The sequence below is a fragment of the Haemophilus sp. HMSC066A11 genome (assembly GCF_001811665.1).
Taxonomy (GTDB): domain Bacteria; phylum Pseudomonadota; class Gammaproteobacteria; order Enterobacterales; family Pasteurellaceae; genus Haemophilus; species Haemophilus influenzae.
On sequence record NZ_KV805872.1, the window covers coordinates 1 to 43,070 of the forward strand.

Below are 43,070 nucleotides of genomic sequence, written 5' to 3' on the forward strand. Positions count from 1 at the left end.
GGAAGTAATGGCTAATAGTGATAAAGCTCGTCGCTTAACTGCTTATGGTATTAAACAAGCTTTTTCTCAAGGAGAATGGTTAAAACAGCATTTGAGTACACTATTAATTAATTCACTAGACCGTATTTTAGTGAGCCCTTATGTCAGAGCTCAAGAAACCTTTCATCAAGTTAATCAAGCGTTTGATTTGGAGTTAGAAAATAAATTTGAAATTTGGGAGGGGATTACGCCTTATGGCCATGCGCATTCCGTCATTGATTATTTAGAAGTGCTAAAAGACGAGGGCGTTAAATCTGTATTGATTGTTTCCCATTTGCCCTTAGTGGGAGAAATTGTTGCTGAACTGTATGGAAAACGAAATCCAATATCATTTTATCCTGCAACTATTGCTCAATTATTATGGGATGGTAATAAATCAGAAATATTGATGCATCAAGCATCTCCTGTAATTTATTTAAAATAAACTATTCTTTTTTTACAAAAAATAAAATTTTTATTGGTTTTTATATAATCTATTAAAAATCAATATCTTAGATGTTGTTTTATAAAGTAATCTTTTTAAAGAAAGGTAAAGTTTTACTATTATTGTTTTTCTTTTTATGAAAATTCCCGTAAACTAAACTGCATCAAAGTAATAGGGCTTTGTAATAATCAAATTATTCTATGGAGAAAATAATGAAAAAATTAACATTAGCATTGGTTTTAGGTTCAGCTTTAGCCGTGACAGGTTGTTTTGATAAGCAAGAAGCAAAACAAAAAGTTGAGGATACGAAACAAACTGTAGCATCAGTCGCATCAGAAACAAAAGATGCTGCAGCTAATACAATGACTGAAGTAAAGGAAAAAGCACAGCAGCTTTCTACAGACGTGAAAAATAAAGTAGCAGAGAAAGTGGAAGATGCGAAAGAAGTAATTAAATCAGCAACAGAAACAGCATCAGAAAAAGCAACTGAAATAAAAGAGGCGGTTTCAGAAAAAGCAAGTGAGATGAAAGAAGCAGCATCAGAAAAAGCAACTGAAATAAAAGAGGCGGTTTCAGAAAAAGCAAGTGAGATGAAAGAAGCTGCATCAGAAAAAGCAACTGAAATGAAAGAGGCGGTTTCAGAAAAAGCAACTCAAGCAGTAGATTCAGTGAAAGAAGCGACAAAATAATAGGTTTAATTTAAATAACAAAATCCCTGTTAAAGAAATTTAACAGGGATTTTTTATAGATTAATCCAATTTGATTTTTACAAATAATATCCCGCCATTGAGCTATATACCGCATTTTCACTTTGCAGCACTTGATATTTTGCATTCAAAATCGCAAGTTGTGATGATTTTTCCGTATTGGCTGCAACTAACCATTCGCGCAATTCGGATACGCCTGCATTATAGCGATTTCGATAATATTGCGTGATACGCTGATTGTAACTATGGGTTTGCTGTAAATTACTTAATGTACTTTGCGCTTGGGTAAATGCGAAATAGTTGGTATCCACATTATTGAGAGCCGTGGTAATACGTTGTTCGTAATTTAAACGAGCTGTTTCATAGTCAGCTTCAGAAATTTTAACGTTCCATTTTACGGTGTTCCAATTTAAGAATGGCAAGCTAATTCCTACTGTGCCAGCAGCCACAGGGTTATGTAACGCCGTACCAATCGTGCTTGCTGTTGAAGAAAGGCTTGCACCTAAATTAACCTCTGGGAACCAACTTTTTTGAGTTGCTTTGGCATTTTTGAATGCACTGCTTAAACGGAATTGTGCTGCTTTTACATCAGGACGATTTGCAATTACAGACACAGGCACGTTTAAGTTTACGCCTGCTGTTTTCACATTCATAATATGTGGGAACGTGATATTTAATGCTTCATTTGGTTTTAGGTTGAGAAGATTACGCAGTGTTTGTTCTGCTGTTTTGCGTTGGGTTTCAAAATTTAATTTGTTATTACGCGCCGTTAATATGGCTTGTTGTGCTTGATCAACGCTGGCTGCATCAGCCACGCCTTGCACTAAACGCGTTTGCATAATATTGCCAATATCCGTGTAATATTTGATCGTTTCGTTGGTCGTGCTAATTGCATCATTTAAATAAGCAATTTGATAATAAGTTGTTACTACAGAATTGATTAATGATAAACGAGCCGATTCCATATCTTCTGCAGTTGCTTTGTGCGACCATTCCGCCGCATCAACAGTATTGGCCAAACGTTGCCACAGATCTAATGTATAGCTCACATTTAAAGAACCTTTGTGTGAAATGGCAGAGTTTGTACTGATATCAACTCGGCGTTGTGCTGCTGATGAAGTTGAACCATTAAATGCAGGCACTAAATTTGCACCCACTAAATTCGCACTATAAAGCGCACGGTTTACCGCTACAGCAGCTTTAGCTAAATCTTTATTGTTTGTTAAAGCTTGCTCTATAACACGATTTAATTGCGCATCATCATATAACGACCACCAATTTTCTTTTACATTATATTGCTTGGTAATTTCTTCATATTGCTTGTAATCTTCAAGGCTTGCTTGATAAGAATCGCCAATATTGGCACATCCCACCAATGCACCAGACATCAACAAAGCAAGCGTGATATTTTTCATTTTAAACATTGAATTTTCCTTTCTACGAACTAAAAAGTGCGGATGATTTTAACCGCACTTTTTTATTTATAAAATAAATATTGTGACTTTTATTTATAATGAATGTTTGTTCAGAGGCAAGTATTTTAAAGTTAAATATTGGAATTTGCACGAAAAAATTTGTATTTCCTTTACATATCAATTTATTTAACGTAAAGTCACGCTTCTTTTTTGTTTTATCCTAGGAGGATATAACATGTTTTATTACAATTCTGCAAGCAAGCAAGCAAGCAAGCAAGCAAGCAATGCTAATCTTTTCTTTTCATCTGTCAAGCTAACCACGACAGCTTAACTTATCAGCAGTTTGCTGATCTCTTCTCAAGCCTTTGCGGCGAGTGACAATTCAATTAGTACGAATTACGGCATTAAAGAGTTTGGCGTATAGCCTGATCATTGGTAATTTAAAGGATAATACAATTAATAGTAAAATTTCCAATCAGGCTTTAACGAGTTAAATGGCAAATTAGGGAAATTGGGCAGTAAATTAGAACGTGGTTTAGCGGCGGCTAACGCCCTTTCTGGTTTAGAATTGCCACAAGTGGTTGGAAAAGCGAGTTTTTCTGCTGCGGTGGGCGGTTTGTAATGCGATGGCAATTGGTGTCGGCTACACACCAAAAGCAAATATCACGTTAAAAAGCGGTATCAATTATTCTTTTCTTAAACACCTGATTTTTTCCTAACTTCGCAAAATAGATTCAATATAAAATTTTTCATTTTAAATTTCCTTTTTTGAGTGTAAAAATAGCTACCTTAGTATGTTAAAGGAAGTGGGTTTCATTTCTTATATAAGTTTTAAAGGAATTAAAATGAATGTTATTTCTGATCTTGAGCTTCAGCAAATTCGCACTCAAATGCTGACATTTGCACAATTGCAAGTAAATCAAGCTGATCTTGCCGAAGATTTAGTACAAGAAGCCTTTTTAAGTGCATTCAAAAATCTTGATAATTTTAAGCATCAATCTGCATTTAAAACTTGGATTTTTGCGATTCTTAAAAATAAGATTATTGATTATTTACGTCAGAAAGGGCGGTTTGTTTTAGAAAGTGAACTTGAAGATGAAGATACCAATAATTCATTTTTTGATGAAAAGGGGCATTGGAAACCAGAATATTACCCGAGTGAATTACAAGGCGAAGAAGAAACTGTGTATTCCGATGAATTTTGGCTGATTTTTGAAACTTGTTTGACTTGTTTACCCGCCAAACAGGCAAAAGTTTTTATGATGCGAGAATTTTTAGATCTTTCATCTGAAGAAATTTGTCAAGAAACGCATTTAACTTCGTCTAATTTACATACCACCCTTTATCGGGCTCGTTTACAGTTGCAAAACTGTCTTTCAAAAAAACTTTAGGAGAAAATTATGCGTTGTCGCCAAGCCACTCGAATGATTTCCGAATCGCACGAACGTTCATTAGATATACAAGAAAAAGTTGGGTTAAAAGTTCATTTAGTTACCTGCTCACGTTGTCGTCGTTTTCAAAGAAATTGCAAAACCTTAAGTATGATGATGAAGAAATTTAAAGATTCACATTAAGAGTGATGAAAGTATTAAAAAATCCGCTATTTTGACCGCACTTTATAGCGGTATTTCTAACTTATCCATACGGCATTTTGTAATCTCAAAGGTTTTATTTCTTCAGCTTCGCCAATAAACTCACTGCGCCCACAATTATAACTGCACCGAGCCAAAAATAGAGGTTAGGCGTATGATGCCAAAAGAGCCAGTCGAAAACGCTAGAGAAAACCACGCCAGTGAAAGCAAAAGGAGTAATAATATTGGCGGGTGCGTATTTAAAAGCGCGCGTGAGTAATAATTGGAAAATCAATCCGAAACCGCCCACCAATAGTAATAAGCCAAGCTCGTATAAATTAGGGATTTTCCATTGGTTAATAAAGAAGACTGGTAACATGAACGTACCAATCAGATGAAAATAAAATACGATATTTTTTGGTGTGTTGTATTTGTTTAATTCTTGTAAGCCAATAAATGCCATTCCCGCTAATACAGCACCAGATAATCCAATCAGCACATAAATAGGATCAACATTGCCATTGTGATTGGTGAGTAAAATAATGGAAACGCCAAGAAAACCGATTAAGCTACATAAAAGCACATTAAGCGGTGTTTTTTGATGGAAAAAAAGCAATAAAATCGGGATAAATAGGGCAGAGGTATTCATCAATAAGACAGCGATGGAAAGCGGTAAGAACTTCACGACATAAAAGTTAATCAACATATTCGATACACCCGCGGCATTACGCAGGATTAAAAATTTCCATTGACGAGTATCCACTTTAAAATCGCGATCTTTAATCACAAAAGGAAGTAAGAAAAGCAAGCCGATTAAAAAGCGTGAAAATAAGGTTTCACTTGCAGGGATTGTTTGAGAAGCGGTTTTGACAAATACATTCATCAAGGTAATGGAAAAGTACGCTGATACCATAAAACTAATCGCTTTGTGATAAAGTGAAGGAATGGAATGTGATTGCATATAGATTTTTACCTTAGAAAAGAGGGGGAGATTGGGCATCTTAACGCTTTATTATTGGTTATAACAATGGATTTTAATCAATTTCTTTAAAAATTTTGCAAAAATCTGTAAGAAATCGAATTATCCGCCGTCTAACCTTATGTAACGTTAATTTTTACTTCATAAGGAAAAGCAATGAAACTATCAAAAACATTTCTATTTATTACCGCACTTTGCTGTGCAGCACCAACTTTAGCAATACAAAATTCAACATCATCATCTGGAGAACAAAAAATGGTAATGGAAAATACGCAAAACATCCGAGAAATTTATCTTGCTGGTGGTTGTTTCTGGGGTATGGAAGCATATATGGAGCGTATTCACGGTGTGAAAGATGCGATTTCTGGCTATGCCAATGGTAATACGGGGAAAACCAGTTATCATATGATTGGGCTAACCGATCACGCAGAAACGGTAAAAGTCACTTACGATGCAAACCAAATTTCGTTAGATAAATTGCTTAAATATTATTTTAAAGTGATTGATCCAACGAGTGTAAACAAACAAGGTAACGACCGTGGTAGACAATATCGCACAGGGATTTATTATCAAGATGGGGCAGATAAAGCAGTGATCGAACAAGCTCTCGCCCAGCTTCAAACCAAATATAAAAAACCAGTACAAATTGAGGTGCAGCCGATTAAAAATTACATCGTAGCAGAAGAATATCATCAGGATTATTTGAAGAAAAATCCAAATGGTTATTGCCATATTGATATTACCAAAGCAGATGAACCTGTGATTGACGAAAAAGATTATCCGAAACCGAGTGATGCAGAACTCAAAGCGAAATTGACACCGTTGCAATATTCCGTTACTCAAAATAAGCATACTGAACGCTCTTTTAGTAACGAATATTGGGATAACTTCCAACCCGGTATTTATGTTGATGTCACTACAGGCGAGCCTGTTTTCTCTTCAAATGATAAATTTGAATCAGGTTGTGGCTGGCCAAGTTTTACGAAACCGATCATTAAAGATGTGGTGCATTATGAAACCGACAATAGCTTCAATATGCAACGTACCGAAGTGTTAAGCCGTGCGGGCAATGCCCATTTAGGACACGTTTTTGACGACGGCCCGAAAGATAAAGGTGGTTTACGTTATTGTATTAACAGTGCATCAATTAAATTTATTCCGTTAGCTGAAATGGAAAAGGCAGGATACGGATATTTGATTCAATCCATTAAAAAATAAGGAGATGTAGGATGTTAGATCAGCAACTCCTTATTGGAACTGTATTTTTAGCTGGGCTTGCTTCTTTTCTTTCGCCTTGTATTTTCCCGATTATCCCGATTTATTTCGGTATTTTGAGTAAAGGCGGTAAAAAAGTCTTAAATACTTTTTTATTTATTTTAGGGCTTTCCCTTACATTTGTCAGTTTAGGCTTTAGTTTTGGTTTTTTAGGGAATATTTTATTTAGTAACACCACCCGCATTATCGCTGGCGTTATCGTGATTATTTTGGGTATTCATCAACTTGGCATTTTCAAAATTGGTTTGTTGGAACGCACGAAATTGGTGGAAATAAAAACATCAGGAAAATCAACCGCACTTGAGGCATTTGTTCTTGGCTTAACGTTTAGTCTTGGTTGGACGCCTTGTATTGGCCCGATTCTGGCTTCCGTGTTAGCTTTATCAGGCGATGAAGGCTCTGCACTTTACGGTGCATCAATGATGTTTGTTTATGTCTTAGGGCTTGCGACCCCGTTTGTACTGTTTTCTTTCTTATCTGACAGCTTGCTCAAACGTGCCAAAGGGTTAAATAAACACTTAGACAAATTTAAAATCGGTGGCGGAATTTTAATTATCGTGATGGGTATTTTATTAATTACGAATAATTTTTCGTAAAACATAACCTCAACAAAAGAAATCTATAAAAGGAAAAAAGCAATGAAAAAACTACTATCAATATTTCTAATGGCATTCAGCCTAAACGCTTTTGCACAAACTAATTTGGCAGATGTGCAACTCAAAGATTTAAACAATCAGCCAGTTACTTTAAGCCAATATAAAGGCAAACCTGTGTATGTAAAAATGTGGGCATCTTGGTGTCCGATTTGCTTGGCGGGATTAGCTGAAATTGATGATTTAAGTGCGGAAAAAGATCGCAATTTTGAAGTGATTACCATTGTTTCGCCCGATCACAAAGGCGAAAAAGACACCGCTGATTTTATTGAATGGTACAAAGGATTGGAATATAAAAATATCACGGTGCTTTTAGATGAAAAAGGCGAAATCATTGACAAAGCAAGAGTGCGTGGCTATCCGTTCAATCTCTTTTTAGATAGCGATTTAAACCTGAAAAAAACCGTACCAGGGCATTTAGGTGCAGAGCAAATAAAAGTTTTTGCAGTGAAATAATGATGAAAAGCGGCTTATTTTTAAGCCGCTTTTTATATTCCATTTTTACAGAGTAAAGAGACAAAGTATCTAAGATTGGCGTTTGTGCATTGAGCATTTGGTAGATTGATAAAAAAACTATATTATAAGCGGTATGATTTTATTGCTTGTATAATAGTTTTTTATTTTTACGTTATCGTTACTTTTTCCAAATAACATGAAATTCGCGATCTTCTTCTCGGTGAGAAATTAAGAATTTAGCAAATACATCATCCATTTCATCTTGTTCATTGACTAAGCCCACCCACACTTCAGCGTATTCTTCTGGGTCAATCAGTACACCAATTTCTTCTTCCCAATTATCGGCGGTTTCAACGAATTCCACACCACCGCGTTCTTCAAATTGTAGGTTGAATAAAAGAATATCAGCAGGATCTAAATTTTCTCCAGCCATTTCTAAGAAAATATCGTAAGCAATATCAATGGCTGTATCTGGATCAAGTTTTTTAATTTCTGTTGTCATAGTGTTTTTATAGTAAAGGTTATGGTTAATAAAAAGTGCGGTTAAATTTTTTTCTCTTTTTAAGGGTTTTATTCCACATTGGTTAGTAGTTTAATTTCTCGGATATTCATCGAAAAACCATCAATCATCAATAAGCGTCCAGACAAATTCTTACCGATTTTTAACCGCACTTTAATTGCTTCTAAGGCTTGAATGCTTCCCACAATGCCGACGATTGGTGCAAGCACGCCTGCTTCCACACAGCTTAATACATTTTGCCCAAATAATTTGCTGAGATCACGATAAGTGGGTGTATTCGGTTCATAAGTGAAAACGGAAACCTGACCTTCCATTCGAATTGCCGCACCTGAAATCAGAGGGATTTTTGCATTATTACATTGGCGATCCAATTGATTACGGATTTCCACATTGTCTGTACAATCTAAAACAATATTAAAGTGCGGAATGATTTCAGCGAGTTTTTCTTCGTCTAACTTCGCATTAATTGTTTCGATTTTTATATGTGGATTGATTTGTTCCAGTGCAATTTTAGCTGACTCCACTTTGGGCATATTCAAGCGAGCATCGCAGTGCAAGACTTGGCGTTGAAGATTCGAAAGCGAAACTGTATCGAAATCCAACAGTGTTAAATTTCCAACGCCTGCCGCTGCGAGATATTGGCTGGCTGCACATCCTAAGCCACCAAGCCCAACGATCAGCATTTTGCTTGCTTTAAGTTTTTCTTGCCCGTCAAAATCTACGCTTTTAAGAATAATTTGACGGTTATAACGCAATTCTTCTTCGTGACTAAGTTCGATCATTTTTTATCCTAATAAATGATTGAAAGGCTCAATTGTCACTGTTTCGCCCGCAGAGACATTGCCACGTTCTTGTTCTAACACGATAAAACAATTGCTTTTTACAAAAGCACTAAAGAGATGAGAACCTTGGAAACCTACTGATTGCACTTCAATTTGGCCTTGTTCATTGATGTGATAGAAACCCCGTTGGAAATCTAAACGTCCCACTGCTTTTTTCAAATTCATTGTAGCAATGGCTGAAAAGTGCGGTGGTTTTTTCCATTGTTTTTGGCCTTGAAGTTTAGCGATTAATGGCTGAACAAGTTGATAGAATGTTACTAATGCGGAAACAGGATTGCCGGGTAAACCACAGAACCAAGCATTTTCTAATTTACCAAAAGCGAATGGTTTGCCGGGTTTGATTGCAATTTTCCAGAAATTTACTTTGCCTACTTTTTCCAATACTGCTTTAGTGAAATCCGCTTCACCAACGGAAACACCGCCACTGGTAATCACTAAATCGGCTTGGCTTTGTGCGGCAATAAATGCTTTTTCAAATTCAGCTTCGTTATCAGGTAATAGTCCTAAATCAATGACTTCACAGTGTAGTTTTTCGAGTAATAATTTTACGGTGAAACGGTTAGTGTCATAGATTTGTCCGCTTTGTAATGGTTTGCCGACTTCCACAAGTTCATCACCAGTTGAGAGTACACCGACTTTTAATTGACGATAGCATTTTACTTCTGCAATGCCTAGAGAGGCTAATAATGGCAAGGAAACTGGGGTGAGCGGTGCGCCTTGTTCTAATACAACATCCCCTTTTTTTACATCTTCACCAATACGACGGATGTTTTGATTTGGTTTAGGTAATTCACTAAAAGTGACGGTGCCGTCCTCATTGAGTGTTACTTGCTCTTGCATTATCACTGCATCTGTGCCTTCAGGAATCATTGCGCCAGTCATAATTCTGACCGCACTTTTTGATGGCCATTCCTCTTTGAATGGATTACCTGCAAAAGATTTCCCTGCCACTGAAAGGGTTAAAGATTGTTGTAAATCCGATAAACGTACAGCATAACCATCCATTGCTGAGTTATCGAAAGAGGGAACATTGATAGGCGAAATAATATCTTCTGCACAAATTCGATTGGCGGCTTCTTGTAAATTTAGGTATTCAGTTTGAGTCGGGAAGGGAAGCTGTTCAAGCATTTTCGAGCGAGCTTGATCCAATGTAAGCATAGAAAATCCTTATTTGATAAAATTTGTCAGCTATTCTATATCTAAAGCCTAATTCATTCAAATTTGCAATTTTTCTCATTTTACCATCCTATTATCCTTTGCTAGAATAGCTGATTATTTTTTTAGGAAAGACTATTATGAGCAAAATTTCACTGGATGCACTGAATGTAAGAAATGCCTTGATTGAAAAAGGTATTGAGACACCCATGATTGATCCAACACAGGCTAAAAATGAACGTCGAGAAAGCATTGCAAAACACATGCATGAAGTAATGAAGCTGATTGGATTAGATTTGCGAGATGATAGTTTAGAAGAAACGCCAAATCGTTTAGCTAAAATGTTTATTGATGAGATTTTTAGTGGAATGGATTATGCGAATTTTCCAAAGATGACAAAAATCAAAAATCAAATGAAAGTCAGCGAAATGGTACAAGTGAATGACATTACGCTAACAAGCACTTGTGAACATCATTTTGTGACGATTGATGGTAAAGTTTGTGTGGCATACTATCCAAAAGATTGGGTTATTGGTCTTTCTAAAATTAATCGAATTGTCTCGTTTTTTGCGCAACGTCCACAGGTTCAAGAACGCTTAACTGAGCAACTTTTGACAGCATTTCAAACCATTCTTGAAACCGATGATGTGGCGGTATATGTGAAAGCGACCCATTTTTGCGTGAAAGCACGTGGTATTAGAGATACAAATAGTTATACTGTCACATCTGCTTATGGTGGCGTATTCTTAGAAGATAGAGATACTCGTAAAGAATTTTTAGCCACAGTTCAAAAATAGGAAATGATAAATTGTAATCCGCACGTAAAATGTGCGGATTTTTATTTCGGGAAATTAAATATGCTATGTGCCATTTATAAAAGTAAAAAGAAGTTAGGAAGTTACCTTTATGTTGCTAATAGAGAGGATTTTTCTTTAGTTCCCAGCGTTTTACTCGAACATTTTGGTAAACCAGAATTAGTGATGATGTTTAATCTGCTTGGGCGTAAAGCACTACACAATGTAGATTGTAATGAAGTATTGGAAACAATTAAACGCCAAGGATTTTACTTACAAATAGCAAAACAAGATGATGGTTTATTTAATAGCTTGAGTGAGATCAAATAATTTGTCTATTTATAAGATAAAAAAAGTGAAAATTTGCGTTATCTCAAATTATTAAATAAAAAATTCCTTTAAAATCCACCGCACTTTTTAAAGGAGAAAAAAATGAGTAGCTTTTTTGTCGCAGGGACAGATACGAATGTGGGGAAAACAACAGCAGCGCGCGCAATGATTCAAGCCTTGCAAGGGCAGGGCGTGCAAGTTGTCGGCTATAAACCTATTGCTTGTTGTGGAGAAGAGAGTATTTATCCTATCGCGCAATCAGAAAATACATCTGATTATGATCATTTCGTAAATGCTGATGTATTAACGCTGATGCATTCAACAAAAGAAAATGTGTCTTATCAGGATATTAATAGTTATACTTTTAGCCACTGTGCACCCATGCTCACACAAGATAAAATGCGGATTAAATTAGATAAAATTAATTGTGATTTAACGCGTTTGAATCAAACTTATCAATCTGTTGTGGTGGAAGGATCTTTTGGTTTAATGACACCAATGGCAGAAGGAAAAAGTTTTGCAGATTGGATTACTCAACGAAAAATGCCAGTAGTACTTGTAGTTGGAATTAAAGATGGTTGTGTAAATCACGCTTTATTGACGGTAAAGGTTATCCAACAGTTGGGTGTGCCGTTATTAGGTTGGATAGCAAATCGAATTAATCCATTATTAAGCCATTATGCAGAAATTGTTGATTTACTTGTTGAACATATTGATGCGCCGCTTTTAGGTAAAATTCCTTATTTACATAAACCCGAAGAACAAGAATTAGGGCATTATTTAACGAATATAGATCGATTAATGTATATGCAAACAGAGTTCATAAAATAATAAAGTGCGGTTGAATTTTTTTAGTTTTGTATAAGGGCGAAATATCGCCCTTATTTTGTGTTTGAAAAGAAATATATTATTGTGATAATTAAGGTCTTACACCTAACATATGACAGATAGCATAAGTTAATTCACTACGATTTAATGTATAAAAGTGGAAGTCATTCACGCCTTCGCGAGATAAAATTTTTACCATATCCATTGCAACACTTGCTGCTACAAGATTACGTGTAGTTGGATCATCATCCAAACCATCATAGGCTTTAACTAACCACGCTGGAATTTTCACATTAGTGAATGATGCCATTTTTTGGAGTTGTTTAAAATTAGTAACAGGTAAAATACCGGGTACGATTTCAGTATCAATACCAATTGATGCACAACGATCACGAAAACGTAGGTAGTTTTCAATATCAAAGAAAAATTGTGTAATGACGTGGTTTGCACCTGAATCAATTTTACGTTTTAAATTAATTAAGTCTGCTTGTGCGGATTTTGCTTCTGGATGAACTTCAGGATAAGCGGCTACAGAAATATCAAAATCAGCGACAGAACGGAGTAATTCCACAAGATCTGACGCATAAAATGGTTTTTTCGCGTAACCTTTAGGTTCGTCACCGCGTAACGCAACAATACGGCGAATACCACTATCCCAATAATCTCTCGCAATTTGTTTTAATTCTTCAGGTGTGGCATCAATTCCAGTTAAATGTGGTGCGGCTTCTAAGCCAGTTTCTTGTTTAATGGCTTTCACAATGCCGTGAGTGCGGTCACGTTCTCCCGAATTTGCGCCGTAAGTGACTGACACAAATTTAGGCTTTAATACTTTTAAACGATGAATTGAATCCCATAGAAGGGTTTCCATTTTTTCGTTTTTAGGTGGAAAAAATTCAAAGGAGACATTAATTTTTTTATTAAAATCTGCAATATGTTGATTTAATGTATCAATTTCTTTCGCGTAGCTCATAAGGCTTCCTTTAGGATTCTAAAATAGTATTTGTACAATAAAATAGGTTTTAATATGAGTCAATTTCAATTTATTCATTAAAAGTATGATTATTATTAATAATTCAATAAATGGATAATGATTGTTCAATAATAACTAATTTTTAGATCAACACATACTCAAAACCACCGCACTTTTGTTAGCAATGATTTATCCCATTTTACAACGAAAAAGAAAGTGCGGTAATTTTTTGTATATTTTTATAGAAAGATAAATGCGTGTTAAATAAATACAATAGATTTGTTTTTTTAGCGCAAAAAATTAGCATTTTATGAAAAAACGAGTATAATACGCCGACCCTGTAAATGTGCGAATTCCCATCGTACATTATTTTATTGAGATCGCACTCGAAGGGGTGATGATTAAGATTAATGGTTGTGTTCATAAGAACACTGGGTATCAAACTAATTTTTGGTAATTAATTAATGAAAACTTTTGTAGCAAAACCAGAAACGGTTAAACGCGACTGGTACGTAGTAGATGCGACAGGTAAAACTTTAGGTCGTTTAGCGACTGAATTAGCACGTCGTCTTCGTGGTAAACACAAGGCTGAGTACACTCCACACGTAGATACTGGTGATTACATCATCGTTATCAACGCAGACAAAGTGGCAGTAACTGGTCGTAAAGAAACAGATAAACTTTACTACTGGCACACTGGCTATGTAGGTGGTATTAAACAAGCGACTTTCAAAGAAATGATCGCTCGCCGTCCTGAAGCAGTGATTGAAATTGCGGTTAAAGGTATGTTGCCAAAAGGTCCATTAGGCCGTGCAATGTTCCGTAAATTAAAAGTGTATGCAGGTGCTGAACACCAACACGCTGCACAACAACCACAAGTATTAGATATTTAATCACGAGGTTTAGAAAATGGCAGAGAATCAAAACTACGGCACAGGCCGCCGCAAAAGCTCTTCAGCTCGTGTATTTATCAAACCGGGCAGTGGTAAAATCACCATCAACCAACGTGAATTAGATGTTTACTTTGGTCGCGAAACAGCGCGTATGGTAGTACGTCAGCCATTAGAGTTGGTTGAATTAACTGATAAATTAGACCTATACATCACTGTTAAAGGTGGTGGTATTTCTGGTCAAGCGGGTGCAATCCGTCACGGTATCACTCGTGCATTGATGGAATACGATGAAACATTACGCCCAGCACTTCGTGCAGCTGGTTTCGTTACTCGTGACGCACGTCGCGTTGAACGTAAAAAAGTGGGTTTACACAAAGCACGTCGTCGTCCACAATACTCAAAACGTTAATTTTTATTTTCGTTTCCAAAAGAAAAGCAGAGAGAAATCTCTGCTTTTTTATTATTTGAGTTACTCTAACTTATTGATTATAAAACAATAAAAAAGATTATATTGGCAAATAGGTAATGCTTTATGGTAAAATGTTGCCCCTTAAAAACCTAGAATATTTTTGGATCTTCGGAGGAATAAATGTCCAGCGCATCAAGTAAACGTTCAGTAATGACCCTTTTTTCAAATAAAGATGATATTTATTGCCATCAGGTAAAAATTGTTTTGGCAGAAAAAGGTGTGCTTTATGAAAACGCAGAAGTTGATTTGCAAGCTCTACCAGAAGATTTAATGGAATTAAATCCATACGGCACTGTGCCTACGTTGGTTGATCGTGATCTCGTATTATTTAATTCACGCATCATAATGGAATATCTTGATGAACGTTTTCCACATCCTCCATTAATGCAAGTGTATCCTGTTTCTCGTGCTAAAGATCGACTTTTAATGTTACGTATTGAACAAGATTGGTATCCAACCCTTGCAAAAGCAGAAAATGGCACAGAAAAAGAAAAAACTTCAGCATTAAAACAGTTAAAAGAAGAACTATTGGGGATTGCACCAATTTTTCAACAGATGCCTTATTTTATGAATGAAGAATTTGGTTTGGTTGATTGCTATGTTGCACCATTATTATGGAAATTAAAACATTTAGGCGTGGAATTTACAGGCACAGGAAGTAAAGCGATTAAAGCTTATATGGAACGTGTGTTTACACGTGATTCTTTTTTGCAATCTGTAGGTGAAGCTGCACCAAAAAATTTAATGGATGATAAATAATGGAATATAAATCTTCTCCTAAACGCCCTTATTTATTACGCGCCTATTATGATTGGCTAGTAGATAATAGTTTTACGCCTTATTTAGTTGTTGATGCGACTTACTTAGGTGTGAATGTTCCTGTCGAATATGTAAAAGATGGACAGATTGTATTAAACTTGTCTGCCAGTGCTACGGGCAATTTACAACTTACAAATGATTTCATCCAGTTTAATGCGCATTTTAAAGGCATCTCTCGTGAACTGTATATTCCAATGGGCGCAGCCCTTGCGATTTATGCTCGTGAGAATGGCGATGGCGTGATGTTTGAACCTGAGGAAATTTATGATGAACTTAACATTGAGCCAGATACTGAACAACCAACAGGTTTTTATGAAGCAGTAGATAAGCCTAAAAAACGAGAAGAAAAAAAGAAAACAAAATCAGTTTCCCATTTAAGAATTGTGGATTAAGAAAAAACGCGATGAAATTATCATTGCGTTTATTTTTATAAATTGTCCTGTTTTGCAATAAAGTTGATAATTTTTTCTTCAATGCCTTTTGTATCCAATCCTAAATCTTCCAATGCTTCTTGCTGTGTCGCTTGGGGAATAAAATAATCTGGTAAACCAAGTTGTAAAAGTGCGGTTGATTTTCCTGATGAATTTAGTACTTCTGACACAGCTGATCCCACTCCACCTTGAATTGCATTTTCTTCTAATGTGACCAAATAATCGTGAGTTTGAGCAAGCATATTAATCATTTCAATATCAATCGGTTTCACAAAACGCATATCGACAACCGTTGCATTGAGTTTTTCTGATGCTTCTAACGCAGATGGTAATAGGGTACCAAAGTTTAAAATCGCAATTTTTTGACCCTCTCGAATTAAACGTGATTTACCGATAGGTAGCATTTCCAAAGGAGTAAGTTTTACACCAACGGCATTTCCGCGAGGATAACGCACTGCCGCTGGTTTGCCACATTGATAACCGGTATAGAGCATTTGACGGCATTCATTTTCATCACTTGGTGTCATAATGATCATATTTGGAATACAACGCATAAAGCTGAGATCAAATGCCCCTTGGTGTGTAGCACCATCTGCGCCAACTATTCCCGCTCGATCAATCGCAAATAGCACAGGGAGATTTTGAATGGCAACATCGTGAATTAATTGATCGTAAGCACGTTGTAAAAATGTCGAGTAAATTGCGACAACAGGTTTGTATCCGCCAATTGCAAGTCCTGTAGCAAACGTGACGGCGTGCTGTTCTGCAATTGCTACGTCAAAATATTGTTTTGGGAAGCGTTGGGAAAATTCTACCATACCTGAACCCTCACGCATTGCAGGTGTGATACCAATAATTTTGGCATCTTTTTCTGCCATTTCGCATAGCCAATCGCCAAAAATTTTCGAATAAGTTGGTTTACTATTGTTTTTGGGTAATTCGCCACTGATTGGGTCAAATTTTGGTACGCCGTGGAAACCAATCGGATCTTTTTCTGCAGGCGCATATCCTTTACCTTTTTTTGTTTTTATATGTAAAAATTGCGGGCCTTTCAGATTACGCATATTCGTAAGTGTTGCCACTAATTCCTCAATGTTATGCCCGTCCACTGGGCCAATATAGTTAAAACCGAGTTCTTCAAATAATGTACTTTCTGGCGAAAACATTACACCTTTCATATGTTCTTCGGTTTTTTTCATAAAGTTTTTGATTGGAGGAACTTTATCAAGGATTTTTTTACTGCCATCACGAAGTGTAGAGTAGAGAGAGCCAGAGAAAATACGCGCAAGATGATTATTTAATGCGCCAACGTTTTCTGAAATAGACATTTCGTTATCATTTAAAATAACTAACATATCTGTATGCAATGCGCCTGCGTGATTTAATGCCTCAAATGCCATTCCCGCCGTAATTGAGCCGTCACCGATGACACATACTGTTTTTCTACTTGCATTTTCTCGTTCTGCAGCGACTGCAATACCTAATCCCGCACTAATAGACGTGGAGGAGTGACCAACACTTAATACATCAAATTCACTTTCTTCACGCCAAGGGAAAGGATGAATACCGCCTTTTTGACGAATTGTGGACATTTGCTCTCGGCGACCCGTTAGGATTTTATGTGGATAAGCTTGATGTCCCACATCCCAAATTAACTGATCAAATGGCGTCTTATATACATAATGCAGTGCAACGGTTAGCTCTACAGTGCCTAAACCTGACGCTAAATGTCCGCTAGTTTGACTAACAGATTCTAAAAGATAAGCACGTAATTCTTGACAGAGTTGTGGTAGCTGATCTTTATTTAAAAGACGCAAATCTTCTGGAGAATTAATTAAAGATAAAAGAGGATAATTGTTCATATTATTAGTCATTTTAAAAACGTGATAAATTTTGACCGCACTTTTGTGAGTGTTTAACTTTTTCTGGTAATAACGAATTCAGCTAATGCACGAAGTGCGGTCGTATTAAAAGGAATTTTTTCTAATTCAGACAAAGCACTTTGATATAGATCTTGTGCTTTTTGTTTTGCGCCACTTAACCCAAGTAATTTTGGATATGTACTTTTATCTAAATCAAGATCGGCGCCGACTTGTTTGCCAATTTCTGCACTATCGCCTTCAATATCTAAAATATCATCTTGAACTTGAAAGGCTAAGCCAATGGCTTCCGCATATTGCGTTAAGGATTGTTCTAACTTTTTGTCGGTAAAATGCGGAGAACAAATGAAACCTAATTTCAATGCGGCAATTAGCAACGCGCCCGTTTTGTTACGATGGATTAATTCTAATTCGCTTAAACTAATTTGTTTATGTTCAGAAATAAGATCTAAACTTTGCCCTAAGCACATTCCTTGTACGCCTGAGCCTTGAGCTAAAATTTGAACTAAAGCCAGTTTTTGTTCAGCAGAAATATTCGGAGTTTTGGTTAATATTTCAAATGCGAAACTTTGTAGTGCATCGCCCGCAAGAATAGCTGTAGCTTCATCAAATTGGATATGACAAGTAGGATGTCCACGACGTAGATTGTCATCGTCCATCGCAGGTAAATCATCGTGAATTAAGGAATAGGCGTGAATGGCTTCAATGGCAGCAGCGACGTAATCTAAGGATTGTTTCTCTGCACCAAGCATTTGACCTGTTGCGTAAACCAAAAAAGGTCTAACTCGTTTACCACCAAGTAATAATGCGTATTTCATCGCGTCAAGCAAAGGTGCATTATGACTTTCAATGCCCTCAAATTGAGCTTCTAAAAAGTGATTAATACGATTTTGAACCTGTTGTAATTCTTCAGAAAAGTGACCCATTAAGCATTCCCTTTATAATCATTCAGTGGGGCATCTTCAGTTTTTTGCAGTAAGATCTGAATACGTTGTTCTGCTTGTTGTAAACGTTCTTGTCCTAACTTAGCGAGTTGCACACCTTGTTCAAATTCTTTTAATGCTTCTTCTAACGGTAGATCGCCATTTTCTAAATGCGTAACAATATTTTCTAACTGCGCTAATGTTGTTTCAAAATCTTGTGAAGATGCAGGTTTACGCGCCATTTAATCGTCCTTTTTCACGGTAAAAATTGCTTGCCATTGTACTGTATTTTACTTGAGTTGTTAAAAAATTATTTCAAGCTAGGACCAGTGGACTTTTCACTATCTTTGCGTAAAATACTCGCCACTTTAAATATCCAAGCTATTCATATGAAATTTATCGTTAAACTTTTTCCTGAAATTATGATTAAGAGCGAAACTGTGCGTAAACGTTTCGCAAAAATTTTAACTTCTAATATCCGCAATATTTTACAGAAATATGATGAAGAAACTGCAGTTGTACGTCACTGGGATTACATTGAAGTGCGGTCAAAAAATGAAGAAAATCGTGAAGAATTAATTGCTTTGTTACAACGTATTCCTGGTATTCATCATTTTTTAGAAGTTGAAGAAAAACCGTTTACCGATTTACATCATATTTTTGAATTGACGCTTGCTGATGTCGCGCAACAACTTCAAGGCAAAACCTTTTGCGTTCGAGTAAAACGTAAAGGAAAACATAAATTTAGTTCGATTGAAGCAGAACGTTATATCGGCGGTGGATTAAATCAACATATTGAAAGCGCAAAAGTGCGGTTGAAAAATCCAGATGTGACTGTTCGTATTGATATTGAAGATGACAAAATGATGTTAGTTAAAGCACGTCACGCAGGGATTGGCGGTTATCCGATTGGTACGCAAGAGGATGTGCTTTCTTTGATTTCTGGGGGATTTGATTCAGGTGTATCGAGTTATATGTTGATTCGTCGTGGTTCCCGAGTTCATTATTGTTTCTTTAATCTTGGCGGCGCAGCCCATGAAATTGGCGTTAAACAAATGGCTTATCATATTTGGCAACGCTATAGCGCTTCACATAAAGTACGCTTTATTGCGATTAACTTTGAGGGGGTTGTGGGGGAGATTTTAGAGAAAGTCGATAACGGCCAAATGGGGGTTGTATTAAAACGGATGATGGTGCGGGCAGCAAGTAAAGTCGCTCAACGTTTTAATATTGAAGCGATTGTGACAGGGGAGGCATTAGGACAAGTTTCCAGCCAAACTTTGACCAATTTACGCTTGATTGATGAAGCCGCTGATGCCTTAGTATTACGTCCGCTAATTACGCACGATAAAGAACAAATTATCGCAATGGCGAAAGAAATTGGCACTGACGATATTGCAAAATCTATGCCTGAATTTTGTGGTGTGATTTCAAAAAATCCTACGATCAAAGCTGTTCGCGAGAAAATTGTTACAGAAGAAAGGTATTTTAATTTTGAGATTCTTGAAAGTGCGGTACAAAATGCGAAATATTTAGATATTCGCCAGATAGCAGAAGAAACAGAAAAAGAAGTCGTAGAAGTCGAGGCAATTTCTGCATTGAGTGAAAATGAAGTGATTTTGGATATTCGTAGCCCAGAAGAAACTGATGAAAATCCATTTAAATCGGATACACATGAAGTCATTCAAATGCCGTTCTACAAACTTTCCTCTCAATTTGGTAGCCTTGATCAAAGTAAAAATTACGTGTTGTATTGTGAACGTGGTGTGATGAGCAAATTACAAGCCTTGTATTTGAAAGAAAATGGTTTTTCAAATGTGCGTGTATTTGCAAAAAACATTCATTAATTAGGATATAAAACTATGCGTAATCAAACTAAACAGCATCTTGAACAGCTTCAAATTACTATGCAGCAACTTAATTTATGGCAAACGATGCCCCCTGCTGCAGAGGCGTTTTTAAGTGAAGAACCTTTTTCAATTGATACGATGTCTGCCGAAGAATGGCTACAGTGGGTGTTTATTCCACGTATGCAGGCATTGTTAGAAAGTGGTTCTGCTTTACCAAATAAAATTGCTATTTCTCCTTATATTGAAGAAGCAATGAAAGAATTTGATGAATTGCAAAAATTATTAGCCCCTTTGGTTGCTTTGGAAGAACTTTTGAACAAGAAAGAATGTTAGAAATTTTATATCAAGATGCGTTTCTAGTTGCGGTGAATAAGCCTGCTGGCATGTTGGTTCATCGCAGTTGGTTAGATCCTCATGAAACTCAATTTGTGATGCAAACTTTGCGAGATCAGATTGGTCAGCACGTATTTCCTATTCATCGTTTAGATCGACCAACATCTGGTGTGTTGTTATTTGCATTGAGCAGTGAAATTGCGAATTTAATGTGTGAACAATTTGAACAAAAGTGCGTTCAGAAATCTTATTTGACTGTAGTGCGAGGGTATCTACAGGGAAAAGCACAGATAGATTATCCACTAAAAATTCAATTGGATAAAATCGCAGATAAATTTTCTCAAGAAGATAAAGAGCCTCAAGAAGCCGTTACTGATTATGAAGGATTAAAAATAGTCGAAATGCCCTATCCTGCTGGGCGTTATCAAACGGCACGTTATTCTTTAGTTAAATTGATCCCTCATACAGGCAGAAAACACCAATTACGTCGCCATATGAAACATATTTTTCACCCAATTTTAGGGGATACGCAATATGGTGACTTACATCAAAATCGTGCATTAATGTCACATTTAGGTTGTTCTCGATTATTTTTACATTCTGATAGTTTGTCTTTTATTCATCCAATAACGAAAGAGCAAATAACAATTACAGCAGGTTTAGATGAACAATGGCAGCAATTAATGAATCAATTTGGATGGGAAAATGTTTGATATTAACTTAACACACGAACAGCAACAAAAAGCAGTTGAACAAATTCAAGAACTTATGGCAAAAGGGATTAGTAGTGGAGAAGCGATTCAAATAGTGGCGAAAGCACTACGAGAAATTCATAAAAATGATAAAAAAACTCCAGAAAATTAAATTTTTTGTGATCTACTTATCATTTTTGAATATTGCTCGTTGCATAACCGTTCAAAATATTTAAACATAGCGAACCTAATTAGTAGGTAATAAGGCGAGAGTCTTGTTGATTTATTGTTTTAATAGGCGAAGCCTAGAGAGGTCTTTTATGGAAATTGGTATTGTAAAATGGTTCAATAATGCAAAAGGATTTGGTTTCATTTCCGCAGAAGGTGTAGATGCCGATATTTTTGCACATTATTCAGTGATTGAAATGGACGGCTATCGTTCATTAAAAGCGGGTCAAAAAGTACAATTTGAAGTTCTCCACAGCGATAAAGGATCTCACGCCACAAAAATAATCCCAATTGCGGATACTCAAGAATAATAAATACCCTAAATTTTTTTCTATTAATCCTAACTTAAAAGACAAGAATTAAAAGTTAGAAAGTCAGTAAAGGACTAAGCTTTGTGATTAAAAAAAGCTTAGTCCTTTTAGTTCGTATTAAATAAGAAATCCGCCTTTAAATTTATAAGTCCATCACTTATTCATCAACAATATCAGTAAATTCTGCACCTAATACTTTTGCTAAATCTTGTGGCGCAATTTCTACGCTTAGCCCACGTTTTCCGCCTGAAACATAAATCGTTTCAAACTCAAGTGCGGTTGAATTTATCACGGTTTTCACGCGTTTCTTTTGACCTAGCGGGCTAATTCCACCTACAAGATAGCCTGTACTTTTTTGTGCTGCATCTTTATCCGCCATTTCCACTTTTTTCACACCGATAGATTTTGCTGCTTTCTTTAAATTCAGCATATTGGCCGTTGCAAGCACAAAACAAGCGAGTTTTTTCTGATCGCCATTTTCCGCTACAAGTAAGGTTTTAAAAGAGCGGTTAGGATCAATACCTAATTTTTCGGCCGCCTCATCACCAAAATGTTGATTATTCGGATCATGATCATAAGTGTGCAAGATAAAAGGAATTTTTTGTTTTTTAAGTAAATCAATTGCGGGTGTCATTATTTCGTTTCTGGTTTTGGTGTAAAATAATGCTGATTATTTTACAGCGGAGAGAAAAATGGACGCAACCTTAAATATTGCGATAGCAGCAGAATTTGAATTAAGTGAAAAAATTGTAGAGCGTTTAGAACAAAGTGCACTTGAAATTAGCAGCGTTTCTATTGTTGAAATAACACCTTTTGAAGAAGAACAAAATATTCGTTTTCGCAATAAAGGCATTGAACAACTTTCGCCAAATGAAGTTGAATGGGCTGATTTTAATTATGTCTTTTTTGCAGGAAAACTTGAGCAAGTTGCCCATATTGCGCAAGCAGCAGAGCAGGGCTGTATTGTCATTGATATGTTAGGCGTTTGTAGTGCGCTTTCGGATGTGCCAGTTGTTGTTCCAACGGTAAATGAATCACAATTATTGGAACTGAGACAACGTAACATTGTTAGCTTGCCTGATCCACAAGTAAGCCAACTTGCTTTAACGCTTGCCCCGATTTTACAAGAAACGAATCTCAATCAAGTATTTGTCACCTCTTTATTGCCGACTTCTTATACGGATGCGGAAACCGTGACGAAACTTGCGGGACAAACAGCCCGTTTATTAAATGGCATTCCATTGGATGAAGAAGAAACTCGCTTAGCCTTTGATGTTTATCCGTATCAAGCACCTAATTTATCAAATCAATTACAACGAATTTTTCCGCAATTAGAGCGTGCTACATTCCACTCAATCCAAGTGCCTGTATTTTATGGATTGGCACAAAAAGTCACCGCACTTTCAGATTATGATTTCGACTATCAGCCTCAAAATAGCGAGCTTATCGCTTTAGAAGAAACGCTAATTACACCTGTGCTTAATGGAGAACAAGAAAATGGTGAGGAATCAGTAAAACTTCATTTAAGTCAAATAAGTGCGGTAGAAAATGGCGTAGAATTTTGGTCTGTGGCAGATGAACAACGCTTTAATCTCGCCTTACTTTCAGTGAAATTGTTGGAAGGAATTTATCAGCAAGGTTATTAATGAAATTAAGGAGAATAGTATGCAAAATATTCTATTTATTATTCATTCATCCCCTTATGGTGGATGGAAGCCGATAAAGTATTAAATTTTTAATTTTCTCGATAGCTAAAAGAAACCCGCCACAAGTGCGGGTTCTTTTTTGCTTATTTTGTTGCAGCTTTCATCGTTTGAACAAATTCAGCTAATTCAGCTAAACATTGCTCGTGATTATCTAAATTTCGCTCAATAATTTTTACTGTTGCTGAACCTGAAATTGCACCAGCCGCCCCCAAAGCTAAGGCTTCTTTCACTTGTGCAGGCTGTGCAATGCCGAAGCCTTGTAAAATTGGTGGGGCATTATGGGCTTTAAGCTGTTCTACAAGGGTGTCCAAATTTGCTGCATGAGCTTGATTTTCTGCACTGGTTACGCCTGCACGTGAGACTAAATAAGTATATCCTTCGCTATTTTCCGCTACACCTTGGATCGTTTTCTCGTCCGCATTTGGTGGGCAAATAAATACCGGTTGAATGCCGTGTTTTTTAGCTGCTTGCACATAATCTTCTTTTGCCAGTAACGGAATATCTGCTACAAGCACAGCATCAACACCGACTTCTGCACAACGTTGATAAAAATCGTCTAGGCCTTTGGCAAAAATTAAATTAGCACAAAGTAATAAGCTAATCGGAATCTCTGGATATTTTGACCGCACTTTTTCCAATAGTTTAAAGCTATCTTCACTGCTATGACCTGCAGTCAAAGCACGATTATTTGCCGCTTGGATAACAGGGCCATCAAGGAGTGGATCGGAAAAAGGAAAACCGAGTTCTAAAGCATCCGCACCGTTATCGACAAGTGTGCAAATGATCTCAAAAGAGCGGTCGAAAGTAGGGTCGCAAAGGGTAACGAACGGCACGAAAGCACCTTCATTTTTTGCTTTAAGTGTCGCAAATTGCGTTTCAAAACGGCTCATTAGTTTGATTCTCCATTTAAAATTTTATCAACGGTAAAAATATCTTTATCGCCTCGTCCTGAAAGATTAACCACTAAAAGTTGTTCTTTTTCAGGATTTTGTTTAATCAATTTCAAGGCATAAGCCAAGGCGTGTGAGCTTTCTAATGCAGGAATAATACCTTCGTGTTTTGCCAATTCTTGGAATGCGTTGAGGGCTTCTTCATCGGTAATCGATACATAATCAGCACGACCAATCGCATTTAAATAAGCGTGTTGCGGCCCGACGGAAGGGAAGTCTAATCCTGCAGAAATAGAATAAGATTCTTCAATTTGTCCATCTTTATCTTGCATAATTGGCGATTTCATTCCGAAGTAGATGCCTGTTGTGCCGTGCTTGAGTGGTGCACCGTGTTCGCCCGTTTCAATACCTTTACCCGCAGGTTCTACGCCGATGAGTTTCACAGCGGTTTCTTCAATGAAATCCGCAAACATACCAATTGCATTCGAGCCACCACCAACAGCAGCAATCACTGCATCAGGTAAACGAGCTTCCCGTTCGAGAATTTGACGTTTCGTCTCAATCCCAATCATTTTTTGAAATTCTCTCACAATCGTCGGGAATGGATGGGGGCCTGCCGCCGTTCCAAGTAAATAATGGGTGGTTTCATAGTTTGCTGACCAATCGCGCATCGCTTCACAACAGGCGTCTTTTAAAGAACAAGAGCCTTTTTGTACAGGAATTACTTCAGCCCCCATTAAACGCATACGAAATACATTCGGCGATTGACGTTCAACATCTTTAGCCCCCATATAAACACGGCACGGCATATCTAACATAGCACAAGCTAGAGCTGTCGCAACACCGTGCTGACCCGCACCAGTTTCGGCAATAATACGTGTTTTGCCCATACGTTTAGCCAGTAAAATTTGCCCTAACACTTGGTTGGTTTTGTGTGCACCACCGTGTAATAAATCTTCACGTTTAAGATAAAGTTTTGTTTTTGTGCCTTTGGTTAAGTTACGACAAAGGGTAAGTGCTGTCGGTCTGCCTGCATAATTTTTGAGTAAATCAGCAAATTCTGCTTGAAATGTAGAATCATTTTGTGCTTCTACAAAGGCTTGTTCTAATTGTTTTAAAACAGGCACTAAAATTTCGGGTACATACATTCCGCCAAATTCGCCGAAATAAGGGTTGAGAAGTGTGTCTGACATATTTTTTCCTATTATTTTTTAGTTATCTTTTGCAACGCTCATTCCCGCAAAAGATTGAGCGGTTGGCATGACTTCAATGCGATTAATGTTCACGTGTTCAGGTTGTTGATGAAGCCATAATACAATGTTCGCAATATCTTCAGGCTGAACCGATTGTACGTTTTCATACACTTTTGCCGCTCTTTCATCATCGCCGTGAAAACGCACATTAGAGAACTCCGTACCGCCACATAAACCCGGTTCAACATTGCTTACTCGAATTTTTGTGCCTGCCAGATCGGCTCGTAAATTTAAGCTAAATTGTGTGACAAAAGCTTTAGTTCCACCATATACATTACTGCCAGCATAAGGATAAGTACCTGCAATTGAACTCAAATTGATAATCTGCCCGTGATTACGAGCCACCATATTTGGCAACACAAGGCGAGTGATAGTAACCAATCCTTTGATGTTGGTATCGATCATCTGATACCAATCTTGTAAATCCGCTTTATGTGCTGGCTCTAATCCCAAGGCTAAACCTGCATTATTCACTAATAAATCGACCGCTTGCCAGCCTTCAGGAAGGGTATTTAGAGCGTTAATTGTGGCTTGTTCATCGCGAATATCAAAGGCAAGCGGTAGAAAATTATTGCCTAATTGTGAATGAATTTCTGCTAACCGATCTGCACGTCTGCCCGTGCCAATCACTTTATAGCCTGCTTCGATCAATTTTTTACAGATTGCCAAGCCAAAGCCTGCGGTTGCACCTGTAACTAATGCGGTTGTGGTTTTCATTTTTTCTCCTAAATCTTGAGCTTATTTGTACTATTAAAGTAGTACAAATAAATTTTGATTGCAAGCAATTTCCTTTTAATTTTAAAAATGTCATTAAATGAATTAATTTAATAATACCGCAAACGTTTGCTTAATGATATAATCTGCCTAATTTTTATTTCTACTGATTGAGGTTAATCGTGAGCAACACACAACTTAGCTACAAAGATGCTGGCGTCGATATTCACGCTGGGAATGAATTAGTCGAACGTATCAAAGGCGATGTAAAACGCACTCGCCGCTCTGAAGTCATGGGCGGATTGGGTGGTTTCGGTGCATTATGTGCTTTACCAACCAAATATAAAGAGCCAATTTTAGTTTCTGGCACCGATGGCGTTGGCACAAAATTACGCCTTGCGATTGACTTAAACAAACACGATACCATTGGTCAAGATTTAGTAGCAATGTGTGTAAACGATTTAATCGTGCAAGGGGCAGAACCGCTTTTCTTTTTAGATTACTATGCAACAGGAAAATTAGACGTTGATGTGGCAGCAAGCGTGATCAAAGGTATTGCAGACGGTTGCGAAATGTCTGGCTGTGCGTTAGTCGGTGGCGAAACCGCTGAAATGCCTGGAATGTACCATGAAGGCGACTACGACTTAGCGGGTTTCTGCGTCGGTGTAGTAGAAAAATCAGAGATTATTGACGGCACGGCAGTAAAAACGGGCGACACGCTTATCGCACTCGGCTCAAGTGGTGCTCACTCAAACGGCTATTCACTTATTCGCAAAGTGCTTGAAGTGAGCGGTGCAAATCCAGCGGATTTATTAGAAAGCAAACCGCTTAGCGAACACCTTTTAGCACCAACCAAAATCTATGTAAAATCGATTTTACAGCTGATCAAGCAGACCGAAGTTCACGCCATTGCTCACTTAACAGGCGGTGGCTTCTGGGAAAATATCCCGCGTGTATTGCCTGACAACACCAAAGCAGTGATTGATGAATCAAGCTGGCAATGGCCTGAGATCTTCAACTGGTTACAAGAAAAAGGCAATATTAGTCGTTATGAAATGTACCGCACTTTTAACTGTGGCGTAGGTATGGTAATTGCATTACCAGAAAAAGAGGTTGAAACCGCTATCGCATTGCTTGAACAAGCGGGCGAAAAAGCGTGGGTTATCGGCAAAATTGCACCTCTTGGCGAAGGCGAAGCACAGGTTGAGATTCAATAATAAAATCTTAAATTTCAATTCAGCCCTTTTGGGCTGATTTCTATAAGGAAGAAAATGAAAAAAATTGCCGTCCTTATTTCTGGTCAAGGAACGAATTTACAAACTATTATTGATGCCTGCCATTCAGGCGATATTCCCGCCAAAATTACTTGTGTGGTAAGTAACAAAGCTGATGCTTACGGATTAGTTCGAGCCAAACAAGCACAGATTCCGCAAGCGGTCTTTCTTCGCAAAAATTTTGCCAATAACCTCGAAATGGACGATGCCATTGGCGATTATTTGCAAAGCCTAGCAGTAGATTTGATCGTCCTTGCTGGTTATATGAAAATTCTTACCCCAAAATTTACTCAACGTTTTGCAGGGAAAATTTTAAATATCCATCCTTCTCTTCTTCCTAAATACGCAGGCTTAAACACCTACCAACGTGCGCTTGAAGCAGGCGACAATGAACACGGCACAACTGTTCATTTTGTCAATGAAGAAGTGGATGGTGGTGCGATTGTCTTACAGGCGAAAGTGCCAATCTTCCCTGAAGATAGCATAGAAGAAGTGGAAGCTAGAACCCGTGAGCAAGAATATCAAATTTATCCGCTTGTGATTAAATGGTTTACCGAAGGGCGGTTAAGACTTAAAGATAATTTGGCATATTTAGATGGGAAACCCTTGCCAAAATCTGGATATGCAGATGAATAACTTAGGATTTAGGCAGACTATTTCTGTATTTTTTATTTAATTAGGATGCAAAAGTGCGGTGAAATTCCACCGCACTTTCAAGGTTAATGATGATGGTGTTCTGGTTTTGGTGGTAATTTAGCTAATCCTTTACCAACAGGTAAAATTAATGTGCTATAGCTTGCAGATTGCTGACAAATTTGTTGATCTGAAAATGGTGTTTTATGAATAACTTTAATTTTCCAAATTCCATCAATTAATGGAATGATATTCACACGTCCTTGACTATCTGTTTTACCTGAAAAACCTTGTGGTTCACGATGACCTGTACTTGCTTCAAGATCTTTCACGATAATAGTATCAGCTGTTGCAATGACAGTTTCTCCTGCTAATGGCTGATCTTGGTAGAAAATTTGAACAGGGAACGGTTCGCCTGATTTCGCTTTGCTTGGATCACGCAAAGGAACAATTTCTAGCGGTAAACCAACTCTTGTCATTGCCATTTCTGCATTTAATGGTTTTTTACCAACGGTAACGAGACTTTTGCCAAACATTTGAGTTTGTTCGCAATAAGTTGGGTTTTCTAATCCTTTCAAATTATCCATTTTCCAACCTTCAGCATTTTGTGACCAAAATGTTGGTTTATAAGTGGCTGTTATCCAATAAGAACCATCAGACAATGCGTTCTCTGATTGATATTGATAGTTTTCGCCTTTTTGGATTAAGGTTTGTGTTTCTCCATTTTGATGAATAATTTCCATTGGCGCAAAAATTTTTAAGCGTGCTTCAGGAATTTTTTCTACATAAGGGTAATCCCCATAAGCTAATTCTGCTTTTAATACAGAACCTGATGCTAATTTCGTCGGTGCTTGAACCCAAACTTCGTGAGCTTGTGCTGTGCCAGCTAAAACCAATAATCCTGTAATCAATGTCTTTTTCATATATTTCCTTAATAAGAATGGGGGAGTTAAAAAATGAGTGCAAAATACTAAATGAAAATAGCTATCATTTAAATAGCTATTTAAATAAAATTTTAAGATTTGTGATCGAGATCACAAAATGAAAAATACCATAAGAAATAGTATAAAAATGCCCTAAATACAAAATATTTAGGGCGTCTTATAAATTGAGGAAAATGTTTTAATCGTCTTTTTTCGATGGTTTAATGCCTAATAAATTACAACTTAATTTACTAATTACATGTTCTGCAGTATTGCCTAATAATGCGGCAGATAAACCTGTGCGTCCCACTGTGCCTAAAATCACTAATTCAGCTTCAATTTCTTTCGCCACTTCAGGAATAACTTCCTCTGGGAAACCTTCGCGTACGTGAGTATGATCTTCATCAATCCCAAACTTCTGACGTAACGCTTTCATATTAATGAGATGCTGACCTCGAATACCGTTTTCATAACCTGAAGTATTAAATTCAGGCAAATCAATCGCCATATTGATTGGCGCGGAAGGGTAGGCTGCCACCAAATGGACATTACCACGATTTAGATTTTCCGCGAGTGAAATACCAGTTTCTACCAGCTCTTGATTAAATTCATCTTGATATTCTTGTTCTCCAGATACATTAACAGCCACAAGAATACGGCGTTGATGTTTCCAATCGCCATCACGAACCATTAAGACAGGAATAGGGCATTTACGAAGAAGTTGCCAATCAATGGGAGTAAAGATTAGAGACGTAAGTTTTTCTTCGTCTTTGGTATATTTTACGACTAGATCGTAATTATTATTTTCTACTTCTTCGTTAATTGCATCAGCTTCATTGCTATTCCACACAATATGAGATTGTAATTCAATTTCTGGATTTGCATATTTATCTAAGTAATATTGAACAGCGTGACGGTGTTTTTCTATTACTTGTTGATGCATTTCTGAACGTTCTTCAGAAGAAAGTAAAGCTGACATTTCATAAGATAAATCATAGACTGATAAAAGTGCGGTGATTTTTACCTTAGTTTCATTTTTTTGTTCTTCAACTAAACGCACTGCACGAGCTAGGGCGTACTGTTTTTCATTACTGGGATTAAGTACAACGAGAATATTTTTAAATTTCATAATAGCCTCCAAAATTGAGGCATAGGATAAAAAAGAATAGCAAAAATGGCAAGGTACAAGATTAATTTGGATAAATTTATTTTTATCAAGCACAAAAAGGCGTGATATTCACGCCTTAAATTTATTTAACTAATGTAATTTTTGTTTTATTCGTACCAGTTAATTCAATTAAACCATTTAAATCATTGATTGTAATATATTTGCCTTGTACGCTAATCACGCCGAGTTTTTGAAAGCGGCCTAATAAGCGGCTGATGGTTTCTACTGTTAAACCTAGATAATTACCAATATCGCCACGTGTCATTGTTAAACGAAATTCTTTTGCTGAAAAACCTCGAGCAGAATAGCGTTTAGAAAGATTATGAATAAAAGCAGCCAAACGTTCTTCTGCATTCATTTTAGATAGCAATAAAATCATCTCTTGATCACTTTTAATTTCACTGCTCATCAAACGTAAAATTTGCTGACGTAGTTTTGGCATTTTTCCTGCCAAATCATCTAAAATATCAAAAGGAATTTCACATACCATAGCCGTTTCTAGAGCTTGCGCAAAACTAGGGTGTTGCATTTGAGTAATGGCATCAAAACCAACTAGGTCACCGGGCAAATGAAATGAAGTAATTTGTTCTTCGCCAGATTCACTAATCGTATAGCTTTTTATTGTGCCAGAACGAATAGCATAAATTGAATTGAGAGAATCTCCTGCTTTAAACAATACTTGAGATTTTTGAATCGGTTTTTTTCTCTCTATGATATTATCAAGCTGATCTAATTCTTGTTCATTTAAGGTAAAAGGAATGCAAAGCTGACTAATACTGCAATCCTGACAATGAATCGCACAACCGCCTGATTGAATTTTGCGCCCTGATTTAGCTTCTGCAACGAAATTTTTCATGTACGCCTCAAATATTGAAAAAAATAGTGTAAAATTGATCTAACGCAAATATTCTACCACTAATTAGTCAGATTAAGAAGAGTAAAGCATTATGGCAGCTGAAAAATTAACAAAAAAACGTTTAGCTCAAATTTTAATTATGTTGTGCATTTTAATTATTGCATTTGTTTGGCGATATTTTTAGAAAACAGAAAATTCTTGCTTATTTTTAAAACAAATGGATTATTTCCAATAAATTTTGCTTGTCACATTGTTATATATACGTATAATTCAACCCCATTAAGCCTGGGTGGCGAAATTGGTAGACGCAGCGGATTCAAAATCCGCCGTTGAATAAACGTGTCGGTTCGAGTCCGACCCTAGGCACCAATGTAAATGAAGTCGTAAATCACGAGGGGAATCAATGATTTACGGCTTTTTTATTTGTGCTTTTTTCGCTAATTTCGTCATTTTCTGCAATGACATTTGACGTGTCAAATGATGACTTTGACGTAAATTTGACGTGATTTGCGTAGTCTAACAAGTGTTTGGCGTTAAGGTGCGCATAACGCTTAACCATTTCTAATGTTTCCCATCCGCCAAGTTCTTTTAACACCATCAATGGTGTGCCATTTTGAACATGCCAACTTGCCCATGTGTGGCGTAAATCGTGGAATCGGAAATTTTCAATTTTGCAGCGTTTAAGTGCGCGGTTAAAATCGTATTTATCGACTTCACTTATACGTTTTCCTTTTCCTCGATGGAAAACATAAGGTGACATGCGTAAATTGGCTCGTCTTTTCAAAACATCCATAGCCTCGGTGCCCAAGAGTAACGATCTTGCTCTTCCTGATTTTGCAATATCGCTACTTACAATGGCTATTTGTCTCTCAAAATCAATCTTATCCCAAGTAAGAGTAAGAATTTCGGTGGCTCTCGCACCAGTAGCTAGAGCAAATGAGCATACATCTTTCATCCAGTCTAATTGCAGAGCATTGATAAGACCTTGTGCTTTGACTTGGCTTATCCACCGCACTCTTACTTTAGGCTCTTTATTTCTTGGGATATAAGGGATGTTATCGATCCAACCTGATTGCTGTGCAATAGATAGCGCGCGCATAATAGAGGAGCGATAACGATTTTGAGTTGATGGGGAAATTGGCTCTTTTGTCCCTGTTTTATGGGTAGGTAGGGCATTAAGAATATCATCTGTTGTTAAAGAGCTGAGTAGGCGTCCTGCCAATACTTCACGCCAATATTCTACATGGCGAATTTTTGTGGCAAAATCTTTTTGTCCTTGTGAAACTTCAAGAAACCGAATTAATGCCTCCTCAATGCTTCTTTCGGGTTTCTTATTTAGTTTTTCAACTTGCCAAAGCTCGTGTTTTAGTTTGTCATGGTACTCTTGCGCGAGCCGCTTTTCAGTTGTTTTAGCAGAGCATCTAATTCTTTCTCCGCTCGGTGTGGCAATATCGATTTGCCATACGCCGTATTTATTTTTTCTGATCGACATTTTCTATTCTCCACAGAATAATCGCCGACCTGCACATCGCAGTATAGATTATTCTGCTTTTTTTTGCGTTGTTCAAGTACTGATTTCTCAATTAGCCAAATATTAGACCCCTCCATCTGGAAGAACCCCCATTTATGGCGATGATTGAAAACCGTGCTATAGCTTAGATTAAGTAATTTAGCTGTTTGTTTTATTGTAAGAGTTTGTTCCATCCCATATTTCCTCCAATAAAAAACCGCCCTTTCGGACGGTCATATCATTTAGCGTTATTACGCGTACCATTTTTCTAATTTTTCAAATTCTTCGACCAATTCACTTTGCCCAAGAGTTTTCAGTACTTCACACAAGATTTTATCAGCTTCAATATGTGTTCCCTCAACATCTCGATTGCTTGCAAGATCACGAATACGATTGATATAGTCTTCAATATTTGGATCTGGCATATAAGTTTTTTCAAAAATATCAGGCTTACACGGATAAAATTCGCCATTTACCCCACAGATAACCCAATCATTTTCGGAAATTTCCATTACACCCTCTAATGTTTTAATTTCCCCTCCGATAACCTTTCCGCCATATTGCGACCAATACGAAACATTTTTACTTCTAAAAATGTACGGAACCCCTTTAGTGTAATTCTCTTTTGTGAATTGCCACGCTTGAATTGTGACAGGTTTCTTTGTGTAGTTCATACATACTCCTTAAAATAACAAACCGCACCAAAGTGCGGTCGATTTACTTAAATTTGCGCCAAACGAGCATCCAAAATTGCAAGATATTGTGACATCACTTTTTCTTGCTGCTTGAGAACGTTATGCTCGCATATTGTGATTATTTCTTTGCTATTGAGAAACTCTTTAAGTGCATCAATACGTTCAGCCAATTCCGAGCGTTCACGATGTAAGCGATACACCCAATCACCGCCAATTTTCTGTTTCAGTTCAAAACCGAATAATTGCCACAATTTATCGAACGCATTTTCATACGCAATTTTGTTTCCGATTTCTACATCAAAGTTATTTGGATCTACGCAAGCACTTTCGCCGGTAACAGTAAAGCCTGATTTTAATGTAATGACCGCGATTGTGATTGTTGTGCCGGTAAGTTGATGATATTCAACATTGGCAATTTGTGATTTAATAAATTCTTCGGTAATACTATTCATGTTTCCTCCGTGATTTAGATAGTAAAAAACCGCCCATAAGAGCGGTTATAATGATTTATTTTAGTTAGCCCACTTCATCTAACTTATCCCCCTCTTTTGTAAAGAGGGGCTAGGGGAGATTTAATGGGCTGTAAATGGGTTTTAGTCATCAAAATAAATTTCATCAACGTCCGGCTCCAATCGATACCATGGGCTCACACGGAAAATTGAGTACCGTTCACTCCCTTGTTCTCTGATGGCGAGAAAAACATATTCATCCTCTTCATAACACTCCCAATCGCTATGATTACGTATAAATAACTCTTCAGCGACACTTGACTCTAAATAAAATGGTCGTTTTTTTCGGTCAAATTCTAACCACACTCTATCTTTAATGATTTTCTCTACTTCTTCTTTTTCTGGATCTTCGTCATCTAGATCATTAATAAGTAACCATTCGTATTCGATATTCATAATTTATTCCTCCGGTGGTTGTGGTAGTGGTTGCCAGTGTGATACTTCAATTTCTATGTCTATCATTCCTAATTCGTCCAATTGCCAATAGGGGATTAATCCACCTTCTTCATCTACCTTTTCGTCTAATAAATACCATCCAAAACCGATAAACCAATACACGTCATCCTCGGTATAATAAATTAAGTGTCTATTGCTTAAATTGCGTAATTCTTCACTTGTATCAAATGGTTCAGGCAACCGCTCAGAACACTTAATCCATCCATTGTTGTTTTTACTCATTCTTCGCCTCTAATCCGTTTAACAGTGATCGAGTATTTTTTGACAAAACGTCCATCTGCAGTTTCCTCAGATAAGATTATTGGTTCTCCAAATTCCATTGCGTGCTGTGCAACTGCAAACAGAATTTCCATTGTTGCATCTTGTTTTGTTGTCCACGTATCTCCTTTTTTATTAACATAACCAACAAAAATTTGGTTTGTTATTGGACTTACCCCGACTCTTATTTGTTTTGCTGTCATTTTCTTTCTCCTAAATAGTTTGTTAATCGCTCCCTAATCCACTTAATCACAGGCACAGCCATTGAATTGCCGATTGCTTTATAGCGCGGACTATCAGGGCAATCTTCTATTGATTTATTGCGGTAAGGGATTTTTGTCCAGTTGTCTGGGAAGCCTTGCAGACGTTCACATTCAACAGGGGTAAGTTTGCGGATAATGGATTGTCTATTGATGCGCGGAATATTATTGCCGCCTGTTCCCATTTTGGCGGCTAAGGTTGGTGTGATTTCATCATAAATTCGCACAGTATTGCGTCGTTCTGATATATCAAACAAAACATTTTCCTGTCCATTATTGCGCCCTAGGCAGTGGGCTGTTGAGGTGGAAATAATCGGGTCTTGAGTGCCGTGAACAACAAAGGTTTCACTCCCTCCGCCAAGCGATCCGCCACTTTGTCTTAATGTACCGCTTATGGTATTTTCGCTGAATGCGCCAAAGCTGCTTTCAGTGTAGGCGGTAAAAACTTGTTGCGTTTTTCCGCACGATTGAGAATGCCCTTGCAGGCTTTTGCGCTCAAAAAGTATTTGGGCGACACTTCTTTCTCTAGCACTTGCCACAAGGAACACGCGCTTGCGTCGTTGGGCGAGTCCGAAGTATTGAGCATTGAGTGTTCGCCACGCGACAGTTCGAGCTGAATGCAATAAACCTGCGTTTGTCCATTTTCGCCCTGTTGGCTGCAATGGCTGACGTTCTTGAACCAGTCCAGCCAAAAAGTGTCCGAATGCGTTGTCCTTGGTGGATAGTACACCTGGAACGTTTTCCCACAGCAAAATGCATGGCTGTTTATCGTCTTGGTATCTAACATAGTCAATAGCCTCTAATATGTGTATCAACATTAAAGTGAGATTTCCTCGTTCGTCATCTAGCGAGTTTCGCAGTCCAGCTATCGAAAATGCTTGACAAGGTGTACCACCAACAAGCACATCAGGCGCAGGAATTTCACGGTTTAAGATTTTTTCGGGTAAGGTGGTCATATCACCAAGATTTGGGATGTTGGGATAATGATAAGCAAGCACGGCGCAAGGAAAAGGCTCAATTTCGCTAAACCACAGCGGTTTACTTAAGCCTTTCCATGCCACGCTTACCGCTTCAATCCCTGAACAGATTGAACCGTAGGTAAACATAGTGCGGTTATTTTTTCCTCTGTTTTGGATTAATCACAGGCAACACAGGCACAATCGGTTTTGCTGTTGTAGATGTTGTTGATGTGCTGCTGCGGTTTTCATTTATCCAGTCAGCTAATTCACTCCAAGCGGTTAAGTCATCTTTAAAATAATCACTTTTGAGCAAATAGCCATTATCATTTACATAAGATTTAACATTGTGCTCAATGCATTCTCTCGTGTAACTATTTAACACCAGCCAATATTCTTTGACATCTTTGACGCATATTAAAACCGATTTCCCATTTTTGTTGAGTGTTTCACGGACATAGCAGAGCATTAATGTTTGGAATTTATGTAAAGGGATTTTGATGTTAATTTCATTCATTTTCTCCCTCCTTTTTTCTTATGATGTTTAAAGTGCGGTCGATTTTCTCGGAGTTTTAAATTGTCCTGTCGGATTTGTTCTACTTTAATTCTTAGGCGGTCATTATCGCTTTCAAGCTCTTTAATGCGTCTTGATTTGGCAAGATTTTCATTGCCTAATTTTTCAAAATGATATTTATTATTTTCGATTTCCTCTTGGAGGATTATTTTAGCGAGGGATTTTAGTAGATTCATAGTCTCTCCTTGATTCCGCCAAATTCTTTTATTAGGCTATCCACTGTTTTGCCAAGCACGTTTACCATTAAAACAAAGTCTGCATTAAAACGAGCTGTTACGTCTTCTTTTACAATGTCATCGTTCTTCTCGATGATATTGTCGTCAAACTTCAGTCGTTTCAGCGTGCCATCTTCAACCAAGATAAATTTAAGGTTGTTTTCCCACTCAAGCGCGAGTTTAGAGATCAAGCCATTTTGAACAAGCTCAATAATTTCCTCGTCTTCAACATCTTTTTGCTTGCAGTGAATAACGCCAAGATCTTCTTTTTCGCGGATTTCCACTTCCTTACGCAAGATTAGCCAATCAGGTGCAGTATCTGTAACCCATCTTGTCATTACTTCACACGGCGCACAGTTAAACGCCAACGGTACTACTGGCAAGCTGCCAAGCGATTTACGCAAAAGTGCAAGTGCATCTTCGGCTGTTTTACTTGATGCTGTATCAACAAAGATAAGTTGTTTCAATGTGTCGATATAAAGTGCGGTCATTTTGATACGAGAAAACGCTTGCGGAAGTAGGGTAGCTATCACATCATCTTTTAAAGATGATCGTTCTACTTTCTTTAATTTTCGCTGTTCTTTTTCTTCAAGTGCAGTGATTCGTTTATTGAGTTCACGATTCACAACTTCCACAGGCAAAATCTTCTCTTCTCGTTTAGCTACAAGTAAGATTTTTCCGTTCGCTTGATGTGCTAAATTTTCGCTGGTGACGAGCGGAGCAGACCAACCAAAATGGCTAACATCTGCTGAACCACACGGAGTAAATTCACATTCTTTGAGTTGTTTTTCGATATTCTCAAAGTCTATTTGTTTTGTTAATTGGTAAATAATTGCATTTCTGAACCAGTACATTTTTATTATTCCTCATAAATAAAAGCCGCTAATTAATAGCGGCAGATTTTAAGCATCATCTTCGTAGTAGTTTTCTTCAACCACGAATCTATCACTACCATAGATAGGTTCTCTATATGGTTTTTTAGTCGTCTTTAACCTCAACAAACTTACCTATCTCATCTAGTGTGTACCAAGTATCAGCTTTGATGTTATTTTCACCGACTTTTGATGCTTTGATATGGATTAGCTCGCCCTCATGATTGCGATACACGCAGACAATTGCACCATCGATACTCGCCTTAGCTTTAGATTGCCAACCAAGCGCAACAGCTATAGATTGCTTGCCAGATACTTCCGCTGCCGACTGATTGCCTGTATTGGTTGCTACCGACCTATTGCCTGTATTAGTCGCTGCCGACCTATTGCCAGTATTAGTTGCTACCGACTGATAGCCTGTATTAGTCGCTACCGACCGATAGCCTGTATTAGTCACTGCCGACCAATAGCCTGTATTAGTCGCTACCGACCGATCGCCTGTATTAGTCGCTACCGACCAATCGCCTGTATTAGTCGCTGCCGACTGATCGCCTGTATTAGTCGCTACCGACCGATAGCCTGTATTAGTCGCTACCGACCGATAGCCTGTATTAGTCACTGCCGACCAATAGCCTGTATTGGACACCTTGGCAGCATCCCAATCAACTTTACCTTTTATCCATTCAACGGCTTTTTTTATCATTTCCGGTAAGTTAATTTCGGTTTCGATCGTGATTTTTGCAGATGCAATTTTTGTATCATCACTATCTTTTGATGTTTCGCCGCTCATTTTAACTACAGCAAATTTACTTACCGCTGGACTGTAATAGTTAAGCACATCAAGCGGGTATTCGCAGGCGTGGAATCCACTCTCACAAGCCTCAACATTACCTTTATGCTCATACGTTTTGCCTACCTCATACTGATAACCTCGACAAGTCCAGTCTTGCTTAAACCCTTTATAAGCTATAATTTCTTTGTTTTCTTCAGTCATTTTTTTGTCTCTCAAATTTAGATAATAAAAAAGCCACTATTGGTTAGTGGCTTATCATGGATTTCAAAACGGAATATCATCATTAAACCCATCTTGTTCAGCTGCTGCGCTTAATGGGTCGGGTTTTTCTTTGTCTTTGGTTGGCTGTTGTGTTTCATTGTTTGCCTTGCTGTCTAGCATTTCAAAGGATTGTGTCGCTACTTTAAGTGCGGTGCGGTTATTGCCGTTTTGGTCTAGCCAGCTTTCCTGTACCAGTTTCCCTGTTACACAGATTTTTGAGCCTTTTTGTAGATATTGTCTTGCTACATCAGCAGAATTGCCATGCACCACAATAGGTATCCAATGCGTACGTTTAACTGTATTGCCTTGTTTATCTCGGTAATCATCGCCTATAGCAAGATTAAATGTGGCAATTTGTCCGCCATTTTGGAATTGGCGGATTTCTGGGTCACTGCCTAAATGACCGACTAATATAACGGTATTGGTGTTACGGGCCATAGTTTTTCCTTACATTAAATTAAGTAAATAATCGTTATACATTAGATTATATTCATCAACGAGATCGGGGTGTTTTTCCTCTAACCAAACGATAGACTTATCGTAAATTTCACCGCATTCCTTTTTGGTTTTCCCTTTCAGCCTATCTTTAAGTTGCTCTATAACCGATTTGCTAGTTACATTAGCTTGAGTAGAGCTCATAGCCTGCTGGGTCGATTTGTTGGAGTTGTTTGGCCGCTCGGACTTTGGGGACGATGACTGCTCACGCTTTCCCACGCTTGCCGCATCATCATCTTCTTGCGCCATAAATAACATTGCAGTTAAGGCGTAACGACGTGCATAGGTAATGGCTGCACCAACTTGTTGCGCATCGTTAGCTTGCTTAACTCCAGCCTTAACCAATGGATAACAGCTCCGTAAAAACTGCCCACTTTTATGAAAGAGCGTTGTCACTAGTGTTGGCTCGTCATTTAGGACAGTAACAAGTTGCGTAATAACTAAATTATGCTCCGCAAGGATTGGGCGACAGGTATCAAGCACTTTGCTTAGTTCTGCGTATTTATAACCATAACCTTGTTTATCTTTGCTTAGATTCCCAAGCTGACTAATCGCTTGAATAAGTTCAGGCATAAGCTCACTTAAATTTGCACTTTGTAGCTCCATTTCTCTTTCCTTATCTAATCGTCAGAACTTGACTATCAACCAATTTTGCACCAGGAATTTCTTCCCCTGCTTTTAATCGTGCTTTAATTTCAGTTTTATTCGCTGTGATTTTCACATTAACAAGGGTTTCATCGCAGTTGTTGGCGAGGAATAAATCTTCATCTAATTGCACCGCACTTTGCTTGCTTTCACGGTAAGAAATGGTAAACAAGGGGCAATTAATTTTTGCTGTGCCTGTTGCTTCCATATTGTGTTTGAGATAGTTTTTAATCTGCTCAATACCGTTTTGACGTTGCTTTTTCATTGCCTGCAAGCGTTTAATTTCAGCATCAATCACTTCAATGTCGCCCTCTGTATTTTTAATGACATAGACGACATTTTCCGCTTTTTTGTCAAAATCTTGCTGCACTGCATCTAATGCTTTGGCAATATCAGCGTTATCTGCAAATTCAGGATTTTCGAGCAATTCTTTGATGTTTTCGAGTTGTTCGGTGATTTCGTAAAGTTTCATTGTAGCTCCTTAGAATGGTAGTGGGTTGTGCTGGATATATTCAATTTCAGCTTGTAATTCTTCTGGCGTAATTCGTTCTTGCCATAACCAATTTCGAATAGCATTTAGCAATTCTGCCTTGCTTTCTAGGCGTTCACGCGGTGTTTCTTCCATTTTTAAGCTCTCCCATAACAATTGTATTGCCAATATTCACAATCAGCATCTTCAGGTTCACGCCAATCTTCTTCTGGTTCATAATCTTCTTCAAGGGTTTGCTCAAATTGACTGTAATAGTCATCTGGCGTATCACACATTTCTGGAGGCAGGTGTCTTTTCATTTATTTCCCCCATTGATTTCAATCTAAAGTGATGTCTTTCGTAAAAATCAATACGATGTTGGCAATACTCGATATTCTTTTGTACTGCGGTATGGCGTTTAGCGTCAGCCCAATTCTTTGCAGCCTCAAGGTAATGACCTTTCTTTTCTGCTTTTACTGCCGATTCTGCGTAGGTTTTGTAAGTCAGTCTCATTATTTACTCCAAGTGCGGTTAATTTCGGCTTGCTTTTGTGCGGTGTAAGCCTGCAGTTCTTTTTCTGCTGCCAGTGTAAGATTAGGCGGTAAACATACACCGTTTTCATATATGCCACCTTTCAGCTCACACTGTGTTTCAGCTTGGATTTGTTGGCTTAATTCGTTGTCGTGCCAATCGGTGGGGTGGGCATTGGCATGTAGGCTAATCCCACCTACAATCAGGGTAATAATCAAGGCGGCGAGAAAATAGCAGATTATGTTTAGCCATTTTTCACTGCCTTTCATAAACGCGGTGAAGCTGTTTTTTTCTTGGAAGAATGCGGATTTTGAGCGTTTCATTTTGGGTTTCCTTGAATTTTGGGTAAAAAAATACCGCACTGAGTGCGGCGTTAGATTTTGAAAAATTCCATTTTCTTTGGGTTAAAATGGCGTATGCGTTTTAGTATGCGCCAATTTGTCATTTGATCAAATTTAAAACCACTTGTAATTCGTTCAATGATTTTATGCATATCACGAATTGTGGGGCGATATTCATAGGCTTGGTCATAAATTGACGGCGCATAACTTGAGCCTATTTTTTCCATTGCCGGATAGAGTGCTTGGAAGGTTTCCATATTACGCATAAGCACAAACCACGCCCACGCCATTGTTTGCAATTCGCGTTCGGTAAATTCAAACGTAAATGTTGTCGGTTCCTGCGTGGCAATATTGGGGGATTGATTTTCTTCCATATCTTTCTCTTTTTTACGTTGATTTATGCCTTCTTTGAGTTTTACAAAGGCGGAAAAGGTGGGTTTAATTTCATCATTGAGTTGGTGATACTGTAATTTCTTTCGCCAAGCCATTTCAACACGTGAAATTAATTCGAGATTTTCAAGGGTGCAATTTCTTGAATTGCCGTCTTTGTAATCAATAATATGTCCACGCGGAATTTTTCTACCGGCTTTGCGCCAGAGATAATGCGATTTCCGTTCATAACGTTTAATGCTTGCTTTTATTAACCAACATTTTGCATTTTTACAATATCGCTCAAAGCCAATCGGTTTTAAATTTTCACCTTTCTCAAATCGACCGCTTCGTCCGGTTAGCCATTGTCTCTTCACGCGCAAAACCTTTAACGCGTGTGGATTAAATGGTTTATTGAAATAAACTTCCATTTTTTGAGCCAAGATTCTTTCATTTAACGTGCAATTCGCTTTAATGAACGCAAGTTCTTCTTTGCTGTAACGATTAGCATGCTTAAGGCTTGGAATATTGTGTTTCTTTTTTAATTTATAGAAAACATTACGATTTATTAATAAATCAAACTGTTGCTGAAACAATTTAATTAGATCAGATGGCTTTTTATCCCAATGTAAGCGAATAAACGCAATATGTTCATCGGTGAATTTAAATCGTTCCGCATTAGAGGTCATCGCCTTGCGCCTTAGATATTCTTAGAAAATCAGGGGATTCTCTTTCAATTTGACGATTTTCAAACAATGTCATTGCTTTAAGCGAAATCGCATTGCTTGCGATAATATTTGCCGCAATGCCTGATACGGCATTGGCACGTTTAATTTCTCGATTAAGTTCTTCATCGGTTAAGTCTTCATCAAGCAGTTTTTCTAACTGGGAAAATAAATGATTGTTTAAGTCTGTGATTTTATTTTTCATTTTAAATAACCATAAAAAAACCGCCCTTTCGAGCGGTCAGTGGAGTAGTGCAATCAGTCTATGCTAATTTTGTCTAGAATAGGATGACTTTCTTTATGCTTGTAAGGCTCAAGCCCTTATTGTTACCACAACACATAAGGAATATAATTTTCTCCAACCACAACACGAACAAGGAGAAATTATGGCTAATTTAATTCTTACCTATGATTTAAGAAATCAACGTGATTACAAATCATTAATTGAGGCAATTAAATCCTACGGAACTTATGCGAAGCTATTTGAATCGGTCTGGTATATTCGTTCAAGAACACATACGGCCGAGCAATGTCGGGATTATTTGCTTCAATTTATAGATAATGATGATCGTCTTGGCGTATTTGATTGCTCAAATAATGACTTTGCAACTATGAGAGCGTTAAATAAAGTTAGCAACCTATGGTCTAACTAACACGTAAACTTCACCAGTTTTATTATCAATTAGCTCTTCTTTTGTTTGGGCGTCACTAAATCGATTTATATAAGAAATTGCTTGGCATGCTCGCTCCTCTAAGCCAGGATGATAAGCACCGTTTTCAATCGCTTTCAAAATACAAGCGCGAATATGTTCTTTTTGAATTTCAGTTATGGTGTTGCTGGTAACACTGCCAGCCTCTGAATAGCGTTTTTCTTCCATTTTTAACCTCGTTTGTTTTATGTTTGCCATTTCAAAACACACTTCATCTATCAT

60 protein-coding genes and 1 tRNA gene are annotated in these 43,070 nt (G+C 37.6%); 24 read left to right on the forward strand and 37 right to left on the reverse strand.

Annotated features, from left to right (window positions below; translation table 11 throughout):
* Nucleotides 1–463 (forward strand): phosphohistidine phosphatase SixA (gene sixA, locus HMPREF2813_RS06230; RefSeq protein WP_070647016.1); only part of this gene is annotated, 463 nt, incomplete at its 5' end.
* 212 nt (nucleotides 464–675) lie between these two features.
* Nucleotides 676–1,152: a histone gene (locus HMPREF2813_RS06235; protein ID WP_041174627.1), complete on the forward strand. Its 477-nt coding sequence runs from the start codon at nucleotides 676–678 to the stop codon at nucleotides 1,150–1,152.
* 77 nt (nucleotides 1,153–1,229) lie between these two features.
* On the opposite strand, the gene tdeA is transcribed toward HMPREF2813_RS06235, so the two are convergent.
* Nucleotides 1,230–2,594, reverse strand: coding sequence for a toxin/drug exporter TdeA (tdeA, locus tag HMPREF2813_RS06240; protein WP_005662395.1), 1,365 nt, complete (start codon nucleotides 2,592–2,594; stop codon nucleotides 1,230–1,232).
* 836 nt (nucleotides 2,595–3,430) lie between these two features.
* Between tdeA and HMPREF2813_RS06250 the strand changes: the two genes are divergently transcribed.
* Nucleotides 3,431–3,976: a sigma-70 family RNA polymerase sigma factor gene (locus tag HMPREF2813_RS06250; RefSeq protein ID WP_005662388.1), complete on the forward strand. Its 546-nt coding sequence runs from the start codon at nucleotides 3,431–3,433 to the stop codon at nucleotides 3,974–3,976.
* A gap of 9 nt (nucleotides 3,977–3,985) precedes the next feature.
* Entirely contained in the window at nucleotides 3,986–4,159 is a 174-nt protein-coding gene (locus HMPREF2813_RS06255; protein ID WP_005662386.1) for a zf-HC2 domain-containing protein, read from the forward strand.
* 94 nt (nucleotides 4,160–4,253) lie between these two features.
* Here HMPREF2813_RS06255 and HMPREF2813_RS06260 read toward each other — a convergent pair whose 3' ends face one another.
* Nucleotides 4,254–5,117: a DMT family transporter gene (locus HMPREF2813_RS06260; protein WP_005656592.1), complete on the reverse strand. Its 864-nt coding sequence runs from the start codon at nucleotides 5,115–5,117 to the stop codon at nucleotides 4,254–4,256.
* A 174-nt stretch (nucleotides 5,118–5,291) separates the two neighbouring features.
* Here HMPREF2813_RS06260 and msrAB point away from each other — a divergent pair, with 174 nt between their 5' ends.
* From msrAB to HMPREF2813_RS06275, 3 genes are read left to right on the forward strand one after another with little or no spacing between them, the layout of a single operon-like run.
* Complete coding sequence (msrAB, locus tag HMPREF2813_RS06265) at nucleotides 5,292–6,353, forward strand: bifunctional peptide-methionine (S)-S-oxide reductase MsrA/peptide-methionine (R)-S-oxide reductase MsrB (protein ID WP_005656593.1); 1,062 nt, start codon at nucleotides 5,292–5,294, stop codon at nucleotides 6,351–6,353.
* Between the two features lie 11 nt (nucleotides 6,354–6,364).
* Nucleotides 6,365–7,006, forward strand: coding sequence for a cytochrome c biogenesis protein CcdA (locus HMPREF2813_RS06270; RefSeq protein ID WP_005656594.1), 642 nt, complete (start codon nucleotides 6,365–6,367; stop codon nucleotides 7,004–7,006).
* A gap of 42 nt (nucleotides 7,007–7,048) precedes the next feature.
* On the forward strand, nucleotides 7,049–7,519 hold the full coding sequence (locus HMPREF2813_RS06275) for a redoxin domain-containing protein (RefSeq protein WP_005662382.1): 471 nt from the start codon (nucleotides 7,049–7,051) through the stop codon (nucleotides 7,517–7,519).
* Nucleotides 7,520–7,697: 178 nt separating this feature from the next.
* Here HMPREF2813_RS06275 and HMPREF2813_RS06280 read toward each other — a convergent pair whose 3' ends face one another.
* The 3 genes from HMPREF2813_RS06280 to moeA all read right to left on the reverse strand — a co-directional run bounded on the left by HMPREF2813_RS06280 (nucleotide 7,698) and on the right by moeA (nucleotide 10,039).
* Complete coding sequence (locus HMPREF2813_RS06280) at nucleotides 7,698–8,021, reverse strand: HI1450 family dsDNA-mimic protein (protein WP_005641855.1); 324 nt, start codon at nucleotides 8,019–8,021, stop codon at nucleotides 7,698–7,700.
* A gap of 68 nt (nucleotides 8,022–8,089) precedes the next feature.
* A complete protein-coding gene (gene moeB, locus HMPREF2813_RS06285) occupies nucleotides 8,090–8,821 on the reverse strand; it encodes a molybdopterin-synthase adenylyltransferase MoeB (protein WP_014550786.1) in 732 nt (243 codons plus the stop codon).
* A gap of 3 nt (nucleotides 8,822–8,824) precedes the next feature.
* Nucleotides 8,825–10,039, reverse strand: coding sequence for a molybdopterin molybdotransferase MoeA (moeA, locus tag HMPREF2813_RS06290; RefSeq protein ID WP_014550785.1), 1,215 nt, complete (start codon nucleotides 10,037–10,039; stop codon nucleotides 8,825–8,827).
* A gap of 137 nt (nucleotides 10,040–10,176) precedes the next feature.
* Between moeA and folE the strand changes: the two genes are divergently transcribed.
* From folE to bioD, 3 genes are all read left to right on the forward strand, one after another.
* A complete protein-coding gene (gene folE / locus HMPREF2813_RS06295; protein ID WP_005666869.1) occupies nucleotides 10,177–10,833 on the forward strand; it encodes a GTP cyclohydrolase I FolE in 657 nt (218 codons plus the stop codon).
* A gap of 60 nt (nucleotides 10,834–10,893) precedes the next feature.
* Complete coding sequence (locus HMPREF2813_RS06300; RefSeq protein WP_041174664.1) at nucleotides 10,894–11,160, forward strand: YcgL domain-containing protein; 267 nt, start codon at nucleotides 10,894–10,896, stop codon at nucleotides 11,158–11,160.
* Between the two features lie 102 nt (nucleotides 11,161–11,262).
* On the forward strand, nucleotides 11,263–11,991 hold the full coding sequence (gene bioD, locus HMPREF2813_RS06305; protein WP_014550783.1) for a dethiobiotin synthase: 729 nt from the start codon (nucleotides 11,263–11,265) through the stop codon (nucleotides 11,989–11,991).
* 88 nt (nucleotides 11,992–12,079) lie between these two features.
* On the opposite strand, the gene metF is transcribed toward bioD, so the two are convergent.
* Nucleotides 12,080–12,958, reverse strand: coding sequence for a methylenetetrahydrofolate reductase (gene metF / locus HMPREF2813_RS06310; RefSeq protein ID WP_005662370.1), 879 nt, complete (start codon nucleotides 12,956–12,958; stop codon nucleotides 12,080–12,082).
* Between the two features lie 464 nt (nucleotides 12,959–13,422).
* Here metF and rplM point away from each other — a divergent pair, with 464 nt between their 5' ends.
* The 4 genes from rplM (at nucleotide 13,423) to HMPREF2813_RS06330 (ending at nucleotide 15,531) form a co-directional block, all read left to right on the forward strand.
* The gene (rplM, locus tag HMPREF2813_RS06315) at nucleotides 13,423–13,851 is read left to right on the forward strand and encodes a 50S ribosomal protein L13 (protein ID WP_005628896.1); all 429 of its coding nucleotides are present in this window, start codon (nucleotides 13,423–13,425) and stop codon (nucleotides 13,849–13,851) included.
* 16 nt (nucleotides 13,852–13,867) lie between these two features.
* Nucleotides 13,868–14,260, forward strand: a complete 393-nt coding sequence (rpsI, locus tag HMPREF2813_RS06320) for a 30S ribosomal protein S9 (protein WP_005631594.1) — start codon at nucleotides 13,868–13,870, stop codon at nucleotides 14,258–14,260.
* Between the two features lie 180 nt (nucleotides 14,261–14,440).
* On the forward strand, nucleotides 14,441–15,079 hold the full coding sequence (gene sspA, locus HMPREF2813_RS06325) for a stringent starvation protein SspA (protein ID WP_005650452.1): 639 nt from the start codon (nucleotides 14,441–14,443) through the stop codon (nucleotides 15,077–15,079).
* A complete protein-coding gene (locus HMPREF2813_RS06330; protein ID WP_014550782.1) occupies nucleotides 15,079–15,531 on the forward strand; it encodes a ClpXP protease specificity-enhancing factor in 453 nt (150 codons plus the stop codon). Before sspA ends, HMPREF2813_RS06330 begins: the two co-directional genes overlap by 1 nt.
* Before the next feature lie 35 nt (nucleotides 15,532–15,566).
* Here HMPREF2813_RS06330 and dxs read toward each other — a convergent pair whose 3' ends face one another.
* From dxs to xseB, 3 genes are read right to left on the reverse strand one after another with little or no spacing between them, the layout of a single operon-like run.
* Entirely contained in the window at nucleotides 15,567–17,444 is a 1,878-nt protein-coding gene (dxs, locus tag HMPREF2813_RS06335; RefSeq protein ID WP_014550781.1) for a 1-deoxy-D-xylulose-5-phosphate synthase, read from the reverse strand.
* 41 nt (nucleotides 17,445–17,485) lie between these two features.
* Nucleotides 17,486–18,376, reverse strand: a complete 891-nt coding sequence (gene ispA / locus HMPREF2813_RS06340; RefSeq protein ID WP_014550780.1) for a (2E,6E)-farnesyl diphosphate synthase — start codon at nucleotides 18,374–18,376, stop codon at nucleotides 17,486–17,488.
* Nucleotides 18,376–18,615 carry an exodeoxyribonuclease VII small subunit gene (gene xseB, locus HMPREF2813_RS06345; protein ID WP_014550779.1) on the reverse strand — a complete coding sequence of 80 codons (240 nt, stop codon included), beginning with the start codon at nucleotides 18,613–18,615 and terminating at the stop codon, nucleotides 18,376–18,378. The genes ispA and xseB overlap by 1 nt, the downstream gene beginning before the upstream one ends.
* Nucleotides 18,616–18,762: 147 nt before the next feature.
* Here xseB and thiI point away from each other — a divergent pair, with 147 nt between their 5' ends.
* From thiI to cspD, 5 genes are all read left to right on the forward strand, one after another.
* Nucleotides 18,763–20,220, forward strand: a complete 1,458-nt coding sequence (gene thiI, locus HMPREF2813_RS06350) for a tRNA uracil 4-sulfurtransferase ThiI (protein ID WP_014550778.1) — start codon at nucleotides 18,763–18,765, stop codon at nucleotides 20,218–20,220.
* 15 nt (nucleotides 20,221–20,235) lie between these two features.
* Nucleotides 20,236–20,556 (forward strand): YqcC family protein, encoded by a 321-nt coding sequence (locus tag HMPREF2813_RS06355; RefSeq protein WP_014550777.1) that lies wholly within the window; start codon nucleotides 20,236–20,238, stop codon nucleotides 20,554–20,556.
* Nucleotides 20,550–21,269 carry a tRNA pseudouridine(65) synthase TruC gene (gene truC / locus HMPREF2813_RS06360; protein ID WP_014550776.1) on the forward strand — a complete coding sequence of 240 codons (720 nt, stop codon included), beginning with the start codon at nucleotides 20,550–20,552 and terminating at the stop codon, nucleotides 21,267–21,269. The genes HMPREF2813_RS06355 and truC overlap by 7 nt, the downstream gene beginning before the upstream one ends.
* A complete protein-coding gene (locus HMPREF2813_RS06365) occupies nucleotides 21,262–21,420 on the forward strand; it encodes a YoaH family protein (RefSeq protein WP_005628875.1) in 159 nt (52 codons plus the stop codon). Before truC ends, HMPREF2813_RS06365 begins: the two co-directional genes overlap by 8 nt.
* A 148-nt stretch (nucleotides 21,421–21,568) precedes the next feature.
* Complete coding sequence (cspD, locus tag HMPREF2813_RS06370) at nucleotides 21,569–21,787, forward strand: cold shock domain-containing protein CspD (protein ID WP_005652728.1); 219 nt, start codon at nucleotides 21,569–21,571, stop codon at nucleotides 21,785–21,787.
* A 157-nt stretch (nucleotides 21,788–21,944) separates the two neighbouring features.
* On the opposite strand, the gene ybaK is transcribed toward cspD, so the two are convergent.
* The gene (ybaK, locus tag HMPREF2813_RS06375) at nucleotides 21,945–22,421 is read right to left on the reverse strand and encodes a Cys-tRNA(Pro) deacylase (protein ID WP_005631703.1); all 477 of its coding nucleotides are present in this window, start codon (nucleotides 22,419–22,421) and stop codon (nucleotides 21,945–21,947) included.
* Between the two features lie 58 nt (nucleotides 22,422–22,479).
* Between ybaK and HMPREF2813_RS06380 the strand changes: the two genes are divergently transcribed.
* Nucleotides 22,480–23,433, forward strand: a complete 954-nt coding sequence (locus HMPREF2813_RS06380; protein ID WP_005671319.1) for an oxidoreductase — start codon at nucleotides 22,480–22,482, stop codon at nucleotides 23,431–23,433.
* A gap of 143 nt (nucleotides 23,434–23,576) precedes the next feature.
* Here HMPREF2813_RS06380 and trpA read toward each other — a convergent pair whose 3' ends face one another.
* Genes trpA through HMPREF2813_RS06395 form a run of 3 tightly spaced genes read right to left on the reverse strand, consistent with a single transcriptional unit; the run spans nucleotide 23,577 to nucleotide 26,353 of the window.
* On the reverse strand, nucleotides 23,577–24,383 hold the full coding sequence (trpA, locus tag HMPREF2813_RS06385) for a tryptophan synthase subunit alpha (protein ID WP_014550775.1): 807 nt from the start codon (nucleotides 24,381–24,383) through the stop codon (nucleotides 23,577–23,579).
* Nucleotides 24,383–25,576 (reverse strand): tryptophan synthase subunit beta, encoded by a 1,194-nt coding sequence (gene trpB, locus HMPREF2813_RS06390; RefSeq protein ID WP_014550774.1) that lies wholly within the window; start codon nucleotides 25,574–25,576, stop codon nucleotides 24,383–24,385. The genes trpA and trpB overlap by 1 nt, the downstream gene beginning before the upstream one ends.
* A gap of 18 nt (nucleotides 25,577–25,594) precedes the next feature.
* Nucleotides 25,595–26,353 carry an SDR family oxidoreductase gene (locus HMPREF2813_RS06395; RefSeq protein WP_014550773.1) on the reverse strand — a complete coding sequence of 253 codons (759 nt, stop codon included), beginning with the start codon at nucleotides 26,351–26,353 and terminating at the stop codon, nucleotides 25,595–25,597.
* Nucleotides 26,354–26,532: 179 nt separating this feature from the next.
* Here HMPREF2813_RS06395 and purM point away from each other — a divergent pair, with 179 nt between their 5' ends.
* The gene (gene purM, locus HMPREF2813_RS06400; protein ID WP_014550772.1) at nucleotides 26,533–27,567 is read left to right on the forward strand and encodes a phosphoribosylformylglycinamidine cyclo-ligase; all 1,035 of its coding nucleotides are present in this window, start codon (nucleotides 26,533–26,535) and stop codon (nucleotides 27,565–27,567) included.
* Nucleotides 27,568–27,621: 54 nt separating this feature from the next.
* The gene (gene purN / locus HMPREF2813_RS06405) at nucleotides 27,622–28,260 is read left to right on the forward strand and encodes a phosphoribosylglycinamide formyltransferase (RefSeq protein WP_014550771.1); all 639 of its coding nucleotides are present in this window, start codon (nucleotides 27,622–27,624) and stop codon (nucleotides 28,258–28,260) included.
* A gap of 83 nt (nucleotides 28,261–28,343) precedes the next feature.
* Here the strand turns inward: purN and HMPREF2813_RS06410 are convergent, their stop codons facing one another.
* From HMPREF2813_RS06410 to fnr, 3 genes are all read right to left on the reverse strand, one after another.
* On the reverse strand, nucleotides 28,344–29,180 hold the full coding sequence (locus tag HMPREF2813_RS06410; RefSeq protein WP_014550770.1) for a DUF4198 domain-containing protein: 837 nt from the start codon (nucleotides 29,178–29,180) through the stop codon (nucleotides 28,344–28,346).
* 199 nt (nucleotides 29,181–29,379) lie between these two features.
* Nucleotides 29,380–30,309 (reverse strand): universal stress protein UspE, encoded by a 930-nt coding sequence (gene uspE / locus HMPREF2813_RS06415; RefSeq protein ID WP_005656626.1) that lies wholly within the window; start codon nucleotides 30,307–30,309, stop codon nucleotides 29,380–29,382.
* A gap of 121 nt (nucleotides 30,310–30,430) precedes the next feature.
* On the reverse strand, nucleotides 30,431–31,204 hold the full coding sequence (fnr, locus tag HMPREF2813_RS06420; RefSeq protein WP_006996008.1) for a fumarate/nitrate reduction transcriptional regulator Fnr: 774 nt from the start codon (nucleotides 31,202–31,204) through the stop codon (nucleotides 30,431–30,433).
* Between the two features lie 283 nt (nucleotides 31,205–31,487).
* On the opposite strand from fnr, the gene HMPREF2813_RS06425 reads away from it, so the two are divergent.
* Nucleotides 31,488–31,573 (forward strand) — tRNA-Leu (locus HMPREF2813_RS06425).
* A gap of 31 nt (nucleotides 31,574–31,604) precedes the next feature.
* Here HMPREF2813_RS06425 and HMPREF2813_RS06430 read toward each other — a convergent pair.
* The 20 genes from HMPREF2813_RS06430 to HMPREF2813_RS06515 form a co-directional block, all read right to left on the reverse strand.
* A complete protein-coding gene (locus tag HMPREF2813_RS06430; RefSeq protein ID WP_048942573.1) occupies nucleotides 31,605–32,696 on the reverse strand; it encodes a tyrosine-type recombinase/integrase in 1,092 nt (363 codons plus the stop codon).
* Nucleotides 32,697–32,965: 269 nt separating this feature from the next.
* The gene (locus HMPREF2813_RS09955; RefSeq protein ID WP_065245534.1) at nucleotides 32,966–33,388 is read right to left on the reverse strand and encodes a hypothetical protein; all 423 of its coding nucleotides are present in this window, start codon (nucleotides 33,386–33,388) and stop codon (nucleotides 32,966–32,968) included.
* Between the two features lie 47 nt (nucleotides 33,389–33,435).
* Nucleotides 33,436–33,861 (reverse strand): Gp49 family protein, encoded by a 426-nt coding sequence (locus HMPREF2813_RS06440; RefSeq protein ID WP_048942572.1) that lies wholly within the window; start codon nucleotides 33,859–33,861, stop codon nucleotides 33,436–33,438.
* Between the two features lie 141 nt (nucleotides 33,862–34,002).
* Nucleotides 34,003–34,314 carry a hypothetical protein gene (locus tag HMPREF2813_RS06445; RefSeq protein ID WP_048942571.1) on the reverse strand — a complete coding sequence of 104 codons (312 nt, stop codon included), beginning with the start codon at nucleotides 34,312–34,314 and terminating at the stop codon, nucleotides 34,003–34,005.
* Nucleotides 34,315–34,317: 3 nt separating this feature from the next.
* Complete coding sequence (locus HMPREF2813_RS06450) at nucleotides 34,318–34,596, reverse strand: DUF551 domain-containing protein (RefSeq protein WP_048942569.1); 279 nt, start codon at nucleotides 34,594–34,596, stop codon at nucleotides 34,318–34,320.
* Nucleotides 34,593–34,835 (reverse strand): DUF7446 family protein, encoded by a 243-nt coding sequence (locus HMPREF2813_RS06455; protein ID WP_048942568.1) that lies wholly within the window; start codon nucleotides 34,833–34,835, stop codon nucleotides 34,593–34,595. The genes HMPREF2813_RS06450 and HMPREF2813_RS06455 overlap by 4 nt, the downstream gene beginning before the upstream one ends.
* The gene (locus tag HMPREF2813_RS06460; protein ID WP_048942565.1) at nucleotides 34,832–35,998 is read right to left on the reverse strand and encodes a DNA cytosine methyltransferase; all 1,167 of its coding nucleotides are present in this window, start codon (nucleotides 35,996–35,998) and stop codon (nucleotides 34,832–34,834) included. The genes HMPREF2813_RS06455 and HMPREF2813_RS06460 overlap by 4 nt, the downstream gene beginning before the upstream one ends.
* 7 nt (nucleotides 35,999–36,005) lie before the next feature.
* Nucleotides 36,006–36,365: a hypothetical protein gene (locus HMPREF2813_RS06465; protein ID WP_048942564.1), complete on the reverse strand. Its 360-nt coding sequence runs from the start codon at nucleotides 36,363–36,365 to the stop codon at nucleotides 36,006–36,008.
* Nucleotides 36,362–36,598 (reverse strand): hypothetical protein, encoded by a 237-nt coding sequence (locus tag HMPREF2813_RS06470; protein WP_005661510.1) that lies wholly within the window; start codon nucleotides 36,596–36,598, stop codon nucleotides 36,362–36,364. The genes HMPREF2813_RS06465 and HMPREF2813_RS06470 overlap by 4 nt, the downstream gene beginning before the upstream one ends.
* Complete coding sequence (gene rdgC, locus HMPREF2813_RS06475; protein WP_070647018.1) at nucleotides 36,595–37,491, reverse strand: recombination-associated protein RdgC; 897 nt, start codon at nucleotides 37,489–37,491, stop codon at nucleotides 36,595–36,597. Before rdgC ends, HMPREF2813_RS06470 begins: the two co-directional genes overlap by 4 nt.
* 124 nt (nucleotides 37,492–37,615) lie before the next feature.
* Nucleotides 37,616–38,503, reverse strand: a complete 888-nt coding sequence (locus tag HMPREF2813_RS06480; RefSeq protein ID WP_070647020.1) for a DUF7666 domain-containing protein — start codon at nucleotides 38,501–38,503, stop codon at nucleotides 37,616–37,618.
* 63 nt (nucleotides 38,504–38,566) lie between these two features.
* Nucleotides 38,567–39,001: a single-stranded DNA-binding protein gene (locus HMPREF2813_RS06485; protein ID WP_048942411.1), complete on the reverse strand. Its 435-nt coding sequence runs from the start codon at nucleotides 38,999–39,001 to the stop codon at nucleotides 38,567–38,569.
* 9 nt (nucleotides 39,002–39,010) lie between these two features.
* Nucleotides 39,011–39,664, reverse strand: coding sequence for an ERF family protein (locus HMPREF2813_RS06490; RefSeq protein WP_048942413.1), 654 nt, complete (start codon nucleotides 39,662–39,664; stop codon nucleotides 39,011–39,013).
* Nucleotides 39,665–39,674: 10 nt separating this feature from the next.
* Nucleotides 39,675–40,175, reverse strand: coding sequence for a siphovirus Gp157 family protein (locus tag HMPREF2813_RS06495; RefSeq protein WP_038440657.1), 501 nt, complete (start codon nucleotides 40,173–40,175; stop codon nucleotides 39,675–39,677).
* 9 nt (nucleotides 40,176–40,184) lie between these two features.
* On the reverse strand, nucleotides 40,185–40,328 hold the full coding sequence (locus HMPREF2813_RS09895; protein WP_154685869.1) for a hypothetical protein: 144 nt from the start codon (nucleotides 40,326–40,328) through the stop codon (nucleotides 40,185–40,187).
* A gap of 2 nt (nucleotides 40,329–40,330) precedes the next feature.
* A complete protein-coding gene (locus HMPREF2813_RS09900) occupies nucleotides 40,331–40,492 on the reverse strand; it encodes a hypothetical protein (RefSeq protein WP_171964730.1) in 162 nt (53 codons plus the stop codon).
* Nucleotides 40,461–40,685 (reverse strand): ANR family transcriptional regulator, encoded by a 225-nt coding sequence (locus tag HMPREF2813_RS06500; RefSeq protein ID WP_048942415.1) that lies wholly within the window; start codon nucleotides 40,683–40,685, stop codon nucleotides 40,461–40,463. Before HMPREF2813_RS06500 ends, HMPREF2813_RS09900 begins: the two co-directional genes overlap by 32 nt.
* The gene (locus tag HMPREF2813_RS06505; protein WP_048942417.1) at nucleotides 40,685–41,026 is read right to left on the reverse strand and encodes a hypothetical protein; all 342 of its coding nucleotides are present in this window, start codon (nucleotides 41,024–41,026) and stop codon (nucleotides 40,685–40,687) included. Before HMPREF2813_RS06505 ends, HMPREF2813_RS06500 begins: the two co-directional genes overlap by 1 nt.
* Nucleotides 41,027–41,076: 50 nt before the next feature.
* Nucleotides 41,077–42,102, reverse strand: a complete 1,026-nt coding sequence (locus HMPREF2813_RS06510) for a P22AR C-terminal domain-containing protein (RefSeq protein ID WP_070647022.1) — start codon at nucleotides 42,100–42,102, stop codon at nucleotides 41,077–41,079.
* Complete coding sequence (locus HMPREF2813_RS06515; RefSeq protein WP_005688811.1) at nucleotides 42,092–42,343, reverse strand: hypothetical protein; 252 nt, start codon at nucleotides 42,341–42,343, stop codon at nucleotides 42,092–42,094. Before HMPREF2813_RS06515 ends, HMPREF2813_RS06510 begins: the two co-directional genes overlap by 11 nt.
* A 181-nt stretch (nucleotides 42,344–42,524) precedes the next feature.
* On the opposite strand from HMPREF2813_RS06515, the gene HMPREF2813_RS06520 reads away from it, so the two are divergent.
* Nucleotides 42,525–42,791, forward strand: coding sequence for a hypothetical protein (locus HMPREF2813_RS06520; RefSeq protein WP_005687157.1), 267 nt, complete (start codon nucleotides 42,525–42,527; stop codon nucleotides 42,789–42,791).
* On the opposite strand, the gene HMPREF2813_RS06525 is transcribed toward HMPREF2813_RS06520, so the two are convergent.
* Nucleotides 42,777–43,070: hypothetical protein (locus tag HMPREF2813_RS06525; protein WP_083304313.1), on the reverse strand; the 294-nt coding region annotated here is incomplete at its 5' end. The genes HMPREF2813_RS06520 and HMPREF2813_RS06525 overlap by 15 nt on opposite strands.

Coding starts and splice junctions, on each gene's coding strand:
- HMPREF2813_RS06485 (WP_048942411.1), bottom strand. CDS start 39,001: ATGGCCCGTAACACCAATACCGTTATATTAGTCGGTCATTTAGGCAGT.
- HMPREF2813_RS06260 (WP_005656592.1), bottom strand. CDS start 5,117: ATGCAATCACATTCCATTCCTTCACTTTATCACAAAGCGATTAGTTTT.
- HMPREF2813_RS06465 (WP_048942564.1), bottom strand. CDS start 36,365: ATGAATGAAATTAACATCAAAATCCCTTTACATAAATTCCAAACATTA.
- HMPREF2813_RS06430 (WP_048942573.1), bottom strand. CDS start 32,696: ATGTCGATCAGAAAAAATAAATACGGCGTATGGCAAATCGATATTGCC.
- tdeA (WP_005662395.1), bottom strand. CDS start 2,594: ATGTTTAAAATGAAAAATATCACGCTTGCTTTGTTGATGTCTGGTGCA.
- HMPREF2813_RS06275 (WP_005662382.1), top strand. CDS start 7,049: ATGAAAAAACTACTATCAATATTTCTAATGGCATTCAGCCTAAACGCT.
- sspA (WP_005650452.1), top strand. CDS start 14,441: ATGTCCAGCGCATCAAGTAAACGTTCAGTAATGACCCTTTTTTCAAAT.
- HMPREF2813_RS06270 (WP_005656594.1), top strand. CDS start 6,365: ATGTTAGATCAGCAACTCCTTATTGGAACTGTATTTTTAGCTGGGCTT.
- HMPREF2813_RS06330 (WP_014550782.1), top strand. CDS start 15,079: ATGGAATATAAATCTTCTCCTAAACGCCCTTATTTATTACGCGCCTAT.
- uspE (WP_005656626.1), bottom strand. CDS start 30,309: ATGAAATTTAAAAATATTCTCGTTGTACTTAATCCCAGTAATGAAAAA.
- HMPREF2813_RS06445 (WP_048942571.1), bottom strand. CDS start 34,314: ATGAATATCGAATACGAATGGTTACTTATTAATGATCTAGATGACGAA.
- HMPREF2813_RS06250 (WP_005662388.1), top strand. CDS start 3,431: ATGAATGTTATTTCTGATCTTGAGCTTCAGCAAATTCGCACTCAAATG.
- HMPREF2813_RS06455 (WP_048942568.1), bottom strand. CDS start 34,835: ATGACAGCAAAACAAATAAGAGTCGGGGTAAGTCCAATAACAAACCAA.
- HMPREF2813_RS06505 (WP_048942417.1), bottom strand. CDS start 41,026: ATGAAACGCTCAAAATCCGCATTCTTCCAAGAAAAAAACAGCTTCACC.
- msrAB (WP_005656593.1), top strand. CDS start 5,292: ATGAAACTATCAAAAACATTTCTATTTATTACCGCACTTTGCTGTGCA.
- rpsI (WP_005631594.1), top strand. CDS start 13,868: ATGGCAGAGAATCAAAACTACGGCACAGGCCGCCGCAAAAGCTCTTCA.
- purN (WP_014550771.1), top strand. CDS start 27,622: ATGAAAAAAATTGCCGTCCTTATTTCTGGTCAAGGAACGAATTTACAA.
- ybaK (WP_005631703.1), bottom strand. CDS start 22,421: ATGACACCCGCAATTGATTTACTTAAAAAACAAAAAATTCCTTTTATC.
- HMPREF2813_RS06495 (WP_038440657.1), bottom strand. CDS start 40,175: ATGAAACTTTACGAAATCACCGAACAACTCGAAAACATCAAAGAATTG.
- xseB (WP_014550779.1), bottom strand. CDS start 18,615: ATGGCGCGTAAACCTGCATCTTCACAAGATTTTGAAACAACATTAGCG.
- HMPREF2813_RS06500 (WP_048942415.1), bottom strand. CDS start 40,685: ATGAGACTGACTTACAAAACCTACGCAGAATCGGCAGTAAAAGCAGAA.
- HMPREF2813_RS09895 (WP_154685869.1), bottom strand. CDS start 40,328: ATGGAAGAAACACCGCGTGAACGCCTAGAAAGCAAGGCAGAATTGCTA.
- HMPREF2813_RS06365 (WP_005628875.1), top strand. CDS start 21,262: ATGTTTGATATTAACTTAACACACGAACAGCAACAAAAAGCAGTTGAA.
- rdgC (WP_070647018.1), bottom strand. CDS start 37,491: ATGTACTGGTTCAGAAATGCAATTATTTACCAATTAACAAAACAAATA.
- HMPREF2813_RS06450 (WP_048942569.1), bottom strand. CDS start 34,596: ATGAGTAAAAACAACAATGGATGGATTAAGTGTTCTGAGCGGTTGCCT.
- HMPREF2813_RS06460 (WP_048942565.1), bottom strand. CDS start 35,998: ATGTTTACCTACGGTTCAATCTGTTCAGGGATTGAAGCGGTAAGCGTG.
- folE (WP_005666869.1), top strand. CDS start 10,177: ATGAGCAAAATTTCACTGGATGCACTGAATGTAAGAAATGCCTTGATT.
- HMPREF2813_RS06470 (WP_005661510.1), bottom strand. CDS start 36,598: ATGAATCTACTAAAATCCCTCGCTAAAATAATCCTCCAAGAGGAAATC.
- HMPREF2813_RS06440 (WP_048942572.1), bottom strand. CDS start 33,861: ATGAATAGTATTACCGAAGAATTTATTAAATCACAAATTGCCAATGTT.
- ispA (WP_014550780.1), bottom strand. CDS start 18,376: ATGGGTCACTTTTCTGAAGAATTACAACAGGTTCAAAATCGTATTAAT.
- fnr (WP_006996008.1), bottom strand. CDS start 31,204: ATGAAAAATTTCGTTGCAGAAGCTAAATCAGGGCGCAAAATTCAATCA.
- HMPREF2813_RS06355 (WP_014550777.1), top strand. CDS start 20,236: ATGCGTAATCAAACTAAACAGCATCTTGAACAGCTTCAAATTACTATG.
- HMPREF2813_RS06280 (WP_005641855.1), bottom strand. CDS start 8,021: ATGACAACAGAAATTAAAAAACTTGATCCAGATACAGCCATTGATATT.
- bioD (WP_014550783.1), top strand. CDS start 11,263: ATGAGTAGCTTTTTTGTCGCAGGGACAGATACGAATGTGGGGAAAACA.
- thiI (WP_014550778.1), top strand. CDS start 18,763: ATGAAATTTATCGTTAAACTTTTTCCTGAAATTATGATTAAGAGCGAA.
- HMPREF2813_RS06380 (WP_005671319.1), top strand. CDS start 22,480: ATGGACGCAACCTTAAATATTGCGATAGCAGCAGAATTTGAATTAAGT.
- HMPREF2813_RS06300 (WP_041174664.1), top strand. CDS start 10,894: ATGCTATGTGCCATTTATAAAAGTAAAAAGAAGTTAGGAAGTTACCTT.
- cspD (WP_005652728.1), top strand. CDS start 21,569: ATGGAAATTGGTATTGTAAAATGGTTCAATAATGCAAAAGGATTTGGT.
- HMPREF2813_RS06520 (WP_005687157.1), top strand. CDS start 42,525: ATGGCTAATTTAATTCTTACCTATGATTTAAGAAATCAACGTGATTAC.
- dxs (WP_014550781.1), bottom strand. CDS start 17,444: ATGACTAATAATATGAACAATTATCCTCTTTTATCTTTAATTAATTCT.
- HMPREF2813_RS06515 (WP_005688811.1), bottom strand. CDS start 42,343: ATGAAAAATAAAATCACAGACTTAAACAATCATTTATTTTCCCAGTTA.
- HMPREF2813_RS06255 (WP_005662386.1), top strand. CDS start 3,986: ATGCGTTGTCGCCAAGCCACTCGAATGATTTCCGAATCGCACGAACGT.
- metF (WP_005662370.1), bottom strand. CDS start 12,958: ATGAGCTACGCGAAAGAAATTGATACATTAAATCAACATATTGCAGAT.
- HMPREF2813_RS06235 (WP_041174627.1), top strand. CDS start 676: ATGAAAAAATTAACATTAGCATTGGTTTTAGGTTCAGCTTTAGCCGTG.
- HMPREF2813_RS06410 (WP_014550770.1), bottom strand. CDS start 29,180: ATGAAAAAGACATTGATTACAGGATTATTGGTTTTAGCTGGCACAGCA.
- HMPREF2813_RS06490 (WP_048942413.1), bottom strand. CDS start 39,664: ATGGAGCTACAAAGTGCAAATTTAAGTGAGCTTATGCCTGAACTTATT.
- rplM (WP_005628896.1), top strand. CDS start 13,423: ATGAAAACTTTTGTAGCAAAACCAGAAACGGTTAAACGCGACTGGTAC.
- HMPREF2813_RS09955 (WP_065245534.1), bottom strand. CDS start 33,388: ATGAACTACACAAAGAAACCTGTCACAATTCAAGCGTGGCAATTCACA.
- HMPREF2813_RS06480 (WP_070647020.1), bottom strand. CDS start 38,503: ATGACTGAAGAAAACAAAGAAATTATAGCTTATAAAGGGTTTAAGCAA.
- HMPREF2813_RS06510 (WP_070647022.1), bottom strand. CDS start 42,102: ATGACCTCTAATGCGGAACGATTTAAATTCACCGATGAACATATTGCG.
- trpA (WP_014550775.1), bottom strand. CDS start 24,383: ATGAGCCGTTTTGAAACGCAATTTGCGACACTTAAAGCAAAAAATGAA.
- HMPREF2813_RS06395 (WP_014550773.1), bottom strand. CDS start 26,353: ATGAAAACCACAACCGCATTAGTTACAGGTGCAACCGCAGGCTTTGGC.
- trpB (WP_014550774.1), bottom strand. CDS start 25,576: ATGTCAGACACACTTCTCAACCCTTATTTCGGCGAATTTGGCGGAATG.
- truC (WP_014550776.1), top strand. CDS start 20,550: ATGTTAGAAATTTTATATCAAGATGCGTTTCTAGTTGCGGTGAATAAG.
- moeA (WP_014550785.1), bottom strand. CDS start 10,039: ATGCTTACATTGGATCAAGCTCGCTCGAAAATGCTTGAACAGCTTCCC.
- HMPREF2813_RS09900 (WP_171964730.1), bottom strand. CDS start 40,492: ATGAAAAGACACCTGCCTCCAGAAATGTGTGATACGCCAGATGACTAT.
- moeB (WP_014550786.1), bottom strand. CDS start 8,821: ATGATCGAACTTAGTCACGAAGAAGAATTGCGTTATAACCGTCAAATT.